We start from the raw sequence: 52006 nt of genomic DNA, 5'->3' as shown, positions 1-52006 counted from the left end.
TCGCCGGCCAGCTTCACCCCCACGCCCTGCTCGGTGCCGACCAGGCGGATCGCCCCGGCGTACATCCCGCCCAGCGCCGAGCTGTCGATCGCCAGCTGTGGCTTCTCGCTGCCATCGGCGGCGCGCGGCGTGGCCTGCAGGCTGTCGGCCTGGACGTCGTTGCGGCCGGTGACGATGTTGAGGTTCTTCGCGTAGAGCTTGGCGTTGAGCTTGGCGCTGCGGGTGATCAGGTCGAACTGTTCGAGGTTGCCGACGTTCAGTTCGGCGCCTTCGACGACGATGTCGCCGCCATCCACCTGGAAGCGCTCCAGGCGCTGGCCGTCCATGATCGGCTTGCCGGTGGTGAGGGTCGCGCGCGGCGTGTTGATGAAGCCGCAGCCCTGGCAGGTGATGCCGTGCGGGTTGGCGACGATCACCCGCGCCGACTGCCCGGCCACCTCGGTGTAGCCGGCCAGGGTGCTGCGGTTGCCGCCAGTGACCTGGTTGAGGATCACCTGCGCCGCCTGGCCCTTGAGGTTGGGGTTGCCGAGGATGATCCCGCCGAGCTGGGTACCCTGGGTCTTGCCGGTAGCGTTGTTGAGGATCAGCCCGTTGGCGCCGACGTTGTAGTCGCGGAAATGGTTGTTCGACAGCCCGGCGCCGTTGGGCGTGGCGATATTGACGATGGGCACGCCGTTGCCCGCCTGGCCCAGGCCGGTGTTGCCGCCGGCGGCCTTGTCCAGCGCCAGCCCCGCCGCCGCGGCGACGATCGGGTTGAGGAACAGGATGCCGGCCAGGGACAGGGCGATGCACTGGTTCAGCGGGCTGCGGATGTCCATATCGTTACTCCTTGGCGGGTAGGGGCCCGGCGAGGTTAAGCAAGGTTTTCCAAGGAAAGGGCCTCGATGCAGGTAGGCGCTTTCCTAAAGCGTTCAGGAGGTCGCCGCGTCTTCAGAAGAACGCGTCGACCCGGAAATAGATCGGGTGCTCGCGCCGCTCGATGGCGCTGGGCCGCTCCAGCGAGCGGGCGAAGCCGACGCTGGCGGCGAAATAGCGGCCGCGGGCATCCAGTTCGATGGCGTTGCCGCTCATGCGCCCGCTGGCACCGTCGTTGTAGCGGTCGTGGCGGATCACGCCGACGTCGTAGGCGAAGGCCACGCCGTATTCCTGCAGCCAGGGCCGCAGCGGCGCCCATTCCACCGCGCGCCGCCAGCGCAACTGGTTGCGCCAGTAGCCGCCGCTGTCGCCGGTCAGGGTCTGGTCCTTGAAGCCGCGCACCGAGCTGTTGCCGCCGAGGCTGATGCGCTGCGGGCTGAACAGCACGTCCTCGCTCCTCTGCCCGGTAGCCAGGCTGTCGAAGCTGAAGCGCTCGCCCCATAGCTGGAACGGCTGCAGGTAGCTGAGGGTCAGGCTGTACTTGTCGTAGCGCGCATTCGGATCGCCCGCGTGCGGGTGGCCGCGACCCTGCGCGCCAAGGGCGCCGATGCCCTGCTGCCAGCCGAGGTCGAGGTTGACGAAACCGCTGCCGATCCGCCGACCGTGGTTGAAGCCGAGCTGGGTCTCGGTGATCCGCGTGCTCTGGTCTTCCAGGCGGGTGTCTTCGACATAGTTGTTGGTGCGCTGGTGGCTGAGCCCCAGGCTCATGGCGGTCTTGCTCACGCCGTCTCGGTGCAGCACGCGTTCGGCGCGGAACTGGTGGCTGCGGCTGTCGCCATCGAGCTTGAAGGGGAAGCCGCTGGCCTCGTTGCGCGTGCGGTAGTCGCTCTGGCTGTAGCCGTAGGTGAAAGTCCACCAGCCCCAGGGCAGGCTGTAGAACAGGCTCTGGCTGTCGGAATGGCGCCAGCGGTCGGTCACCGCGTCGCGGTTGGCGCGCAGGTTGAGCTGGTCGGCCAGGCCCAGCGGGCTGTCCCAGTCCAGGCCCAGGCCCATCTGCTGCTCGCCGGTGCTGACGTCGCCGTCGTTGTTGCGCGTGGCGGAGACCTGCCAGGGCTTGTCGCGCTCACCCTTGAGACGCACCCGGCTGCCGCCGACCTCGCTGCCGGGCACCAGCTCCAGTTGCGCCTGGCGCGACGGCAGGCGACTCAACTGGTCGACCAGTTGCTCCAGTTCGCGCAGGTCGAGCAACTCGCCGGTCCTGCCCGGAAAGCTCATCGCCAGTTCGCGCGGGCTGGCCAGCGCGGAGCTGTCCAGGCCCTCCAGGCGGCCTTCGACGACGATGATGCGCAGGGTCCCGGAGGCCAGGTCCTGCTGTGGCAGGTAGGCGCGGGTGGTGACGTAGCCGCGATCCAGGTAATGGTCGGTGACGGCCTTGAGCAGCGCATTGAGCTGGCCGACGCCCAGGCAGCGCCCCTGGTAGGGCGCCAGCAACTGGCGACGCGCGCTTTCGTCGAGGTGCCCGGCGCCTTCCAGCTCGATGCGGCGGATCTCGAAGCAGCGCTCGTCGTCGCCGGAGGCATCCGCAGCGGCGGGCGCTCCCTTGCCGGGCAGTTGCTGGAGTTCCTCCAGGCGCTTGCGCTGTTCGTCCAGCAGGCGCTGCTGGCGGTCGCGGATCAGGTCGCGGTCACCGGGGGAGGTGAAGGGGGCGGCGCTGGCCATGAGGGGCAGGCACAGGAAGATAAAGGCCAGGCGATGGAGAGCCACGATTTCATTCCTTGAAATACAGAAAGGCGCGATGTTGGCCCAGCGGCTACAGCGGGTAAGCAGGAATATTCCGAAATCCGTCTTCCATGAGTCGGACAATCCGGAATTAAGGCACAAGGCCATCTGGGCGTGCCGAAAAACCTAACACAGACTTTTGGATTAATCCGTTAGATGGCACGCTTTCTCGACGAACTGCAACAAGACCCATCGTTGGTAAGGTACTCATCGCGGCAAAAAGAAAGGGCCGGCTCCCATGGGAAAGCCGGCCCCGGATACTGCTCGTCGCAGGCGCTGCATCAGCCGCGCTGGTAGACGATTTCCTTGGTGCCGCCGTCGCAGGTGCCGACTACCTTCTTGTCGGTGACGCTGCCCTTGTCGACGATTTCCAGGGTGTAGGCAGGAACGCCGTTGGCCTTGATCTTCGCATCGATCTCGGCTTTCAGTTCCTCACAGGGCTTGGCGGCGAATGCGCTGCCCGCCACGGCAAACAGGCCGACTGCCAACATCAACTTCTTCATGAACACATTCCCTCGTTGCATGGATGAAGACCCGAACGGGTCAGGCTTGCCAAATGCGGCAAGGTTGAGACGAGCGCGCCGCCCATGGAGGCACGCCGCCCTCATAGCCTGTGCATGATCCGGCGAAGCGGAAAGACACGGCGGCCTTTCCAGGGCGCAGGCGATCGTGGACAGGTTTCCAGGGTGCCATCAGCTATTGGCGATACGGAACCCTACTTTCAGGGTCACCTGATAATGGCCGACGGCGCCGTTCTCGATGTGCCCGCGGGTATCCACCACCTCGAACCATTCCAGATGCTGGATGCTCTTCGCCGCTTCGGCGAGGGCGTTGTTGATGGCGTCCTCGATGCTGGTCTTGGACGAGCCGACCAGTTCGATCTTCTTGTAGGTGTGGTGATTGGACATGAACTCTCTCCCCGGACGATGCCTGGTTCTTCGCGCCCGACGGGCGCCTCTGTTCAATGGACACTAGCCGAGCCGGAAAAGTGCAGCAAATCGCCAGCGCTCAGCCTGCCAACTGCTCCCGCAACCATTGCGCCAGGCGCCCGGCACGCGGATCGTGCAGGCGCGCCGGTACCCACAGGGCCAGGCGCGCATCGGTCTCGATGAAGCCCCAGGGCGCCGCCAGGCGGCCCGCGGCGAGATCGTCGCGGACCAGCGCCTCCGGGGCGATGGCCACGCCGAGGCCCGCCACCGCCGCTTCCAGCAGGTAGTAGAGATGCTCGAACCCCTGGCCATAGTGCAGCGCCTCCGCCGCCAGCCCCTGGCTCGCGGCCCAGGCCGGCCAGGCCTGGGGTCGCGAGGCGGTATGCAGCAGCGGCTCCTGCAACAGCCGCGCGGCGGGCGCCTGGGCCAGGCCGGTTTCCTGCGCCAGGCGCGGGCTGACCACCGGGCCCATGCGCTCGGGCGCCAGTTCGAAGACCTGCATGTCCGCCGGCCAGGGCGGCTCGGCGAACCAGAGCATGGCGTCCAGGCCGGGACGACGCGGATCGAACTCGCCCTCGCTGGTGGACAGTTGCAGGCGCAGGTCGGGGAGGGCACGGTTGAGCTGGTCCAGTCGCGGGATGAACCAGCGCGCCAGCAGGCTGCCGGGTACGCCGAGGACGAACGGGGCCTCGGCGGTCTGCCGGCGCAGCTCGGCACAGACGCCACGCAGTCGCTCGAACGCATCGCCGCAGGCGTCACGCAGGCGAACGCCGGAATCGGTGAGTTTTACGCCGCGCCCATCCTTGCCGAACAGGGCCACCCCGAGATCGTCCTCGAGCAACCGCACCTGCCGGCTCACGGCGCCATGGGTAACGTGCAGTTCCTCGGCCGCCAGGCTGATGCTGTGCAACCGGGCAGCGGCTTCGAAAGCGCGCAGGGCATTCAGGGAAGGGAGGTCGCGGCTCATGGCTATTCGTGAGTTTTCCTGACAGGTTTGAGCAATCTTATCGGTTTCTTTTACCCGGCGGGGGGATTAGATTCTGCCCATACGTCATTTCCTGGAGCCCTCCATGACTTCCTATCGCAACGGCCCCGACGCCAAGGGCCTGTTCGGCCGCTTCGGCGGCCAGTACGTCGCCGAGACCCTGATGCCGCTGATCCTCGACCTCGCCCGCGAGTACGAGAAGGCCAAGGACGACCCGGCGTTCCAGGAGGAACTGGCCTACTTCCAGCGCGACTACGTCGGTCGACCGAGCCCGCTGTACTTCGCCGAGCGCCTGACCGAGCACTGCGGCGGGGCGAAGATCTACCTCAAGCGCGAGGAGCTGAACCATACCGGCGCGCACAAGATCAACAACTGCATCGGCCAGATCCTCCTGGCCCGGCGCATGGGCAAGAAACGCATCATCGCCGAGACCGGCGCCGGCATGCACGGCGTGGCCACCGCCACCGTCGCCGCGCGCTTCGGCCTGCAGTGCGTGATCTACATGGGCACTACCGACATCGACCGGCAGCAGGCCAACGTCTTCCGCATGAAGCTGCTGGGCGCCGAGGTGATCCCGGTGACCGCCGGCACCGGTACCCTGAAGGACGCCATGAACGAGGCGCTGCGCGACTGGGTGACCAACGTCGACAGCACCTTCTACCTGATCGGCACGGTCGCCGGCCCGCATCCGTACCCGGCGATGGTCCGCGATTTCCAGGCGGTGATCGGCAAGGAAACCCGCGAGCAACTGGCCGAGAAGGAAGGGCGCCTGCCCGATTCGCTGGTCGCCTGCATCGGCGGCGGCTCCAACGCCATGGGCCTGTTCCACCCGTTCCTCGACGACGCCGGGGTGCAGATCGTCGGCGTGGAAGCCGCCGGCCACGGCATCGACACCGGCAAGCACGCGGCCAGCCTGAACGGCGGGGTTCCCGGCGTGCTGCACGGCAACCGCACCTTCCTGCTGCAGGACGCGGATGGCCAGATCATCGACGCACACTCCATCTCCGCCGGCCTCGACTATCCCGGCATCGGCCCGGAACACGCCTGGCTGCACGACACCGGCCGCGTCGAGTACACCTCGATCACCGACGACGAAGCCCTGGAGGCCTTCCACACCTGCTGCCGCCTCGAAGGCATCATCCCGGCGCTGGAAAGCTCCCATGCCCTGGCCGAGGTCTTCAAGCGTGCGCCCAGCCTGCCCAAGGAGCACATCATGGTGGTGAACCTGTCCGGTCGCGGCGACAAGGACATGCAGACCGTCATGCACCACATGCAACAGGAGTCGAAAGCATGAGCCGCCTGCAGACCCGCTTCGCCCAGCTCAAGCAGGAAAACCGCGCCGCCCTGGTGACCTTCGTCACCGCCGGCGACCCGGACTACGCGTCTTCCCTGGAAATCCTCAAAGGCCTGCCGGCGGCCGGAGCCGACGTGATCGAACTGGGCATGCCGTTCACCGATCCGATGGCGGACGGCCCGGCCATCCAGTTGGCCAACATCCGCGCCCTCGAAGGCGGCCAGACCCTGGCCAGGACGTTGCAGATGGTCCGCGAATTCCGCAGCGGCGACAGTGAGACGCCCCTGGTGCTGATGGGCTACTTCAACCCGATCCACCACTACGGCGTCGAACGCTTCATCGCCGAGGCGAAGGAGGTGGGAGTGGACGGCCTGATCGTGGTCGACCTGCCGCCGGAGCACAACGAAGACCTCTGCCACCCGGCCCAGGCCGCCGGCCTCGACTTCATCCGCCTGACCACCCCGACCACTGGCGACCAGCGCCTGCCGACGGTGCTCGAAGGCAGTTCCGGGTTCGTCTACTACGTGTCGGTGGCCGGCGTCACCGGCGCCAACGCGGCGACCCTGGAGCACGTCGAGGAAGCAGTGGCGCGCCTGCGCCGGCATACCGACCTGCCGATCGGTATCGGCTTCGGCATCCGCAGCGCCGAACACGCCGCCGCGGTCGCGCGGTTGGCCGACGGCGTGGTGGTCGGCTCGGCGCTGATCGACCGGATCGCCAAGGCCCGCGACAATGCCCAGGCGGTCAAGGATGTCCTCGCCCTGTGCGGCGAGCTGGCCGAAGGCGTGCGCAACGCACGCTGACAGACCCTGACAGCGGCATTCGCCAGGCGCAGGCAACCCGCTGCGCCTGGCCTTGCGTTGCACGCTGCCAGAACCGTGAGGAAAAATTCACGGTCACTTTCAGAAACGTCTTATTGTCCGCCGACTCTGCCGAAGCCTTGAATAGCGCCTCACCCAAATAGCCAACGCATTCAAAGAAGGTTCGCATGAGTAAGGTGCTGATCGTCGATGATCATCCCGCTATCCGCCTGGCCGTGCGCTTGCTGTTCGAGCGCGACGGTTTCACCATCGTCGGCGAGGCCGACAACGGTGCCGAAGCCCTGCAGGTAGCCCGCAAGAAGTCTCCCGACCTGGCCATCCTGGACATCGGCATCCCCAAGATCGACGGTCTCGAAGTGATAGCCCGCCTGAAGTCCCTGAAGCTGGACACCAAGGTCCTGGTCCTGACCCGGCAGAATCCGGCGCAGTTCGCCCCGCGCTGCCTGCAGGCCGGCGCCATGGGCTTCGTCAGCAAAAGGGAAAACCTCTCCGAGCTGCTGCTCGCCGCCAAGGCCGTGCTGGCCGGCTACATCCACTTCCCCACCGGGGCGTTGCGCAGCATCAACCAGCAGAGCCGCGACAACGAGGCCCGCATGCTGGAAAGCCTTTCCGACCGCGAGATGACCGTGCTGCAGTACCTGGCCAACGGCAATACCAACAAGGCCATCGCCCAGCAGCTGTTCCTCAGCGAGAAAACCGTGAGCACCTACAAGTCACGCATCATGCTGAAACTCAACGCCCATTCCCTGGCCGGCCTGATCGATTTCGCCCGCCGCCACGAGCTGATCTGAGGATCCCATGCGAACGTTCGACCTGACCGCCGCCCTGGGCGACCGCGCCAACCAACCGGAGATCAGCCGCCTGCTCGTCGCGCAGCTGATGACCAGCAACAACGAAGACACCCGCAAGCTGCGACGCGCCCAGGAGCGCGAGCAGACCCAGGAACTCAACGAGCTGGCGCACCGCCTGGCGGGCATGGCCTCGCTGATCCACGCCCACGCCGTGGAACGCGCCTGCCACCAACTGGAGATCGCCTGCGGCGAAAGCTCCGTGCGCAAGCTCGCCGATGCCGTCGACGACCTGGTGACGGCACTGGGCGAGCTGCAATGCGAACTGCACGACTGGATGACGATGACCGCGCCTCAAGGCACGGCGAAGTCATAGCGTTGCGGGCCTTCGTCCAGGATCGACAGGTCCAGCGGGCGAATGGCTCCCATCCAGATGGCTCGGTCGCGATGGTCGAGCAGATCGTTGCCGGTGACCGGGTGGATGAACACCACCAGGTCCTGCCGATGGATGGCCAGCCAGGGCACCAGCTCGCCGAACACCTCGGGAGCGAATGCCAGCTGGCAGCTCCAGTCCGGATGCGGCCCTACCGGCCGCTCATGGATCCGCCCCATCTTCAGCGGAAAGCGCCGCGCCGCCTCTTCGCAAAGGGCGCGGGCTCGCTCGATGCTCTGCGCATCGAAATAGACGTGAGCATGGAAGCCCTGGATGCGGGGGGTGGAATACTCGTTCATCGTCACCTCTTCAAGCGCCGCCGGCCTGCAACTCGGCCTGCAGCCAGTCGACGAAACCGTCGACCAGCCGCTGGCGCCGCTTGCGCTCCGGCAATACCGCATAGTACCCGTATCGCGACAGGCAGCTCTCGCCAATGGGCCGGCAAAGCAGCCCCTGTTCGAGCAGGCCGTCGACCAGGTGGCGCCAGCCGATGGCCACGCCCTGGCCGGCGATGGCCGCCTGGATCAGCAAGGTGTAGTTGTCGAAGCTGAGCACCGCCGGAATCGGCTGCCGATCGATGGCCAACGCTTCGAACAATGCCGGCCAGTCGAACCAGCGGGCGTGCTGCGCCGGCTTCAGATGCAGCATCGGCAGGCGCGCCAGGTGCGCCTTGGCCAGCGGCAACTGCAATCCCTCGACCAGGCGCGGGCTACAGACCGGGAACACCTCCTCGCGAAACAGCCGGTGCGCTTCGCCGTGCTTGGAACGACCGTCGCCGAACAGGATCGCCACGTCGATATCGCCGCGCTGGCCGGCCAGGCCGCGCTCGCTGGTCACCAGGCTCACGTCCAGGTGCGGATGGGCCTGGTGGAAGCGCGGAAGGCGCGGCATCAGCCAGTAGGCAGCGAAGGCGTAGTCGGTGGCCACCTGGAGCACCTCGTGGCGCTGGCGCGCGCCCAGCGCGGCGATGCCGGCATCGATCGTCTCGAGGCCGGCGGCCACGTGGCGGAGCAGGAGCTGGCCGGCGTCGGTGAGCACGATGCCTCGATGAACGCGCTGGAACAGAGGGGTCGCCAGCTCCTTCTCCAGGCGTTTGATCTGCTGGCTGACCGCAGGCTGGGTGGTCCCCAGCTCCTCGGCGGCAGCGGTGAAGCTGAGCTGGCGGGCGGCGGACTCGAATACCCGGAGCAGGTCGAGGGACAGCGGCATGAGGCGTTCTCCCATAAGCCAGGCTTATCCAACGCATCCAGCCCCATGCGGTTTACCAGGGATTTCGATGCACTGATGATCGACGCAGCACTATCGCATAACCCAATCGCATGGGATAAGCCGCCCGATGAAGACCTCGCCGAACATCCTGTTCATCATGGCCGACCAGATGGCCGCGCCGCTGCTGCCGCTTCACGATCCGCGCTCGGTGCTGCGCATGCCTCACCTCTCGCGCCTCGCCGAACGGGCCGTGGTGTTCGACTCGGCGTACTGCAACAGCCCGCTCTGCGCGCCGTCGCGCTTCACCCTGGTCAGCGGTCGCTTGCCTACTCGCATCGGCGCCTGGGACAACGCCGCCGACTTCGCCGCCGATACCCCCACCTACGCCCACTACTTGCGCAACCTCGGCTATCGCACGGCGCTGTCGGGCAAGATGCACTTCTGCGGTCCCGACCAGTTGCACGGCTACGAGGAACGCCTGACCAGCGACATCTATCCGGCGGACTATGGCTGGGCGGTGAACTGGGACGAGCCGGAGGTGCGCCCGAGCTGGTACCACAACATGTCCTCGGTTTTGCAGGCCGGTCCCTGCGTGCGCACCAACCAGCTGGACTTCGACGAGGAGGTGGTGTTCAAGGCCCGCCAGTACCTCTACGACCATGTTCGCCAGCACGCCGGCCAGCCATTCTGCCTGACCGTGTCGATGACCCATCCGCACGACCCCTACAGCATCCCGGCGAGCTACTGGAATCTCTACCGCGACGAAGACATCCCGCTGCCGCGCCAGCGCTTCGCCCAGGAGGAGCAGGACCCTCATTCGCAACGCCTGCTGAAGGTCATCGACCTGTGGGACAAGCCGTTGCCCGAGGAGCGCATCCGCGCCGCCCGGCGTGCCTACTTCGGCGCCTGCAGCTACGTCGACGCGCAGATCGGTGCGCTGCTGGCGACCCTGGAGGAATGCGGGCTGGCCGACGACACCATCGTGGTGTTCTCCGGCGACCATGGCGACATGCTCGGCGAGCGCGGCCTCTGGTACAAGATGCACTGGTTCGAGATGGCCGCGCGCGTGCCGCTGCTGGTCCATGCGCCGGCGCGCTTCGCGCCGCGCCGCATCGGCGCTTCGGTATCCACCGTGGACCTGCTGCCGACCCTGGTGGAGCTGGCCGGCGGCCAGGTCGATCCACGCCTGCCGCTGGAAGGCCGCTCGCTGCTGCCGCACCTGCGCGATGGCAGCGGGCATGACGAGGTGATCGGCGAATACACCGCCGAGGGCACCCTCAGCCCGCTGATGATGATCCGCCGCGGCGACTACAAGTTCATCTACTCCGAGCAGGACCCCTGCCTGCTCTACGACCTGCGCAACGACCCGCAGGAGCGCGAGAACCTCGCCGCCAGTCCGGCCCACCGCGGAACGTTCGAGGCGTTCCTCGACGAGGCCCGGCGACGCTGGGACATCCCCGCGATCACCCGCGCCGTACTCGACAGCCAGCGCCGCCGACGCCTTGTGGCCGCCGCGCTAGCGCGAGGGCGGCTGGCCAGCTGGGACCACCAGCCGTGGGTCGACGCCAGCCAGCAGTACATGCGCAACCATATCGACCTGGACGATCTCGAGCGCCGCGCGCGCTTCCCGCAACCCTGAGCACGAGGGCACTTCCATGAACCGGCTTCCCACCTGCCTGCTGGCCGCCACCCTGTTCCTGGGCAGCGCCTCGCTATACGCCGAAGATCCCGCCTGTGCCCGCGTCAGGCTGGCCGATCCAGGCTGGAGCGATATCGCGGTGACCAACGCCACCGCCGCGTTTCTCCTGGAAAGCCTCGGCTACCAGGTGAAGATCGATACCCTGTCGGTGCCGATCATCTATGGCGGCCTGCGCGACGGCCAGGTGGACGCCTTCCTCGGCGGCTGGATGCCCGCGCACCAGGACTATCACGACAAGTTCGTCGCCAGCGGCCAGGTCGAACGCCTCGCTCGCAACCTCGATGGCACCCGCTTCACCCTGGCGGTGCCGCGCTACGTCTGGGACGCCGGCGTACACCGCTTCGAAGACCTCGCCGCGCAAGGGCAACGCTTCAACCACAAGCTGTACGGGATCGGCTCCGGCGCGCCGGCCAATCAGTCGATCCAGAAGATGATCGACGCCAACCAGTTCGGCCTCGGCGACTGGAAGCTGGTGGAGTCCAGCGAGCAGGCGATGCTCGCCGAACTCGGCCGGGCCGAGAAGCGCCAGCGCTGGCTGGTGTTCCTCGGCTGGACGCCGCACCCGATGAACATCCGCCATGACCTGCGCTACCTGGAAGGCGGCGAGCAGTACTTCGGCGACCGCGGCCAGGTCTACACCCTGGCACGCAAGGGCTACGCCGCGCAGTGCCCGAACCCGGCGCGGCTGCTGGCCAACCTGCGCTTCGACCTGGACATGGAGAACCGCCTGATGAGCGACGCGCTGGAAGGCACGGCGACTCCGGCCTCGGCGACCCGCGCCTGGCTCAAGGCCAGCCCGCGGGTGCTCGAGGCCTGGCTGCAAGGGGTGACCAGCCGCGACGGCGGCGACGCCCTGGCCGCGGTTCGCGGCGAGCCATAGCGCCATGTGGACGCGCCTGCTGCCGTTCCTCGCCTGGCTACCGGGGCTACGCCGGGACACACTCAGGCGCGAGGCCTGGGTCGGCCTGAATGGCGCGATCCTGGCACTGCCGCAATCGATGGCCTATGCGCTGATCGCCGGCCTGCCAGCGGAGTACGGCCTGTACGCGGCGATGCTGCCAGTGGCGATCGCCTGCCTGTGGGGCTCGTCGCGCTACCTGGTGAGCGGTCCCACCGCGGCGATCTCGGTGCTGCTGTTCAGTTCGGTGGCCCCCCTGGCGCCGCTGGGCAGCCCGCAATACGTCCAGGCCGTGCTGCTGCTGACCTTTCTCGCCGGCGCCTTCCAGTGGCTGCTCGGCGTCCTGCGCGTCGGGTCGCTGGTCAATTTCGTCTCGCATTCGGTGATGCTCGGCTTCACCCTTGGCGCGGCGCTGCTGATCGTCCTCGGCCAACTGCCCTATCTTCTCGGCCTGGCCGCGAGCGGGGAGGGCGCAGCGCCGGGAAACGGCTGGCGGCTGCTGGCGCGGTTCGCCGAGTTCGATGGCCCATCGCTGCTGGTGGGCGGCTTCAGCTTCGCGCTCAGCCTGCTGGTCAGGCGCCTGCGACCGCGCTGGCCGGCCCTGCTGCTTGGCTTGCTGGGCGGCGCCACGCTGGTCTGGGCGCTACCCGGGACCTTCGCCTCGGTAGCCCATGTGCAGGCCTTATCGAGTGCACTGCCGGGTTGGAATCCGCTGGTCTTCGATCCCCGATCGATCCTCGACCTGCTACCTGCGGCGGTGGCCTGCGGCATGCTCGGGCTGGTCACCAGCCTGTCGATCGCCCGCGCCCTGGCCGCGCGCCAGGGAGACGCGTTCGATGCCAACCAGGAGGTCCGCGCCCAGGGTCTGTCGAACCTGCTCGGGCCTTGGCTGTCGGCGAGCCTGTCGGCGGGTTCCTTCACCCGCTCCGGGCTCAATCTGGAAGCCGGTGCGCGCTCCCCGCTGGCGGGTGCGTTTTCGGCGCTCTGGGTGGCCCTGCTGGCCGTGCTCGGTGCGCGCCTGATCGAGCATGTACCGTTGCCGGCGATGGCCGCAGGCATCCTGCTGATCGCCTGGGGCCTGATCGACCGCCCGGCGCTCCGCGCGCTCTACCGCAGCGGCCGCGCCGAATGCCTGGTGGCCGGCCTAACCGCCCTGGCCACGCTGCTGTTGCCGCTGCAGAACGCCATCTACGCGGGAGTGCTGGCGTCGCTGTTCTTCTACCTGCGGCGCACCTCGACACCACGCGTACTGCGCCAGCGCAACGACGAGGAAGAGGTGCTGCGCATCGAAGGCTCGATCTTCTTCGGCGCCTGCGACTACCTGCAACGCCTCATGCGCCAATGCGACAGGCCACGGCTGGTGCTGGACGCCCGCCAGGTGAACTTCATCGACTTCGCCGGCGCAGTGCTGTTGCAGCAGGAAGCCCGCCGCCTGCACACCGAGGGACGCCGCCTGGTATTGCGCCACGCTCGCCCGCAGGTCCGCGAAGCGCTGGGCCGGCAGGCCGACGAAGGCTGCCGCCTGCACTACGAAGGCTGACGCTCAGGGCGCCGCCGGCGATGTCGGTGCGCTGTCGCCGGGCAGCAGTTGCGGCGATTCCCGCTGCAGCTTGTCGCGCATCATCTCCAACTGTCCAAGGGCGGCGCGAGCCTCGTCGATTTCCTCGGCGCTGCGCTCGCCACCCTGTTCGGCCGCCTCGATCCGCGCGCGGATTTCCGGTATCTGCTGTACGCCGCTGGTGTAGGCCTGTACCAGTTCGCGGGTCTGTCGTTCCTCGAAGGCCTGGTACTGCTTCGGATCGGCCAGCTCCTGAGCCGTCGCGCCCTGGCGTGGTTGCAGGCCGCCGAGCGGCGGGCTGCGCGGGTCGCCCTCGTCGCGCAGCATCTGCATGAACTGGATCGCCTGCTCGCGATCCAGTTCCGCCGCCGGCGGCTCCGCCTCGTACGCCGGTGCCACCGCTTGCGATCGTACCGGCGCCAGCGGCGGCGGACGGTCGTCGACCGCGGGCAGCGCCGCAACCGTCCTGGCTGGCGGCGGAGAAGACGAGGAAGCGGCCATATCGGCGGGCGCCAGCAACACGCCGGCGCAGGCCAGGGCGATCGCCAGCCCGCTGCAGCCGAGGGCAACGCCGAGCCAGCGCTTCACAGGCCTTCCACCCTGGCGCCGGCCAGCAGGTTGCGCAGGCGCGTCTCGAACTGTGCTGCCAGTTGCTCGCGCGCCACCGCCTGGTTCACCTCGAAGCGCACGCTGCGGTCGCCGAGGGGCAACTGGCGATCCTCGCGGCTACGCACCCGGACGATCTCGAACGCGCCGTCGATGCGCATCGGCTGGGAAACCGTATCGGCCTTCTGGATCAGCGCAGTCTTGCGCAGCAGGTCGAGCCGGCCGTCCTGGGGCCGTATCAGGCCTAGGTCGCCGGGCGGGTCGCGGTCCCTGTCGTCGGCCAGGGAATAGCGGCGTACCGCCTCGTCGAAGGCCAGGCCGTTGCGCAACTCGGCGTAGACCTTGTCCGCGCTCGCCTGGTCGGCCAGGCGGATATGCGCCGCCTGCACCTGCGCGACGTTGCGGTAACGCTCCAGGTTGCGCCGATAGTAGGCCTCGGCGTCCTTGTCGCTGACCTTGCCGGCGAGTTCCCGCAGCGCCTCGGACTCATGGTGGAAATCACTGTAGAGGCCGATCTGGTGCAGATAGCGATGGCGCACCAGCTTGTCCCGCACCAGGGTCCTCACACCCTGCCGCTCTGCCGGGCCGAAGCCGTCCCGGGCCAGGCGGTACCAGAGGTAGTCGCGGCGGATGCGGGTCTGGACCTGGCGCGCCAGGTAGGCGAGGTTGCCCTGTTGCAATTCCACCTGGCCCTGGACGTTGTCGCCTTCGTACAGTGATAGCAGGTCGAGGACCTGTGCCGGCTGGCCGGGAAACTGCCAGCCGATCAGCTCGACCCCGGCCGCCTCGCGGCGCTGCGTCTCATCCAGCAGCAGGCTGTTTTCCACCAGGCCGCGGCTCCTCAGCGCCAGCACCTCGCGCAAACGCTCCGCGCTCAGGGCCCGGGGCTGGCGCAGGTATGGCCCGAGGTCTTCGCGGTAGCGCCTGCCGTATACCTGTTCGAGCAGGTTGCCGGCCTCGATCTCCACGCTGGCGTCGAGATCGGCGCGGCTCTGCGCGGTGAGCTGGTCTTCCACCGCGCGCGCCAGCAGGCGGTTTTCCACCAGGCCACGGCGCAACTGCTGCGGGTCGGTGTTGAACTTGACCCGCGACAGGGCCTGCTCGAGCAGGTCGACGCTTTTCCCCGGCAGCACCTCGCCGTCGATCCGCAGATCCTGCGGCGCCTTGGCGGGGACGCCATGGGCGCTCCACGCCAGCAGCCCGAGGGCGACCCCGCACAGTGCGCGACGCCAGCCCCGAGCGCGGTCAGAGAGCAGTCTGTGCATCGAAGCTGTTGGCGCCCTTGGTCAGTACGGTGACGGTCAGGGCGATGGACTCGGGAATCAGCTCCTTCGCCACCCGCAGGCGCGTCTCGTAGCTGGTGTCGTAGAGCGGCTCGGGACGCGCGTAGGCGACCTGGCCGGTCTGGGTGAGCAGGTCGCGGATGCTCTTGCTCGGATCGTAGCGCCCCACCAGGTTGGCCACCGCCGCCGGGTCGTTGAGCTTCTCGCTGGCGTAGTGGTCGTCGACCCAGCCTTCCCAGCTGGAATGGCCGTTGGCCGAGGTGATCCACACATGGTGCGGCTGGGCCACGTCGCCGGTGGCGTGCAGGGCATAGCCGATGGTTTGCAGCGAAGGCGCGGCGCGGAACTGCTCGAACCAGTAGGTGGCGAGGTTGTCGATCGGCTGGAAGGCGGCGGTCTGGAAGTCGCCGTAGTGCTCCTGCCAGTCCGAGCGGGTGCCCTGGCGGTAGTGCGCCTCGGTGGCGTCGAAGTCCTCGCGCTTCAGCTCGCGGTTGTAGAGATAGACCATGGCGTACCAGTCGACGTCGGCGATGCCGCCGTCGACCTTGTGGTAGCGGTAGTCGTAGCCGCCGTGGGGGTTGCCATGGGAGTCGCCGTCGCGGGCCAGGTTGAGGAAGTGCCAGTACGAGGTGTAGTTGACGATGCCCGAAGCCGCGCCCCACAGCGGCGCGTGTTCGTAGCCGACCCACCAGCCACCGAGACGGGTGTCCTTGAAGTCGTCCACGTCGAAGGCCGCCTGGCCGAGGATCTCCCCGGCCTGCGCCTCGCTGCCGGCGGCGCTCACGTAGAACCGGTAGGCCTGACGCATCTCCTCGGTGGCGTAGGAGGAGTTCATGAAGGCCAGGGCGTCCTTGACGATGTTCTTATGGGTCGGTTGCGACCAGGCGTTGGCCTGGCTGGCGATGGCGCAGATGCAGAGACCGGCGGCCAGGCGGGCGAAGGTTTTCATCGGCAGCGCTCGAGAGTGAGTGAAGCCTGAAGTCTTAACCCGGTTTTGTGATTCCTACATGTCAGATGGAAACCGATTTGAGACGTACGTCTCAAATGCTGCCTGACAACTCAGACAGTTGCCAATTGCCGGCGCAGCGTCTCCAACACCGGCGCCGAGGCAGGACGCACGCCACGCCAGAGGAAGAATGCCTCGGCGGCCTGCTCCACCAGCATGCCCAGGCCATCCAGGGTACGCGCCGCACCGCGTTCGGCGGCCCAGCGGTTGAAGGCGGTCGGTTCCTTGGCATACATCATGTCGTAGCAGACGGTACGGCCGGGCTCGATCACGCTCTGCGCCAGCGGCGGCACGTCGCCGGCAAGACTGGCCGAGGTGCCGTTGACGACCAGGTCGAAAGGCCCTTCGACCTCGGCGAAACCGCAGCCGCGCACCGCGCCGAGATCGGCGAACCGCTCGGCCAGATCCACGGCCTTCCGCGCCGTGCGGTTGGCGATCAGCAGCTCCGCCGGGCACTCGCCGAGGAAGGGTTCGAGCACCCCGCGCACCGCACCGCCGGCGCCGAGCAGGAGAACCCGCTTGCCGCGCAGCTCGACCCCGGCGTTCGCCGTCAGGTCCCGCAGCAAGCCCGCGCCGTCGGTGTTGTCGCCGCGCAGGCGACCGTCGGCCAGGCGGATCAGGGTGTTCACCGCCCCGGCCCGGGTGGCCCGCTCGCTCAATTCGTCCACCAGACGATAGGCCTCTTCCTTGAACGGCACGGTGACATTGGCGCCCTTGCCCTGCTCGAAGAAGCGCCGGGCGAACCCGGGGAAATCGTCCAGCGGCGCCAGCTGCGCGTCATAGACCAGCGCCTCGCCGGTCTGCTCGGCGAACAGGCGGTGGATCAGCGGCGACTTGCTGTGGCCGATGGGGTTGCCGAATACGCAATAGCGGTCCATGGGTCGTTCCTTTGCCGGGGTGGGACGGGACGAGCGGACTCGTCCCCTGCGGGCGGGTCAGGGCTGGCCGGCGAGCCAATCGCGGTCGGCGAGGAAATACTCGGTCAGGCGCGCTTCCTCGCTGCCCGGCTCGGGTTTCCAGTCATAGCCCCAGCGCACCTGCGGCGGCAACGACATCAGGATCGATTCGGTACGGCCGCCGGACTGCAGGCCGAACAGGGTGCCACGATCGAAGACCAGGTTGAACTCCACGTAGCGACCGCGACGATAGGCCTGGAACTCTCGCTGCCGTTCATCGAACGGCGTGTGCTTGCGGCGCTGGACGATCGGCAGGTAGGCGTCGATATAGGCGTCGCCGATAGCGCGGATGAAGGCGAAGCAGGTGTCGAAGTCCCACTGGTTGAGGTCGTCGAAGAACAGGCCGCCGATGCCGCGCGGCTCGTTGCGGTGCTTGAGATGGAAGTAGCGGTCGCACCATTCCTTGTAGCGCGGGTAGACGTCCGCGCCGAACGGCGCGCAGGCGTCGCGAGCGACCCGGTGCCAATGCACGCAGTCTTCCTCGTGGGCGTAGTAGGGGGTCAGGTCGAAGCCGCCGCCGAACCACCAGACCGGCTCCTCGCCTTCCTTCTCGGCGCAGAAGAAACGCACGTTGGCATGGGAAGTCGGCACGTGGGGGTTTTCCGGATGGATCACCAGCGACACGCCGAGCGCCTGGAAACCGCGCCCGGCCAGTTCCGGCCGATGGGCGCTGGCCGAGGGCGGCAGGCTATCGCCGAAGACGTGGGAAAAATTCACCCCGCCCTTCTCGATCAATGCGCCATCGCCGATTACCCGCGTCCGTCCGCCGCCACCGGCCGGACGCTCCCAGGCGTCCTCGGCGAAGCGGGCCTTGCCGTCCTCTGCCTCGAGGGCGGCGCAGATGCGGTCTTGCAGGTCGAGCAGGTAGGTTTTGACAGCGGCGATACGGTCGGTCACGGAGTTCACCTTGGAGCGGGGAGGCCGCGCGGGGCGCGGGCTGGCGACGAAACGAGGGCGCAAGCATACCACCCTGGATGGGTAGCCGGCGCTTGACGGCCGTCAAGGGGAAGGCTTGGATGAAGGCCTTTACCCAGGGTCGCCCACCCGGCGCGACCGTCCGAAACCCTGACGAAGCAGGAGTTCCAGCATGGCCAAGCGCATCCAGTTCGCTGCCTACGGCGGCCCCGAAGTCCTCGAATACCGCGACTACCAACCCGCCGAGCCGGGCCCCCGGGAAGTCCGCGTGCGCAATCGCGCCATCGGCCTGAACTTCATCGACACCTACTACCGTAGCGGCCTCTATCCAGCCCCCGGCTTCCCTTCGGGGCTGGGTAGCGAAGGGGCCGGCGAGGTCGAGGCGGTGGGCAGCGAAGTGACCCGTTTCAAGGTCGGCGACCGCGTCGCCTACGCCACCGGCCCGCTGGGCGCCTACAGCGAACTGCATGTGCTGGCGGAGGAGAAGCTGGTCCACCTGCCCGACGGCATCGACTTCGAACAGGCCGCCGCGGTGATGCTCAAGGGGCTCACCACCCAATACCTGCTGCGCCAGACCTACGAACTGCGGGGCGGCGAAACCATTCTCTTCCATGCCGCCGCGGGCGGCGTGGGCCTGTTCGCCTGCCAATGGGCCAAGGCCCTTGGAGTGCAACTGATCGGCACCGTCAGCTCGCCGGAAAAGGCGCGCCTGGCCAGGCAGCACGGTGCCTGGGAGACCATCGACTACAGCCACGAGAACGTGGCGTGGCGGGTGCTCGAACTGACCGACGGGAAGAAGTGCCCGGTGGTCTACGACTCGGTGGGCAAGGATACCTGGGAAACCTCGCTGGACTGCGTGGCGCCGCGCGGCTTGCTGGTCAGCTTCGGCAACGCCTCGGGGCCGGTGACCGGGGTCAACCTCGGCATCCTCTCGCAGAAGGGTTCGCTGTACGTGACCCGGCCGACCCTGGGCAGCTACGCCGATACCCCGGAAAAACTCCAGGCGATGGCCGACGAGCTGTTCGGCCTGATCGAGCGCGGCGACATCCGCATCGAGATCAACCAGCGCTTCGCCCTGGCCGAAGCAGCCAGGGCGCATACCGAACTGGCCGCACGGCGAACCACGGGCTCGACCGTACTGTTGCCCTGAAGCGCGTACTCAGGCCGGGCGGATGACCTGTCCGGTCACCAGGTCGCGGATCAGGCTGGGGTTGCGGCGCCCGCCAAGGGCGCCGCCGAGGATAGCGTCCAGCTCGTCGTGGAAGTATTGCTCCACCCGCAGCCGCGTGCGCGCCGCCGGGCGCCCGGCCGGATTGGCCGAGGTGGAGATCAGCGGACCGGTGAGATGGCACAGTTCCTGTACCAGGGGATGGTCGGTGACCCGCACGGCGACGCTGTCGTGGACGCCGGTGACCCACTCCGGCAGGCGCTCCTGGTGCGGCACCAGCCAGGTGTTCGGCCCCGGCCAGGTACCGGCCAGGCGGTCCAGCCAGACGTCCGGCAGGTCTTCGAGAAGGAAGTCGAGCTGGTGGATGTTCGCCGCCACCACGATCAGGCCCTTTTCCACCGGCCGCGCCTTCAGCGCCAGCAGGCGATACACCGCATCCTCGTTCCACGGGTCGCAGCCGAGCCCCCATACCGCCTCGGTGGGATAGGCGATCACGCCGCCCTCGCGGACGACCCGGGCGGCGCATTGCGCACGAAAGCTGCTGATCATCGACTCACTCCAGCGGACAGGGTGCGCGAAGTGTACGGTTTCAGCCGGAGCGATGCACCCAGGTGCCGGCCTCGCAGGCGACCCGGCCGTCGAGTTCCAGTTCGCTGAGCGTCGCCAGCACGTCGGGCAGCGTCATGCCGCTGGCGGCGGCCAGGCCTTCGCTGGTGTAGGGCGCGGCGCGCAGCAGCGCCAGCAAAGGGTGGGGCAGGGGTTGCGCCGGCGCTTCCGCTGGCTCCGCCTGCGCCCAGCCGCGCAGTGCTTCGAGCACGTGCCCGACGCTTTCCACCAGCAGCGCGCCATCGCGAATCAGCTGGTGGCAGCCACGTGCGCCGGGGTGGTGGATGGAGCCCGGGATGGCGTATACCTCGCGACCCTGTTCCGCCGCCAGCCGCGCGGTGATCAGCGAGCCGCTGGCGGGACTTGCCTCGACCACCAGCACACCCAGCGAGAGTCCGCTGATGATGCGGTTGCGCCGGGGAAAGTTTGCCGGCAGCGGCGGGCTGTCCAGCGGCAGTTCCGAAACCAGCGCGCCGCCACCCTCGACGATGCGCCGCGCCAGCGCCTCGTGGCGGCGCGGATAGAGCCTGCGCAGGCCGGTGCCGAGGACTGCCACGGTCACGCCGCCAACCTCCAGCGCGCCCTCGTGGGCGGCGCCATCGATGCCCAGGGCCAGCCCGCTGGTGATGGCGAAGCCGCCCTGCGCCAGGCTGCGCGCAAAGCTCCGGGCGGTGCCCAGCCCGGCGGGGCTGGCGCGGCGGCTGCCGACCATCGCCAGTTGCGGCCGTTCCAGAGTCTCCGGAGCGCCTTCGACGTACAGCAGCGGCGGGGCATCGGCGACTTCGGCGAGCAGTGCCGGGTATCCCGGGTCGTCCCACATCAGCAGGTGCCTGCGCGGACCTTCCAGCCAGCGCAGGGCTTCACCCGCCGCTTCCCGCACCGCCGGGCTGCGCCGCGCGGCAGCGGCCTCGGCAGGCACTCCCAGGGTGCGCCAGGCGCCGGCTGGCGCGGCAAGCGCGGAAGAGGCCGAACCGAAGGCCTCGATCAAGCGCTGGAAGCGCATGGGCCCCAGTTCGGGCAGGCCATGCAGGCGCAGCCGTGCTTCCAGTTCGGCTGGAGAATGGTTCTTCATCGCGACTCATCCATAGCAGGCAGGTCCATCGCTGACAGGAAGAGGGGAAGGGTCCGGCTTCCATCCTGGAAACCGTCGTATGAAATTTCCTTCCCCCAGAAACGCGAAACCCCCGCCGAGGCGGGGGTTTCGAGTCAGGGATTCTGCACCCTGTCGGTTACCGAGAGCGGCCTGCTGGCCATCAGAACCAGGGCGTAGCTCAGCTTCTTGTAGGTACGGAACACCATCAGCAGGCCGGCGCGTTCGTCGGGAATCTTCACCGACTCACCGGTAACGCGGTCGCGCACCGTCTCGCCGACCTTGTAGATCGCCAGCACGTTGCCCTCGGCCAGCCCGTCGCGCTGGCCACGGTTCAGGGTGACCACGTCGAACTGGCCGATCTGGGTCACGCCGCGCGGTACGTCGATGATTTCGCCCTTCACCTCGCGGCTCGGCTCGCCGGGCATGAAGGTGGAATTCACCGCACGCTCCTCGGTGGGGAACAGGCGGTCGCCCAGGCGCACTTCCTGGGTGGTGCGGGTCAGCGCCAGGGTCGCGACGTCGCCTTCGGTGGCCACCACCTCGCCGCCGCCGATGTCGTCGGCGTTGATGCCGAGGACTTCCTTGGTCTTCGGATCGATGTAGACCTTGCCCTGGCGGAAGATGCCATAGGCCGGCTGGCCGTCGGCGAACTTGCCGCGGGCGTAGATGCGGTCGCCGGTGCCGCTGACGATCCGCTCGGCGTTGCCGGCGACGATGTACGGCGCACTGGTGAAGGTCTTCTCGTCATCGACGATGCGGTTGGCCAGCAGGAAGCTGTTGATCTTGTCCAGCGGGATGGTCGGGATAGCCTCGGCGATCGGCGTGCTGCGGATCTTCGGCGACAGCTTGATGGTCCCGCGCGATTCGCCACGGTTCAGCACCAGGCGCGGCTGGCCATCGACGTAAACCAGGCTGAGGGTGTCGCCGGGGTAGATCAGGTGGGGATTCTGGATCTGCGGGTTGGCGTGCCAGAGTTCCGGCCACTTCCATGGCTGGCGGAGGAATTTCCCCGAGATGTCCCACAGGGTATCGCCCCTGACCACCGTGTAGCGGTCCGGATGCCCTTCCCTGAGGTCGACCTGGGCCTGCGCCAGACCGCTCGCGGCAAGGAGCAGAAGGGCGACTAGTGATTTCCTCATGCAGTGAATCCCTTTATCATGTCGACATACGCGAAACGCCCGAAGCCCGCGAGAAACGCGGTCTGAAGCCGTTTTCAAGCTGCGCGCCATCTTAGCAGCGGATTTTCAATCGATTCCACAAGTGCATCACAAACGCATATGGCCATCCTGAACATTCTCGAATTCCCCGATCCGCGCCTGCGGACCATCGCCAAACCGGTGGAGGTGGTCGACGACGCGGTGCGCCAGCTGATCGACGACATGTTCGAAACCATGTACGAAGCCCCGGGCATCGGCCTCGCCGCGACCCAGGTGAACGTGCACAAGCGCATCGTGGTCATGGACCTCAGCGAAGACAAGTCCGAGCCGAGGGTATTCATCAACCCCGAGTTCGAACCGCTGACCGAGGAAATGGACCAGTACCAGGAAGGCTGCCTGTCGGTACCCGGCTTCTACGAGAACGTGGACCGACCGCAGAAGGTCCGGATCAAGGCCCTCGACCGCGACGGCAACCCCTTCGAGGAAGTCGCCGAAGGCCTGCTGGCGGTATGCATCCAGCACGAATGCGACCACCTCAACGGCAAGCTGTTCGTCGACTACCTGTCCACCCTCAAGCGCGACCGCATCCGCAAGAAGCTGGAAAAGCAGCATCGACAGCAGGCGTGACCCCATCCCCCAAAGGCTTGCCCCGGCAAGCCTTTTTCTTTTAGCGAGCCCCGCATGAGCCAAGCATTGCGCATCGTCTTCGCCGGAACCCCGGAATTCGCCGCCGAGCATCTCAAGGCCCTGCTCGACACCCCACATCGGATCGTCGCCGTCTACACCCAGCCCGACCGGCCGGCCGGCCGCGGGCAGAAACTGATGCCCAGCGCGGTGAAGAGCCTGGTCCTGGAGCATGGCCTACCGGTCATGCAGCCGCAGAGCCTGCGCAATGCTGAGGCCCAGGCGGAGCTGGCGGCGCTGCGCGCGGACCTGATGGTGGTGGTCGCCTATGGCCTGATCCTGCCCCAGGCGGTACTCGATATCCCGCGCCTGGGCTGCATCAACAGCCACGCCTCGCTGCTGCCGCGCTGGCGCGGCGCGGCGCCGATCCAGCGCGCGGTGGAAGCCGGCGACGCGGAGAGCGGCGTCACCGTGATGCAGATGGAAGCAGGGCTCGACACCGGCCCGATGCTGCTCAAGGTGAGCACGCCGATTTCCGCCGCGGACACCGGCGGCAGCCTGCACGACCGGCTCGCCGCGCTCGGCCCGAAAGCGGTGGTCGAAGCCATCGCCGGCCTGGCCGCCGGCACCCTGCATGGCGAGGTCCAGGACGACGCCCTGGCCACCTACGCGCACAAGCTGAACAAGGACGAGGCACGCCTCGACTGGAGCCGTCCGGCCGTCGAACTGGAGCGCCAGGTCCGCGCCTTCACCCCCTGGCCGGTCTGCCACACCAGCCTCGCCGATGCGCCGCTGAAAGTCCTCGGTGCCAGCCTGGGGCAGGGCAGCGGGGCGCCCGGAACCATCCTTGAGGCCAGCCGCGACGGCCTGCTGGTCGCCTGCGGCGAAGGCGCCCTGCGCCTGACCCGCCTGCAAGTGCCGGGCGGCAAGCCACTGGCCTTCGCCGACCTCTACAACAGCCGTCGCGAGCAATTCGCCACCGGCCAGGTGCTCGGCCAATGAACCCGCGTCTCGCCGCCTGCCAGGCACTGGCCGCGGTGCTCGCCGGACGCGCCTCGCTGTCTGGCGCGTTGCCGCCGCAACTGGACAAGGTCGCCCCGCGCGATCGCGGCCTGACCCAGGAGCTGGCCTTCGGCGCGGCGCGCTGGCAACCGCGCCTGCAGGCCCTGGCCGCGCGCCTGTTGCAGAAGCCGTTCAAGGCCGCCGACACCGATATCCACGCCCTGCTGCTGATCGGCCTCTACCAGTTGCTCTACACGCGGATTCCGCCGCACGCCGCGATCGGCGAAACCGTCGGCTGCGCCGACAAGCTGAAGAAGGGCTGGGCCAAGGGCGTGCTCAACGCCGTGCTGCGCCGCGCGCAGCGCGAAGGCGAGACGCTGCTGGCCGAGGTCGACCGCGATCCCTCGGCGCGCCTGGGCCATCCGCGCTGGCTGCTGAAAGCGCTCAAGCAGGCCTGGCCGGAGCAACTCGACACGCTCTGCGCGGCGAACAACGCACACCCGCCGATGACCTTGCGGGTCAATCGGCACCACGGCGAGCGCGATGCCTACCTGGCCGAACTCGCCGAAGCCGGGATCGAGGCCCGCGCCTGCGACTACAGCCGCGACGGCATCCAGCTCGCCGCGCCGCGCGACGTACGCGAACTACCGGGCTTCGCGGAGGGCCGCGTCAGCGTCCAGGACGAAGCCGCGCAACTGGCCGCCGAGCTGCTCGAAAGCGCGCCCGGCCAGCGTGTCCTCGACGCCTGCTGTGCGCCTGGCGGCAAGACCTGCCACCTGCTGGAAACCCAGCCGGGACTGGCCGAAGTGGTCGCCGTCGACCTCGAGGAGAGCCGCCTGGTAAGGGTTCGGGAAAACCTCCAGCGGCTCGGCCTGCAAGCCAGCCTGGTCGCCGCCGACGCCAGGGCCACCGGGGAGTGGTGGGACGGCAAGCCGTTCCAGCGCATCCTCCTCGACGCGCCGTGCTCGGCCACCGGGGTGATCCGCCGCCACCCGGACATCAAGCTGGCGCGCAAGCCGGAAGACATCGCCGCCCTGGCGCACCTGCAAGGTGAATTGCTCGACGCGCTGTGGCCTACCCTGGAAGTCGGCGGCGTGCTGCTCTATGCCACCTGTTCGGTGATGCCGGCAGAAAACAGCGACAGCATCGCCGCCTTCCTCGCCCGTACACCCGGCGCCCGCGAACTGGACCTTCCCGGCCCCTGGGGCATGAAACAGCCCCACGGCCGCCAGTTGTTGCCGCAGGTGGAAGGCCACGATGGCTTCTACTATGCCAAGCTGATCAAGATATCCGCCCGTTGATCGAAACCTGACGAGCCGTTCCTGCCATGAAAATCATCATCCTAGGTGCCGGCCAGGTCGGCGGCACACTGGCCGAGCACCTGGCCAGCGAAGCCAACGACATCACCGTGGTCGACACCGACGGCGACCGCCTACGCGACCTCGGCGACCGCCTCGACATCCGCACCGTGCAAGGCAAGGCCTCGTTCCCCACGGTGCTGCGCCAGGCCGGCGCCGACGACGCCGACATGCTGGTGGCGGTGACCAATAGCGACGAGACCAACATGGTCGCCTGCCAGGTCGCCTACACCCTGTTCAACACCCCGACCAAGATCGCCCGCGTCCGCGAGCCGGCCTACCTGACCCGTACCGGCCTGTTCGACAACGAGGCGATCCCGGTGGACGTGCTGATCAGTCCGGAGCAGGTGGTCACCAACTACATCAAGCGCCTGATCGAACATCCCGGCGCGTTGCAGGTGATCGACTTCGCCGAAGGCAAGGCGCAACTGGTCGGGATCAAGGCCTACTACGGCGGCCCTCTGGTAGGGCAGGAGCTGCGCCAGTTGCGCGAGCACATGCCGAACGTGGATACCCGCGTCGCCGCGATCTACCGCCGCAACCGGCCGATCATTCCCCAGGGCGACACGGTGATCGAGGCCGACGACGAAGTCTTCTTCATCGCCGCCAAGGCCCATATCCGCGCGGTAATGGGCGAGATGCGCAGGCTCGACGACAGCTACAAGCGGATCATCATCGCCGGCGGCGGCAATGTCGGCGAGCGCCTGGCCGAGGCCATCGAGAGCCGCTACCAGGTGAAGATCATCGAGCGCAGCCCGCTGCGCTGCCGGCACCTCTCGGATACCCTGGACAGCACCATCGTGCTCAACGGCAGCGCTTCCGACCGCGACCTGCTGCTGGAGGAGAACATCGGCGAGACCGACGTGTTCCTCGCCCTGACCAACGACGACGAGGCCAACATCATGTCCTCGCTGCTGGCCAAGCGGCTCGGCGCGAGCAAGGTGATGACCCTGATCAACAACCCGGCCTATGTCGACCTGGTGCAAGGCGGCGAGATCGACATCGCCATCAGCCCGCAACTGGCGACCATCGGCACCCTGTTGGCCCACGTTCGCCGCGGCGACATCGAGAGCGTACACTCGCTGCGCCGCGGCGCAGCCGAAGCGATCGAGGTGGTGGCCCATGGCGACGCCAAGTCGAGCAAGGTGATCGGTCGCTCGATCAACGAGATCAAGCTGCCGCCGGGCACCACCATCGGCGCGCTGGTGCGCGACGAGGAAGTGCTGATCGCCCACGGCGACACCCACATCGAGAGCGGCGACCACGTGCTGCTGTTCCTGGTCGACAAGAAATACATCCGCGACGTCGAACGACTGTTCCAGGCCGGCCTGACGTTCTTCTGAGGCACGCCCTATCGCGAACGGCGATAGGGCTTCGGCCTACGAACACGAAGGGGCCGCGTGCCTTCTTCGCAACGGCCGAAGCCCCTGTTCCGTGCAAAGCCTGGCCGGAGCCGGGCACAATGGCCGACATCGTTGGAAGAGGGCAGGGTGATGATCGAAGGTCTGGAAAAGATGCTGGCCAAAGGCGTAGACAATGCGCTGCTGCGCTTCGGCCTAGGCAAGGGCTACCTGGACGCGGGCGACGCCGAACGCGCGACGGAACACCTCCAGCGTTGCGTAGAGCAGGACCCGAAGTATTCCGCTGGCTGGAAACTGCTGGGTAAGGCGCGCCAGGCTGCCGGCGATCTCGCGGGCGCCCGGCAGGCCTGGGAGCAAGGCCTGGCAGCTGCCGCGACGCATGGCGACAAGCAGGCCGAAAAGGAAATGACGGTGTTCCTGCGCAAGCTCGACAGGGCGAGAACCTGAGCGTCCGGCCGAGGCTCGCGCTTCCCCGGCCAGGACGGAGTACAGCGCGTTCTCTCCACCCGTAGGCCGGAGTCCCGGCAGACGGGTCGGGCGTCCTCATCGAGCGCTGGCAGAACGGTTCGAGCACGCCCCGACGACACTTTTACAAAGACCTGTTCCACACATTCGTAGGCAACTTCTGTCAACGATGTAGCCTGCATCCCGAACGCCCAACCCCCCTTGAGCGACCGCTGCCGGCCCTCTAGCTTCGACTCATCGCTTCGGTCCAAGCCCGAACGCGACACCTGACTTCAACTACTTTTCCGGAGCCAACATGTCGAAGCACGAGCGTTCAGTCCCGTCCTATGTCGAATACCCATACGAGCAAGCGATTCTCTACGTTCACCGGAACGCCTCCGCCAATGAGATGCTCGAATCCGTACAGGAGCGCCTCAGGGCTCTCCTCGGCCTCCTCCATGCCTTGGAAAGGATCGAAGTGCGGACAGGGCAGGGCGTTCCCATTCAGCGCGTGGCGCACATCCTGGTCACGCTCGGCGGCGATGCCCTGACGCTGCTCACGGCCGCGCACCGGGCTACCACCTCCTAACGAAGAAGGGCGCAACGTTCACGGCCGTTGCGCCCTTCCTCCAGACTGCCTCGATGAGCCTCAAGCGTTGCTCTGCGGCCGCCCCGGCAGCATCTTCAGGATGCCGTTGAGTAGCATGCCGTAGAGCGGCACGAACAGCAGAAGGCTGATGCTCAGCTTCACTCCGTAGTCCACCGTGGCGATTTCCACCCAGTGCTGCGCCATGAACGGATTGTCGCTGCGCCAGAACGCCACGAAGAAGAAGGTGAAGGTGTCCAGCAGGTTGCCGAGGATGGTCGAGGCGACTGGCGCGGTCCACCAGTGCCGGGAACGACGGAGGCGGTCGAATACCTGGATGTCGAGGATCTGCCCGAGCACATAGGCGAGGAAGCTTGCCAGGGATATCCGTGCGACGAAGGTGTTGAACTCCAGCAGCGCGGAGAAACCACGGAACGCCGCTTCCTGGAACAACACCGAGACCCCGTAGGAGGCGATCAACGCCGGGATCATGACCCGGGCGATGACCAGCCGGGCAGGGCCCTTGCCCAGCAAGCGCACGGTGAGGTCGGTAGCCAGGAAGATGAACGGAAAGCTGAAGGCGCCCCAGGTGGTGTGCCAGCCAAACAGGGTGATCGGCAACTGCACCAGGTAGTTGCTGGCGATGATGATGAAGATGTGGAAGGCGATCAGGCCGGCCAGGGTGCCGCGCCAGGCCGCCGGAGAAGAAGCTGACATGTACTGTCCTTTTTGCGCGATGGGGTGAGGGAACCCATGCCCGGCACCATGCCGAGCGGCGCGCATTCTAGCCGATAACCGGCAGCGGTTTCGCCCACTCTGTGATCAGTGGCTCATGCCTGGGGTTCCACGTGGAACATCACCGTTCAGGCTTCGCTGAGAAAGCGCAGGCCGACGCCTTCCGCATCGACTCGCACGACTTCCATCTGCAGGATCGGCGCGTCGATCGGCAGATCCTGTACCTGGCCAGTAACGACACTGCCTGTTGGGAGCTGGGTCAGATCCGGGTGTTTGACATAGACCCCGGTGTCGGAGAGGTCGCGGGTCTGCGCCATCAGCTCGCCAAATAACGGGTGACTGATACGGATTCGGCACTTGAGCGGGGTTCGTGGGTATTGTCGTTGATTATCCATCGAGTCCCTCGGGACCTGCGGAGGAGGCGGCAGAGCTGAGCATAGTACCCGGATATGAAAAAGGCGTCTTCCGACGCCCTTTCCTCAGTACCATTTTTTCTCGCCATCCGGGCGGTTCTTGAAGCGCTTCATGCTCCACATGTACTGGCTGGGATAGGCTCGTACATACTTCGCCAACTCGCGGCTCATGGCTGCTACAGACACTTCCAGGTCCTTGTCGTACATGTCCGCCGGAGCCGCTTCGAGGATCACCTTGTAACCGCTACCATCGGGCAGGCGCACCGCATGGAAGAACACTCCACGCGCCTTGCCGCGTGAAAGCAACTGCGGGACGAACTTGCTGATCAATGCAGTGGTGCCCAGGTAGGGCACGAAGAGCCCAGCGGTACGCGCGGGCTCGGGGTCGGCGGGAATCCCTACGCAACCGCCTTTCTTCACTTCCTTGATGACGCTGAGGATACCCTCCGGAGTGGAAGGTGCGACGCGGTTGCCCAATTGCACGCGTTGCTTCTTCAGCAATTCGTCGACTGCCTTCAGCTTGGGCGGACGATAGAAGATGATCGGCTTGGCGTAGGAGCAATAGAAGTGGTTGAGTACTTCCCAGTTTCCCAGGTGACTGGTAATGCCGACCAGGCCATCGCCGGAAGCCAGCGCTTCCTCCAGCACTTCCATGCCTTCGACCTCGCGGATGTACCTCAGCGACTTTTCAGGCGCCCAGATCCAGGCACAGGCACTTTCGGTGAGGGTACGGCCAATATCCATCAGGCTTTGTCCGACCAGCTTTTCCAGTTCGGTTTCGGACAACTCGGGGAAGCACTTGGACAGGTTGATCCGCACTACCTCGCGGGATCGATTCGGCAATTTCCACATCAGCCAGCCTATGCCGGCCCCGACGCCTTGCACGGCACGCCAGGGCAATAGCGCGAACAGGCGTAGGGCCCCCACCACCAGGGCACCTTTGAATTTCTCCACGAAACACTCCTCGCTCGACTCGAACGCGCATTGTACGCCAGGAAGAAGGGCGAGGGCGGCAGCCAAGGAAGCGGGGCGACCAGCTATGCTGCGCGCCGATGTTCCACGTGGAACATCCGAACGCATCCATCAGGGAGCGCCCGGCTAGCCGACGAGTTGGGCGTAACGGTCGCAGTCCTGGGTATGGTCCATGACCATGCCGCTGGCCTGCATGAAGGCGTAGCAGATGGTCGGCCCGACGAAGTTGAAGCCGGCCTTGCGCAGCGCCTTGCTCATGGCCTCGGCTTCCGGGGTAATCGCCGGCACCTCGGCACGACCAGCGAAATGGTTGATCTTCGGCTGGCCGCCGACGAAGGACCAGAGGAACCCAGCCGGGTCATCCAGCTCCAGCCAGGCCTGGGCGTTCTGCCGCGCAGCGTTGAGCTTGGCCCGATTGCGAATGATGCCGGGGTCGAGCATCAGTTCGTCGATCTCCGCGTCGCTCATCTGTGCCACCCGCTGCACGTCGAAGCCGAACAGCACCTCGCGGTAGCGCTCGCGCTTCTTCAGCACGGTGATCCAGGACAACCCGGCCTGGAAGCCCTCCAGCAGCAGAAGTTCGAACAGCGCGTCGGGATCGCGCTGCGGCACACCCCACTCCTCATCGTGGTAGGCCATGTAGAGGGGATCGTCGTTGCACCAGAAGCAGCGTGGCATAAGGCTTTCCGTGGTTTTCCAGGGATCGGGGGGACGGGCGAGGCGGCGCGGGAATCGGGTATACTTCCGCGTTTTGTATCGAAGCCTCAGCACAGGTGAATTTCGTGAGCCAGACTACGCCCGCCGTGCGCACCTTCCAAGACCTGATTCTCGCCCTGCAGAACTACTGGGCCGAGCAGGGCTGCGTGGTGCTGCAGCCCTACGACATGGAAGTGGGCGCCGGCACCTTCCACACCGCCACCTTCCTCCGCGCCATCGGCCCGGAGACCTGGAACGCCGCCTACGTCCAGCCGAGCCGCCGCCCCACCGACGGCCGCTACGGCGAGAACCCCAACCGCCTGCAGCACTACTACCAGTTTCAGGTGGTCCTGAAGCCGAACCCGGAGAACTTCCAGGAGCTGTACCTCGGCTCGCTGAAAGCCATCGGCATCGACCCGCTGGTCCACGACATCCGCTTCGTCGAGGACAACTGGGAGTCGCCGACCCTCGGCGCCTGGGGCCTGGGTTGGGAAATCTGGCTGAACGGCATGGAAGTCACCCAGTTCACCTACTTCCAGCAGGTCGGCGGCATCGAGTGCTATCCGGTCACCGGCGAGATCACCTACGGCCTGGAGCGCCTGGCCATGTACCTGCAGGGCGTGGACTCGGTCTACGACCTGGTCTGGACCGACGGCCCGTTCGGCAAGGTCACCTATGGCGACGTGTTCCACCAGAACGAGGTGGAGCAATCCACTTTCAACTTCGAGCACGCCAACGTGCCGAAGCTGTTCGAACTGTTCGACTTCTACGAAAGCGAAGCCAACCGCCTGATCGCGCTGGAGCTGCCGTTGCCGACCTACGAGATGGTCCTCAAGGCTTCGCATACCTTCAACCTGCTGGATGCGCGGCGCGCCATCTCGGTCACCGAGCGCCAGCGCTACATCCTTCGCGTGCGTACCCTGGCCCGCGCCGTGGCGCAGAGCTACCTGCAGGCCCGCGCGCGCCTCGGCTTCCCCATGGCCACCCCCGAATTGCGTGACGAAGTACTGGCCAAGCTGAAGGAGGCCGAATGATGAGCGCCAAGGATTTCCTGGTCGAACTGGGCACCGAAGAGCTGCCGCCAAAAGCCCTCAACAGCCTCGGCGAAGCCTTCCTCAGCGGTATCGAGAAGGGCCTCAAGGCTGCCGGTCTGAGCTATGCCGCTGCGCGTTTCTATGCGGCGCCGCGCCGTCTCGCCGTGCTGGTCGAGCAACTCGCCGTGCAGCAGCCCGACCGTACCGTCAACCTAGACGGTCCGCCGCTACAGGCCGCCTTCGGCGCCAGCGGTAACCCGACCCAGGCCGCCCTGGGCTTCGCCAAGAAGTGCGGCGTGGATCTACAGCAGATCGACAAGAGCGGTCCGAAGCTGCGCTTCAGCCAGACCATCGCCGGCCAACCGGCCGCCGGCCTACTGCCGGGCATCGTCGAGGCCTCGTTGAACGAACTGCCGATTCCCAAGCGGATGCGCTGGGCAGCTCGCCGCGAGGAGTTCGTGCGTCCGACCCAATGGCTGGTGATGCTGTTCGGCGACGACGTGGTCGAGTGCGAGATCCTCGCCCAGAAAGCCGGGCGCGAATCCCGGGGCCACCGCTTCCACAATCCGGACAATGTGCGTATTTCCAGCCCGGCAGCGTATCTGGAAGACCTGCGCGGCGCTCATGTGCTGGCCGATTTCGCCGAGCGCCGCGAGCTGATCGCCAAGCGCGTAGCCGAACTGGCCGCAGAGCAACAGGGCAGCGCCATCGTGCCGCCGAGCCTGCTCGACGAAGTGACTGCACTGGTCGAGTGGCCGGTGCCGCTGGTCTGCTCCTTCGAGGAGCGCTTCCTCGAGGTCCCGCAGGAAGCCCTGATCACCACCATGCAGGACAACCAGAAATACTTCTGCCTGCTGGACGCCAACGGCAAGCTGCTGCCGCGCTTCATCACCGTCGCCAACGTCGAGAGCAAGGCGCCGGAGAACATCGTCAGCGGTAACGAGAAGGTGGTTCGCCCGCGCCTCACCGACGCCGAGTTCTTCTTCAAGCAGGACAAGAAGCAGCCGCTCGAAAGCTTCAATGAGCGCCTGCGCAACGTAGTGTTCCAGGCCCAGCTCGGCACCGTGTTCGAGAAGGCCCAGCGCGTCTCCGGCCTGGCCGCCTACATCGCCGAACGTATAGGCGGCAATGCGCAGAACGCCGCGCGCGCCGGCATCCTGTCCAAGTGTGACCTGGCGACCGAGATGGTCGGCGAGTTCCCCGAAATGCAGGGCATCGCCGGCTACTACTACGCCACCCACGGCGGCGAAGCGGAAGACGTCGCCCTGGCCCTCAACGAGCAGTACATGCCGCGCGGCGCCGGCGCCGAGCTACCCTCGACCCTGACCGGCGCCGCCGTGGCGGTGGCCGACAAGCTCGATACCTTGGTCGGTATCTTCGGCATCGGCATGCTTCCCACCGGCAGCAAGGACCCCTACGCGCTGCGCCGCGCTGCGCTGGGCGTGCTGCGCATCCTCATCGAGAAGCAGCTCGACCTGGACCTGGTAGCCGCGGTCAACGCCGCCGTCGAGCAATACGGCGACAAGGTCAAGGCCGCCGGCCTGGCCGAGCAGGTGCTGGACTTCGTGTTCGACCGCCTGCGCGCGCGCTACGAGGACGAAGGCGTGGACGTGGCCGTGTACCAGTCGGTGCGCGCGCTCAAGCCAAGCTCGCCGCTGGACTTCGACCAGCGCGTACAGGCCGTCCAGGCCTTCCGCCAGTTGCCTGAAGCCGAGGCCCTGGCCGCGGCGAACAAACGGGTGTCGAATATTCTCGCCAAGTCCGAGGACGAGGTTCCGCCGAACGTGGATGCCAGCCTGCTGGTGGAAGCCGCCGAGAAGGCCCTGGGCAGCGCCGTGGCGTACGCCGAGAGCGAAGTCGCGCCGCTGGCAGCGGCACGCGACTATCGCGCCGCGCTGGCCCGCCTGGCGGCCTTGCGCGAGCCGGTGGATACGTTCTTCGCCGATGTGATGGTCAATGTCGACGACGCGGCGGTGCGCGCCAACCGCTATGCGCTGCTGGCCAAGCTGCGCGGGTCGTTCCTCGGGGTGGCGGACATCTCGCTGCTCGGCTGAGCCAGTCCCGCCTCGAAGAAAAGGCCCGGCGTCCTCGCGACACCGGGCCTTTTTCACTACAGGACCTTCAGATACTCCAGCAGCGCGCGCTTCTCCTCGGCCGACAGGCTGGTGCCGTACTCATGGCCGCAGCGGCTGTTGCCGGAATCACGCTGCTCGCAGCCGGTGGTCTTCAGCACATAGCTGCCGAATTGGGTCTGCTGGGCGGCGAGGCCGACCTTGTCCACGTCGTAGGCCGAGCCCACCGGGAAGGATTCCACCCGCTCCGCGGCCGGCTTCAGCAACTCTTCCAGGGTCGGCACCGAGCCGTTGTGCAGGTACGGCGCCGCCGCCCAGATCCCCTGCAGGACCCGCGACTCGTAGGGGTAGGGGTCGGCCTGGGTACGCACCGGCTTCTGGAAGGCGGTCAGCAGTTGCCGGGTTTCGTCGGTCATCACGCTTTCCGGCTTGACCGCCGCCGCCTTGGCATCGTGCTTCTCACCGAGGATCGGCACGAAGTGCTGCAGGATCGAACCGGCCACCGCTACGGCGAGTACATCGAAGGCTCCGTCGGTCGCCTTCAGCGGCTGGCCGAACGGCATCCGCGCGCCCTCCATCACGCCGGTCTGCACCTGGCCATCGAGGATGGCGTGCTGGCGGCTGTCGCTGCCGACGTCCCTCAGCGGAGTGTCCCAAAGCACCAGGTCCTTGATCCGGATGCCGTGGCACTCCACGCAGCCACCCTCGTCGGTCTTGCGGGCGAAGATCAGCGCGCCTTTCCTGGCCAGGTGCTTGTCCACCGCCCAGGGCCACTTCGGCGGGCCGATCTTCTTGATCAGCTCCTCCAGCTTGCCCAACCCGTGGAAGTTGGCCGAGTTGACCTTCAGGTAGTCCATGCCCAGCAGGTGGAACTTGCTCTTCTGCGGGTGGAAGGTGGCGAACACCCCGTAGACCTCGCCGACATTGCGCGCCAGGCCGAGCAGGTCGTTGCCGTTGGCGGCGAAGCCGGGCCACTGGGTCTTGTTCTGCCGCGCCGCGTTCCACAGGAACGGGTAGCGCACCGGCGCATCCGCCGCCTTGATGTTGTCGGGAATCAGATAGGGCGGCGCGGTGCCGATATCCAGCCCGGTAAGGCGGTTGAAGATCATCGATACCGCGTCCAGCCGCGCCGGTCCCCAGGTGTCCTTGGGCAGCGCGCGCTCGATCAGCGTGTGATAGGGCTCGTACCATTCCTTCACCGCCGCGAGCAGGGCGTCGCGCGCACCGGGAGGCGGATTGGCCCCGAGGATCTGCTTGGCGAAGGCGTCGAAGGCGGCGTCATCGCTGGTCAGCGGTCCCACGGCCCGATCGAGGTCGGCGAGGAATGCCTGGAAGTCGACGATCGCCGGACCGCCGTCGATCCGATAGGCCGTGCCCTTCACCTCGATCTGCCGGGTATGGCAGGCCGAACAGGTCATGCCGACCATCTGCCGGGCGCCCGTGCCGGCTACGGTGAAGCCCACCGGCAAGCCTTCCGCGGGCGCCTTGGGATTGGGCAAATAGCCGTAGCGGGCCAGGCTGTCGGCGAGGAAAGGCGTTCCATCCGGCTGTCGCAACGCCTTGAGCCAGGGCAGGGGCATCACCTGCGAGCCCTGGTCGCGGCTGTAGAAGTCCTGGCGGTGGCTTTCGGTCCATTCCTTGCCCTGGTCGAGCATGACCGGAGCGGCCGCCAGGGCGGCGGAAGAAAGAGCCAGGGAAACGAGGGACAAGCTTGAAAGGTGCAGTGTCTTTTTCAGGCGTTTCACGGTTACCGTCCTTGGGAACGGGCAGACGCCCCGGAACTCCCCGTCGTCATGCCCGCTCCACCTGTGGTGGAAACACGGCCGGTCGGCCGTGCTGGCATGCGATAGGCGCTTACTGCGTTACTCCGGTGATCCACCCGCCAAGGGTTCGCACGTACTCCGAGACACCCACTGCTGCGTGCCAAATGACTCCCTGGCCTGGGATTGCCATTCCATTGCCATTATTGAATCTAGTACAGATTGTCCAGCGTAGGGGGCTCGTCGATCCATCCGCGATGCTCCGGCTGGCTGAGGTAGAATCGATCCTTTCCGTTCATGGCCAACTGCGCATCGATGTCCCGTTCCCTGCTGATTCTCGACCGCGATGGAGTCATCAACCTCGACTCCGACGATTACATCAAGACCCTCGACGAGTGGATCCCCATCCCCAGCTCGATCGAGGCCATCGCCCGCCTGAGCCAGGCCGGCTGGACCGTCGCGGTGGCTACCAACCAGTCCGGCATCGCCCGTGGCTATTACGATCTGGCAGTGCTCGAGGCCATGCATGCGCGCTTGCGCGAACTGGTCGCGGAGCAGGGCGGCGAGGTCGGCCTCATCGTCTATTGTCCGCATGGACCGGATGACGGTTGCGACTGCCGCAAGCCGAAGCCGGGTATGCTGCGGCAGATCGGCGAGCACTACGGGGTCGATCTGTCGGGTATCTGGTTCGTCGGCGACAGCATCGGTGACCTGGAGGCGGCGCGGGCCGTCGATTGTCAGCCGGTGTTGGTAAAGACCGGAAAAGGTGTACGTACGCTGGGCAAGCCCTTGCCAGAGGGCACCCTGATATTCGACGATCTGGCGGCAGTCGCCAGCGCATTACTTCAGTAAGGTCAGAATACATGTCGACAGTGCAGGCCATCAGAACCGTCCTCTTTTACCTGCTGCTGTCCGCCAGCGCGTTCGTCTGGGGCACCCTCAGCTTCTTCATCGCGCCGATCCTGCCGTTCCGCGCCCGCTACCGCTTCGTGGTACAGAACTGGTGCCGCTTCGCGATCTGGCTGACCCGCGTGGTCGCCGGCATCCGCTACGAGGTGCGCGGACTGGAGAACATCCCGGAAAAGCCCTGCGTGATCCTCTCCAAGCACCAGAGCACCTGGGAAACCTTCTTCCTCTCCGGCTTCTTCGAGCCACTCAGCCAGGTACTAAAGCGCGAGCTGCTCTACGTGCCGTTCTTCGGCTGGGCCCTGGCCCTGCTCAAGCCCATCGCCATCGACCGCAGCCAGCCGAAGCTGGCCCTCAAGCAACTGGCCAAGCAGGGCGACGAGTGCCTGAAGAAAGGCGCCTGGGTGCTGATCTTCCCGGAAGGCACGCGTATTCCGGTGGGGCAGATGGGCAAGTTCTCCCGCGGCGGCACCGCCCTGGCGGTCAACGCCGGGCTACCGGTACTGCCGATCGCCCACAACGCCGGGCAGTATTGGCCCAAGGCCGGCTGGGCCAAGTACCCGGGCACCATCCAGGTGGTGATCGGCCCGGCGATGCACGCCGAAGGCGAAGGCCCGCGCGCCATCGCCGAGCTAAACCAGCGCGCCGAAGCCTGGGTCAGCGAGACCATGGCCGAGATCAGCCCCATCCAGCAGCGGGTCAGCCATCCGGAGCCGTCGGTGGTCTCGTGAAGGGCCGCAAAGCCCCCTGCAAGGCGCACTGTGCGCCGATTCGATAAAAGAAGCCCCGCCATAGCGGGGCTTCTTGTTTTCACGCGAGGCGCAAAGCAAGGCCGGTTGGCAACGATCGACCGAATTGACCGGCGTCCGCTGCCCACAGGAGCGGTGCAACGCCGCCAGGAGGCCCGGGCCCAGGGTGCCAATGCCGGCGAGCAACCGGGGCTCGACCACACCTTGGCAAGGCACCCCTGGCGCCCGTATCCAGGCTACCTGGCGCAAAAAGAAAACCCCGGCGCCAGGCCGGGGTTTCCATGAGGGTCGGTCTGCCGACCTGTCACACGTCCAGGTTCGACACCGCCAGCGCGTTGCTTTCGATGAAGTCGCGGCGCGGCTCCACGGCATCGCCCATCAGGGTGTTGAAGATCTGGTCGGCGGCGATGGCGTCCTCGATGGTCACCTTGAGCATGCGCCGGACGTTCGGATCCATGGTGGTTTCCCACAGCTGCTCAGGGTTCATCTCGCCCAACCCCTTGTATCGCTGGATGCTGTGGCGCTTGGTACCTTCGGCCATCAGCCAGTCCAGGCCGTCCTTGAAGGCGCTGATCGGGCGCTTGCGCTCACCCTTCTGCACGTAGGCGCCGTCTTCCAGCAGGCTGTTCAGCTGGTCGCCGAGCAGCGACACCGAGCGGTAGTCATTGCTGGCGAAGAAGTCACGGTTGAAGGTGACGTAGCTGGACAGGCCGTGGGCCACCAGTTCCACCTCGGGCAGCCACAGGTGGCGCTCGCGGTCTTCGCGCAGGCTGGCCTTGTAGGTCAGACCAGACTTCTCGGCGGCGGTCAGGCGCGCCTGGAACTTCTCCAACCAGCCCTGCATGGCCGACTCGTTAGCCAGGTCGTCCACCGACACGGTAGGCAGGTAGATGAAGTGCTCGGTCAGCTCCTGGGGGTACAGGCGCGACAGGCGCTTGAGGGTGGCGATCACCCCGCGATACTCGTTGACCAGTTTCTCCAGCGCTGCCCCGGACAGGCCCGGAGCGTGCTCGTTGACGTGCAGGCTGGCGTCTTCCAGGGCCGACTGGGTCATGTACTCTTCCATGGCCTGGTCGTCCTTGATGTACTGCTCCTGCTTGCCGCGCTTGACCTTGTACAACGGGGGCTGGGCGATGTAGATGTAGCCACGCTCGATCAACTCGGGCATCTGGCGGAAGAAGAAGGTCAACAGCAGGGTGCGGATGTGCGAACCGTCGACGTCAGCATCGGTCATGATGATGATGTTGTGGTAGCGCAGCTTGTCGATGTTGTACTCCTCGCGGCCGATGCCACAGCCCAGGGCGGTGATCAGCGTACCGACCTCCTGGGAGGAGAGCATCTTGTCGAAGCGCGCCTTTTCGACGTTGAGGATCTTGCCCTTGAGCGGCAGGATCGCCTGGGTCCGGCGATTGCGGCCCTGCTTGGCGGAACCGCCCGCGGAGTCACCCTCCACGATGTACAGTTCGGAGAGCGCCGGGTCCTTTTCCTGGCAATCGGCCAGTTTGCCGGGCAGGCCGGCGATGTCCAGCGCGCCCTTGCGGCGGGTCATCTCGCGCGCCTTGCGCGCGGCCTCGCGGGCACGGGCGGCGTCGATCATCTTGCCGACCACGGCCTTGGCTTCGTTGGGATTCTCCAGCAGGAAGTCGGCGAAGTACTTGCCCATCTCCTGTTCCACCGCGGTCTTCACCTCGGAGGAGACCAGCTTGTCCTTGGTCTGCGAGCTGAACTTCGGGTCCGGTACCTTCACCGAGATGATCGCGGTGAGGCCTTCGCGGGCATCGTCGCCGGTGGTGGCGATCTTGAATTTCTTCGCTAGGCCTTCGGCCTCGATGTAGTTGTTCAGGTTACGCGTCAGCGCCGAACGGAAACCGGCGAGGTGGGTGCCGCCATCACGCTGCGGGATGTTGTTGGTGAAGCAGAGCAGGTTCTCGTTGAAGCTGTCGTTCCACTGCAAAGCGACTTCCACACCCACGCCGTCCTCTTCACGCTGGACGTTGAAGTGGAATACCTCGTTCACCGCGGTCTTGTTGGTGTTCAGGTACTCGACGAAGGCCTTCAGACCGCCTTCGTACTTGAACAGCTCCTCCTTGCCGGTACGCTCGTCGCGCAGCAGGATGCCGACTCCGGAGTTGAGGAAGGACAGCTCGCGGATGCGCTTGGCCAGGATGTCCCAACTGAAGTGGATGTTGCTGAAGGTCTCCGGGGACGGCTTGAAGTGAACTTCGGTGCCGGAGCCATCGGTCTCGCCCACTTCGCGCAGTGGGAACTGCGGAACGCCGTGGTGGTAGACCTGTTCCCAGACCTTGTTGTGGCGACGGATGGTCAGGCGCAGTTCATGGGACAGCGCGTTCACCACCGAGACGCCCACACCGTGCAAGCCGCCGGACACCTTGTAGGTGTTGTCGTCGAACTTGCCGCCGGCGTGGAGGACGGTCATGATCACTTCCGCCGCAGAAACCCCTTCTTCCTTGTGGATATCCACCGGAATACCGCGTCCATTGTCGCGGACAGTGATCGACTCATCCGTATGGATGGTGATGCTGATTTCGCTGCAATAACCGGCCAGCGCTTCGTCGATGGAGTTATCCACCACCTCGAACACCATGTGGTGCAGACCGGTGCCATCGTCGGTGTCGCCGATGTACATGCCGGGGCGCTTGCGTACGGCATCCAGCCCCTTCAGCACCTTGATGCTGGAAGAGTCGTACGTGTTGTTCTCGCTCATGCTTCACTCCCGATGGTCGTGGTCTGAGAGACTTTTCCATGTTCCACGTGGAACATGGATACCGGCGTATCCGTGCGCCAGCCGTCTTTCAATAGTTGCGGGTCCACACAGGTGATGAATACCTGGCAACCCAAATCTTCAAGCAAGCGGCAAAGAGCCATTCGATGCTGCTCATCCAATTCCGAGGGCAGGTCGTCCACCAGGTAGACGCACTGTCCGCGCTTGGCGCGATTGATCAGATGGCCTTGGGCGATGCGCAGGGCGCATACCACCAGCTTCTGCTGACCGCGCGAGAGAATCTCCGCGGCGTTATGACCTGCCAACCGTATGCGAAGATCCGCACGCTGCGGTCCCGCCTGGGTGTGGCCCATCTGCTGGTCGCGCAACAGGCTGGAAGCCAGAACCTCCAGGAGGTCCCGGTCCTTGTCCCAGCCTCGGTAGTAGCTAAGGGTCAGGTCATCCAGTGAAACCAATTCGGCGAGTGTTTCCTCGAATACCGGTTTCAACGCCTGGATATAGCTTCTGCGGTAGGCATCGATCTCATCGCTGGCCAGGCTCAATTCCCGGTCCCAGGCCGCTTGCGACGCGGGGTCCAGTTTACCATGCCGGAGCCAGGAGTTCCGCTGGCGCAGCGCCTTCTGCAGGCGCTGCCAGACGGGCAGAAACCGAGGTTCCACGTGGAACACTCCCCAATCGAGGAACTGTCGCCGGATCTTCGGCGCTCCCTCGAGCAACCGAAAGCTGTCCGGGTTGATCAGTTGCAGTGGGAGAGTTTCCGCCAATTGAGCCGCACTCCGGGCGTTCTGCCCATCGATGCGGATGGTGAACTCGCCCTGGCGCTCACGGGAAATCCCCAGGTTGCTGGCGATGCCGTTGGCCAACATCACCTGGCCGAATACGGTGCAGGCCGCTTCCTCATACTGGATCACCGGCTGCAAGCGCGCACTGCGGAATGAACGCGCCAGGCCCAGCAGGTGGATGGCTTCGAGCACACTGGTCTTGCCGCTGCCATTATCGCCGTAGAGGATGTTGATGCGAGGGGAGGGGGAGAGGGTCACCGGGTGCAGGTTGCGCACCGCGGTGACCGAAACGCGGGTCAGGGACATTCAGTGTGATTAGAGGCGCATCGGCATGACGACATAGGCAGAATCGTCATTGTCGGCCTCGTGGACCAGGGCGCTGCTGTTGGAATCGGAAAGGATGAAGCGGACCTGCTCGGTACCGATCACACCCAGCACGTCGAGCAGGTAACTGACGTTGAAGCCGATCTCCAGGTTGCCGCCGTTGTACTCGACCTGCACTTCTTCCTCGGCCTCTTCCTGCTCCGGGTTGTTCGCCTGGATTTTCAGCAAACCGTTGGAAAGCTGCAGGCGAATGCCGCGGTACTTCTCGTTGGAGAGGATCGCGGTACGGCTGAAGGCTTCGCGCAGTTGCTGGCGGTCACCGACCACCAGCTTGTCGCCACCGCGCGGCAGTACACGCTCGTAGTCCGGGAACTTGCCGTCCACCAGCTTCGAAGTGAAGGTGAATTCGCCAGTGGTGGCACGGATATGGTGCTGGCCCAGGACGATGCCGACTTCGCCGTCCTGCTCGGTGAGCAGACGAGCCAATTCGAGGATGCCTTTGCGCGGCACGATCACCTGGTGGCGGTCCTGCGACGGGATCTGCGCATCCAGCGAGCACATGGCCAGTCGGTGGCCGTCGGTGGCGACGGAGCGCAGGGTGCCGCCGTTCACTTCCAGCAGCATGCCGTTGAGGTAGTAACGCACGTCCTGCTGGGCCATGGCGAAGCTGGTGCGGTCGATCAGGCGACGCAGCTTGCTCTGGGCAATGCTGAAGTTCAGCGAGCCGGGACCTTCCTCTACGGTGGGGAAATCGTTGGCCGGCAGGGTGGACAGGGTGAAGCGGCTACGCCCGGCCTTCACCAGGAGTTTCTGCTCTTCGACACGGATGTCGATCAGCACGTCGTTCGGCAGGCTCTTGCAGATGTCCATCAGCTTGCGCGCCGGTACGGTGATCTCGCCGGGTTCGGCGGCATCTTCCAGTACCACGCGACCAACCAGCTCGACTTCGAGGTCGGTGCCGGTCAGCGACAGTTGCTGGCCTTCGACCACCAGCAGGACGTTGGAGAGAACCGGCAATGTCTGGCGGCGTTCCACGACGCCGGCGACCAGTTGCAGCGGTTTCAACAGGGCTTCGCGTTGAATGGTGAAATGCATGGTCTAGTCCCTTGCCTCGTGGGCTGCGTCAGGTTGTCAGGGTACGCAGCAGGTTCTTGTAGTCCTCGCGGATATCCGCGTCGGATTCCCTAAGTTGAGCGATCTTACGACAGGCGTGCAACACCGTGGTGTGATCCCGACCGCCGAAGGCCACGCCGATCTCCGGCAGGCTGTGGTTGGTCAGCTCCTTGGAGAGCGCCATGGCCACCTGGCGCGGGCGCGCCACCGAGCGCGAACGCCGCTTGGATAACAGATCGGATATCTTGATCTTGTAGTACTCGGCGACGGTGCGCTGGATGTTGTCGATGCTGACCAGCTTGTCCTGAAGGGCCAACAGGTCCTTCAGCGACTCGCGAATCAGCTCGATGGTGATCGGCCGGCCCATGAAGTGCGAGTGGGCGATCACCCGCTTCAGCGCACCTTCCAATTCGCGCACGTTGGAACGGATGCGCTGGGCGATGAAGAAGGCCGCGTCGTGCGGCAGCTCGATCTTCGCCTGCTCGGCCTTCTTCATCAGGATCGCCACCCGGGTTTCCAGTTCCGGCGGCTCGACGGCCACCGTCAGGCCCCAGCCGAAGCGGGACTTCAGCCGCTCTTCCAGGCCTTCGATTTCCTTCGGATAGCGGTCGCTGGTGAGGATCACCTGCTGGCCGCCTTCGAGAAGGGCGTTGAAGGTGTGGAAGAACTCCTCCTGGGAGCGCTCCTTACGGGCGAAGAACTGGATGTCGTCGATCAACAGTGCGTCCACCGAGCGGTAGAAGCGCTTGAATTCGTTGATGGCGTTGAGCTGCAAGGCCTTCACCATGTCCGCGACGAAACGTTCCGAATGCAGGTAGACCACCTTGGCGTTCGGGTTCTTCTTCAGCAGGTGGTTGCCCACCGCATGCATCAGGTGGGTCTTGCCCAGACCGACGCCACCGTAGAGGAACAGCGGGTTGTAGCCGTGCTTGAGGTTGTCCGCCACCTGCCAGGCGGCGGCGCGGGCCAACTGGTTGGACTTGCCCTCGACGAAGTTCTCGAAGGTGAAGGTACGGTTGAGATAGCTGGTGTGCTTCAGCGCACCTTCGACCTGGACGTTGCGCTCGGTGCGCACCGCAGGCGCTGCTCCGGCCGGCATGGCGGCGGCCAGCGGATCGATGCTGGGTTCTTCCGGCTCGTAGGGATCGCTCGACACGCTGGGAGCCGTCGTCACTGGCGGCAGCTCTTCACGTGGCACCACCACGGGCGCGGCCGATACCGGCTGCACTGGCGCCGGCGGCGGAGCAACCGGAGGCGGGGGAGCCACGTGGGTCTGCGATGGGACGATGGCGGCGCGCGGCGTACGGCTACGCTTGCTGCCTATTAATAAGGAAAGCGCGGGCAACTGACCCTCGCCGCGTTCACCGAGCAGTTCCAGAAGCCGACCGAGGTATTTCTCGTTCACCCAATCGAGGACGAAACGGTTGGGTGCATACACACGCAATTCGTCGCCTTCGGCTTCGACCTGCAAGGGACGGATCCAGGTGTTGAATTGTTGGGACGGCAGCTCATCGCGGAGAAGATCCACGCACTGCTGCCAAAGTTCCACGGACACGGATATCCCCCAAAGATTGGAAAGGCGGCACAACGAAATAAGCGCCTATTGTAGCCGGATGGACCGGACTTATCCACATGCCGATGCGCTGAGGCCCCAAGCAAATCAAGACCTTAATAAAAGCAGGCAGGCCGACGGACGGTCGTCCTGGACTTTGTGGATAACCCTTGCTTTGAAGGGGGTACATCCCTGCGCACAGCCGTGTGGAAAAAACCGCTGTGGATAACCATCTCGTTCATCCCCAGGCTTCGCTCAGGAAGGAAACAGCCTCGACACCGGTTCTCGACAACCTTTTGCCTGCCGGAGAAACACGCAGTTGCTGGGCTTCGTCGAGTTATGCACAGAAAAGCGCCGTCCCAAGAGCATTAACCGTTTCTATCCTTTAAAAGAAAAATGACTTCCTTGTATCTATCTATTACATCATCGCTGGTTGGAAATTGACCTGCCCGTTCGATTTCACTAGAATCGCCGGTCTCTTTAAACGGGGTCACTGCGACCTCAAGTCGTCAACCCAGGTACCGAATCATGAAACGTACTTTCCAACCCAGCACCCTCAAGCGCGCTCGCGTTCACGGTTTCCGCGCCCGTATGGCCACCAAGAACGGCCGTCAGGTTCTGTCGCGTCGTCGCGCCAAAGGCCGTAAGCGTCTGACCGTCTGATTTATCCGGTACGGGTGGTGAGTCGGGACTTCGACCGGGACAAGCGTCTACTGACAGCCCGGCAATTCAGCGCAGTCTTCGACTCTCCGACCGGCAAGGTCCCCGGCAAGCACGTCCTGCTGCTGGCGCGCGAGAACGGTCTCGATCACCCCCGCCTGGGCCTGGTGATCGGCAAGAAGAACGTCAAGCTCGCCGTCCAGCGCAATCGCCTCAAACGCCTGATCCGCGAATCGTTCCGCCATAACCAGGAAACCCTGGCTGGCTGGGATATCGTGGTGATCGCGCGCAAAGGCCTGGGCGAACTGGAAAATCCGGAGCTGCACCAGCAGTTCGGCAAGCTCTGGAAACGCCTGTTGCGCAATCGACCTCGCACGGAAAGCCCTGCTGACGCCCCTGGCGTGGCCGACGGTACTCATGCATAGGTCGATGCCCGCGCATCCCGATCCCTGTAGTGTCATCCCCCCTTCGATGACCCGGCACCGTCGTTCCCAGCCAAGTTGTACTTCCCTAGCGTACGAGGCTATCGCGCAGCATGGCCCGCGACGCAATGGTCGCCCGAGTGCGGTTTCCTCCACTCGGCTCCATCACTGGCAATCCCGTAGCCGCGATCTGCTACTGTCAGTTTCCTTCAAGCACCGCCCTTTCTCGATGGCCGAGTAACCATGGACATTCAACGCTCGATTCTCATCGTCGCCCTTGCAGTCGTGTCCTACCTGCTGGTTCTCCAGTGGAACAAGGATTACGGTCAGCCTGAGCTGCCCGCCGCCAGCGCTTCGATGAACACCACGCAAGGCCTGCCGGACACTCCGTCCGCCTCGGGCACCAGCAGTGACGTTCCCACTGCCCAGAGCAGCGCGGCCGGCAGCGAAGCCGCCGACAAGCCGGTTGCGGTCAGCGACAAGCTGATCCAGGTGAAGACCGACGTCCTCGACCTGGCCATCGATCCCCGTGGCGGCGATATCGTCCAGCTCGGCCTGTTGCAGTATCCGCGCCGCCTGGACCGTCCGGACGTGCCGTTCCCGCTGTTCGACAACGGTCGCGAACGTACCTACCTGGCGCAGAGCGGCCTCACCGGTTCCGACGGCCCGGACGCCAGCAGCGCCGGCCGCCCGCTGTTCCACAGTGCGCAGAGCAGCTACCAGTTGGCCGACGGCCAGAACGAACTGGTCGTGGACCTGAGCTTCAGCCACGACGGTGTCAACTACATCAAGCGCTTCACCTTCCACCGTGGCCTGAAAGCCGATTGCTCGGACAAGGAAAAGGCCCAGAAGAAGATCGAGTGCATCAATGAAAACGCCTATCAGGTCGGCGTCAGCTACCTGATCGACAACCAGAGCGGCAAGACCTGGAGCGGCAACCTGTTCGCCCAGCTCAAGCGCGACGGCAGCGCCGACCCGTCCTCGACCACCGCCACCGGGGTGTCCACCTACCTCGGCGCCGCGGTCTGGACCCCGGATTCGCCGTACAAGAAGATCTCCACCAAGGACATGGACAAGGAACAGTTCAAGGAGTCCGTGCAGGGTGGCTGGGTCGCCTGGCTGCAACACTACTTCGTGACCGCCTGGGTTCCGACCAAGGGCGAGCAGCACCAGGTCATGACCCGCAAGGACGGCCAGGGCAACTACATCGTCGGTTTCACCGGCCCGACCCTGAGCGTTCCGGCGGGTAGCAAGGTGGAAACCGACCTGACCCTGTATGCCGGCCCGAAACTCCAGAAGCACCTGAAGGAACTCTCCCCGGGCCTGGAACTGACCGTCGACTACGGTTTCCTCTGGTTCATCGCCCAGCCGATCTTCTGGCTGCTGCAACATATCCACAGTCTGATCGGCAACTGGGGCTGGTCGATCATCGCCCTGACCGTCCTGATCAAGCTGGCCTTCTTCCCGTTGTCCGCCGCCAGCTACCGTTCGATGGCGCGCATGCGTGCGGTGTCGCCGAAGATGCAGGCGATCAAGGAACAGCACGGCGACGATCGGCAGAAGATGTCCCAGGCGATGATGGAGCTGTACAAGAAGGAGAAGATCAATCCGCTGGGCGGCTGCCTGCCGATCCTGGTCCAGATGCCGGTCTTCCTCTCCCTCTACTGGGTACTCCTGGAAAGCGTGGAAATGCGCCAGGCGCCGTGGCTCGGCTGGATCACCGACCTGTCGGTGAAGGATCCGTTCTTCATCCTGCCGATCGTCATGGGCGGCACCATGCTGATCCAGCAGATGCTCAACCCGACCCCGCCGGACCCGATGCAGGCCAAGGTGATGAAGCTGATGCCGATCATCTTCACCTTCTTCTTCCTCTGGTTCCCAGCCGGTCTGGTGCTGTACTGGGTAGTCAACAACTGCCTGTCGATCGCACAGCAGTGGTACATTACCCGTAAGATCGAGGCAGCCGCGAAGACCGCCTGACGTCTATCGCGAAAACTGTCCACAACAAGACGCCCCCTCGAGGGGCGTCTTGCTATCCGGAGATATCCACATGCAAGCCGCCACCGAAACCATCGTCGCGATCGCTACCGCCCAGGGCCGCGGCGGCGTGGGAATCGTCCGCGTCTCCGGACCTCTCGCCGGACAGATGGCCGTGGCCGTGAGCGGACGCCAGCTGAAAGCCCGGCATGCGCATTACGGACCGTTCCTCGATGCCGGTGGGCAGGTGATCGACGAAGGCCTGTCACTGTATTTCCCCGGCCCGAACTCGTTCACCGGCGAAGACGTACTCGAACTGCAGGGGCACGGCGGCCCCGTGGTACTCGACCTGCTGGTGCAGCGTTGTCTGGAACTGGGCGCCCGCCAGGCGCGCCCGGGCGAGTTCAGCGAGCGCGCGTTCCTCAACGACAAGCTCGACCTGGCCCAGGCCGAAGCCATCGCCGATCTGATCGAGGCCAGCTCGGAGCAGGCCGCGCGCAATGCATTGCGTTCCCTGCAGGGCGAATTCTCGCGCCGGGTACATGCATTGACCGAGCAACTGATTTCCCTGCGCATCTATGTCGAAGCCGCCATCGACTTCCCCGAGGAAGAAATCGACTTCCTCGCCGATGGCCATGTACTGGGGCTTCTGGAAAAAGTACGCACAGAATTATCCACAGTGCAGCGCGAAGCTTCCCAAGGCGCCCTGCTGCGCGACGGCATGACCGTGGTCATCGCCGGACGACCGAATGCCGGCAAGTCCAGCCTGCTGAATGCCCTGGCCGGTCGCGAGGCGGCCATCGTCACGGACATAGCCGGCACCACCCGCGATGTACTGCGCGAACATATCCACATCGATGGCATGCCCCTGCATGTGGTGGACACCGCAGGCCTGCGGGATACCGAGGACCATGTAGAAAAGATCGGCGTGGAACGTGCGCTGAAAGCCATCGGCGAAGCCGATCGCGTGCTGCTGGTGGTGGACGCCACCGCCCCGGAAGCAGCGGACCCGTTTTCCCTATGGCCGGAGTTTCTCGACCAGCGACCGGAACCGGGCAAGGTCACCCTGATCCGCAACAAGGCGGATTTGTCCACAGAGTCCATTGGCCTCGAGGAAAGCGCGGACGGCCACGTCACCATCACCCTCTCGGCGCGCACCGGCGCCGGCCTGGAGCTGCTGCGCGAACACCTGAAGGCCTGCATGGGCTTCGAACAGACCGCGGAAAGCGGTTTCAGCGCCCGCCGGCGCCACTTGGAAGCGCTACGCCTGGCAGGGCAGGCGCTGGAGCATGGCCACAGCCAACTTATCCACAATGGCGCCGGCGAACTGCTGGCCGAGGATCTGCGCCAGGCCCAGCAGCACCTGGGCGAAATCACCGGCGCATTCACCCCCGACGACCTGCTGGGTCGCATCTTCTCGAGTTTCTGCATCGGCAAGTAATGGGGCTCGGCCCACGCCGAGTTGTGGATAACCAGGGCAAGGTTCGCTCCGGTTCTGCGTACTTTCCTTTCACTGTGCCCCTTGCCGCCGGCACTCAACCACGCAGGCATGGATTGCCGGCGCGCCGCTTCGTCCCCGAGAAAACCATCTGCGCCGATGTCGGTCTGCATGGGATGATATCCACCTGGGAGAGGTTTATGCACAGGCACCGCGCTCCGATCCGGCGTCCGCGAAGGCGCTGCGCTGTGGTCAATCTCTACCTGCTCGCCCCTCTCGAATGGCGTATCTATCCCGTTGTCTCGCCTGGCGCTATCGCCACGCGCCGGGACGTTCCGTGCACGCAAGTCAACCCGGTAAGCGGTTTATCCACAAGCCTGGAAGAGATTCTGCGAAAAGAGCTGTTGCAGACCCTGGACTCCGTCGATACCGGCCAGGCGGGGCCCTCGCCTTCGGCTCCCAAGGCGTCCCAGGGCGAGCACTCGGACACTACAACATGGAGATCGTAGCCAACCTGGCGGTATGGCTCGGCGGCGAATGCCATGTCGGACAGATGATCGACTGGTTCGGCAGTTACGACCGCACTAGCGGGCTCAGTGCTCGGCTACTGCTGCGCAAACCCGCTAACGAGGGCTCCGAGCGGGATTTCCAGGTCTCCGCCAAGCGCCGCTTCGAGCGCCTGTCGTCATCCATCGATACGCTGGAAAGCGGCAACGACTGAGCCTTTCCCACGCCTTTCCATCTCCTTCTTCCTACCTGGCTGCGGTCCTGCCGCGGCCCGGATACGCTCGCCTGAAACCTGTGGAAAACCCCAGGGACAGGAGGGTAGATAAACCCGCCGAAGCTCTGTGCATAACTCCACATGTTGATAACGAGCCATTCCATCCACAGCTAAAAAACGCTTATCAACAGGGCCCAGATAGGGTTTGGGACAGCCTTATCATTCGCTACAGGCTATGTCTTTACTGGGCTCGACGTACTTATCAACAGAAAAGCCGCTGCTAAGTAATAAACACAAGTTCTAAAAAGATATAAACATTCCTTTCCTTTTATTTTTTGTAAGCCCGCCGAGCCGTTTTGCTCCCTCGATCTGGATTGGCTATTTTTTGTCCAGGAGTCTTCATTCAGGTTCGCTAAATCCTTATACTGTCCGGCTTTCCTGAATTCCTGCTTCTGAACAGGCCGAGGTGCGTGGTGGATTTCCCTACCCGTTTTGACGTAATCGTGATCGGCGGTGGCCATGCAGGCACCGAAGCCGCACTCGCGGCTGCGCGCATGGGTGTGAAAACCCTGCTGTTGACCCACAATGTGGAAACCCTGGGGCAGATGAGCTGCAACCCCGCCATCGGCGGCATTGGCAAGAGCCATCTGGTCAAGGAAATCGACGCCCTTGGCGGCGCCATGGCCGAAGCCACCGACAAGGGCGGTATCCAGTTCCGCATCCTTAACAGCCGCAAGGGGCCGGCAGTGCGCGCCACTCGTGCACAAGCCGATCGCGTGCTCTATAAGGCCGCTATCCGCCATACACTGGAAAACCAGCCGAACCTGTGGATATTCCAGCAGGCCTGCGACGACCTGATCGTCGAGCAGGATCAGGTCCGCGGCGTAGTGACCCAGATGGGACTGCGCTTCCATGCCGACAACGTGGTCCTGACTACCGGCACCTTCCTCGGCGGACTTATCCACATCGGCCTGGAGAACTACTCAGGCGGACGCGCCGGCGACCCGCCGTCCATCGCACTGGCGCGTCGTCTGCGTGAATTGCCGCTGCGGGTCGGCCGGCTGAAGACCGGTACGCCGCCGCGGATCGACGGGCGCAGCGTGGACTTCTCGGTGATGACCGAGCAACCGGGCGACACGCCGATCCCGGTGATGTCCTTCCTCGGTTCGAAGGAACAGCATCCCGAGCAGGTCAGTTGCTGGATCACCCATACCAACGCCCGGACCCACGAGATCATCGCCGCCAACCTCGATCGTTCGCCGATGTATTCCGGTGTGATCGAAGGCATCGGCCCGCGCTACTGCCCTTCGATCGAAGACAAGATCCATCGCTTCGCCGACAAGGAAAGCCACCAGGTCTTCCTCGAGCCGGAAGGCCTGACGACCCACGAGCTGTATCCCAACGGCATTTCCACGTCCCTGCCGTTCGACGTGCAACTGCAGATCGTGCGTTCCATCCGTGGCATGGAAAATGCCCACATCGTGCGGCCGGGCTATGCGATTGAGTACGACTTCTTCGATCCCCGCGATCTCAGGTACAGCCTGGAGACCAAGGTCATCGGCGGCCTGTTCTTCGCCGGCCAGATCAACGGCACCACCGGCTACGAGGAAGCTGGCGCCCAGGGCCTGCTGGCCGGCGCCAATGCTGCGTTGCGTTCGCAAGGCAAGGACAGCTGGTGCCCGCGCCGCGACGAGGCCTACATCGGCGTGCTGGTGGACGACCTGATCACGCTCGGCACCCAGGAGCCGTACCGCATGTTCACCTCGCGGGCGGAATACCGCCTGATCCTCCGCGAGGACAACGCCGACCTGCGTCTCACCGAGAAGGGACGCGAGCTGGGCCTTGTCGACGATCGGCGCTGGGCTGCCTTCGAAGCCAAGCGCGAAGGTATCGAACGCGAGGAACAGCGGCTGAAGAGCACCTGGGTGCGGCCGAATACCCCGCAGGGCGACGCCATCGCCGAGCGCTTCGGTACGCCGCTGACCCATGAATACAACCTGCTCAACCTGCTGAGCCGCCCCGAGATCGATTACGCCGGCCTGGTGGAGATCACCGGCGACGCTGTGGATAACCCCCAGGTGGCCGAGCAGGTGGAGATTCGCACCAAGTACGCCGGCTACATCGACCGCCAGCAGGAGGAAATCGCCCGGCTGCGCGCCAGCGAAGATACCCGCCTGCCTGTGGATATCGATTACCTGGGGATTTCCGGCCTGTCGAAGGAAATCCAGAACAAGCTGAACCAGGCCCGTCCGGAAACCCTCGGACAGGCTTCGCGAATCCCCGGCGTCACGCCGGCTGCGATTTCGCTGTTGTTGATCCACCTGAAGAAGCGTGCCTCTGGCCGCCAACTGGAGCAGAGCGCTTGATGTCTGCGGTAACCCAACACCACGCCGACGAACTCGCGCGCGGTGCTGACGAGCTAGGCGTCGCCCTCGACGCCGACAAGCAACGCCAGCTGCTGGCCTACTTGGCCCTGCTGATCAAATGGAACAAGGCCTACAACCTGACCGCCGTACGCGACCCGGACGAGATGGTTTCGCGCCACCTGCTCGACAGCCTGAGCATCGTGCCTTATGCCGAGGCTGGGGATAACTGGCTGGATGTCGGCAGCGGCGGCGGCATGCCCGGCGTGCCGCTGGCCATCCTGTTCCCGGAAAAGCGCCTGACCCTGCTCGACAGCAACGGCAAGAAGACCCGCTTCCTGACCCAGGTGAAGCTCGAGCTGAAGCTGGCCAACCTCGAAGTCGTGCACAGCCGGGTGGAAGCCTTCCGTCCCGAGAGCCCCTTCGATGGCATCGTTTCCCGCGCTTTCAGCAGCCTGGAGGACTTCGCCAACTGGACCCGCCACCTCGGTGGCCAGGAAACCCGCTGGCTGGCGATGAAGGGCGTGCATCCGAACGAAGAGCTGGCGGCACTCCCGGAGGATTTCCGGGTCGAAGCCGAGCACGCGCTGGCGGTACCCGGTTGCCAAGGTCAGCGGCATCTGCTGATACTGCGGCGCACAGCATGAGGGGGAACAGGGATAACCATGGCTAAGGTATTCGCGATCGCCAACCAGAAAGGCGGTGTCGGCAAGACCACGACCTGTATCAACCTCGCGGCCTCCCTCGTGGCGACCAAGCGCCGCGTCCTCCTGCTGGACCTGGATCCCCAGGGCAACGCCACCACCGGCAGCGGCATCGACAAGCACAACCTGGAGCACTCCATCTACGACGTGCTCACCGGCGAGTGCAACCTCGCCGAGGCCATGCAGTTCTCCGAACACGGCGGCTACCAGTTGTTGCCGGCCAACCGCGACCTGACCGCCGCGGAAGTGGTGCTGCTGGAAATGGACATGAAGGAAAATCGCCTGCGCAACGCGCTGGCGCCGATCCGCGAGAACTACGACTACATCCTCATCGACTGCCCGCCGGGTCGCATCTTCTCGAGTTTCTGCATCGGCAAGTAATGGGGCTCGGCCCACGCCGAGTTGTGGATAACCAGGGCAAGGTTCGCTCCGGTTCTGCGTACTTTCCTTTCACTGT

The 52006-nt window shown here is 65.4% G+C and carries 48 protein-coding genes and 2 pseudogenes; 26 read left to right on the top strand and 24 right to left on the bottom strand.

The features are described from left to right. From FFS27_RS00530 to trpI, 5 genes are all read right to left on the bottom strand, one after another. Positions 1-818: filamentous hemagglutinin N-terminal domain-containing protein (locus FFS27_RS00530; protein ID WP_137951907.1), on the bottom strand; the 818-nt coding region annotated here is incomplete at its 3' end. 112 nt (positions 819-930) lie between these two features. Next, complete coding sequence (gene tpsB2 / locus FFS27_RS00525; protein ID WP_073937341.1) at positions 931-2619, bottom strand: two-partner secretion system transporter TpsB2; 1689 nt, start codon at positions 2617-2619, stop codon at positions 931-933. A gap of 296 nt (positions 2620-2915) precedes the next feature. Beyond that, positions 2916-3143 (bottom strand): DUF1161 domain-containing protein, encoded by a 228-nt coding sequence (locus tag FFS27_RS00520; RefSeq protein ID WP_003097347.1) that lies wholly within the window; start codon positions 3141-3143, stop codon positions 2916-2918. A gap of 183 nt (positions 3144-3326) precedes the next feature. Next, positions 3327-3542 (bottom strand): dodecin, encoded by a 216-nt coding sequence (locus FFS27_RS00515; protein WP_003097345.1) that lies wholly within the window; start codon positions 3540-3542, stop codon positions 3327-3329. A 100-nt stretch (positions 3543-3642) separates the two neighbouring features. Further along, on the bottom strand, positions 3643-4530 hold the full coding sequence (gene trpI / locus FFS27_RS00510) for a trpBA operon transcriptional activator TrpI (RefSeq protein ID WP_015502114.1): 888 nt from the start codon (positions 4528-4530) through the stop codon (positions 3643-3645). A 103-nt stretch (positions 4531-4633) separates the two neighbouring features. On the opposite strand from trpI, the gene trpB reads away from it, so the two are divergent. The 4 genes from trpB (at position 4634) to FFS27_RS00490 (ending at position 7827) form a co-directional block, all read left to right on the top strand. Further along, complete coding sequence (trpB, locus tag FFS27_RS00505) at positions 4634-5842, top strand: tryptophan synthase subunit beta (RefSeq protein WP_003097340.1); 1209 nt, start codon at positions 4634-4636, stop codon at positions 5840-5842. Then, positions 5839-6645 carry a tryptophan synthase subunit alpha gene (gene trpA / locus FFS27_RS00500; RefSeq protein ID WP_003120671.1) on the top strand — a complete coding sequence of 269 codons (807 nt, stop codon included), beginning with the start codon at positions 5839-5841 and terminating at the stop codon, positions 6643-6645. The genes trpB and trpA overlap by 4 nt, the downstream gene beginning before the upstream one ends. A gap of 185 nt (positions 6646-6830) precedes the next feature. Next, positions 6831-7454, top strand: a complete 624-nt coding sequence (locus tag FFS27_RS00495; protein ID WP_003111192.1) for a response regulator transcription factor — start codon at positions 6831-6833, stop codon at positions 7452-7454. A 7-nt stretch (positions 7455-7461) separates the two neighbouring features. Then, complete coding sequence (locus FFS27_RS00490) at positions 7462-7827, top strand: Hpt domain-containing protein (RefSeq protein ID WP_003097330.1); 366 nt, start codon at positions 7462-7464, stop codon at positions 7825-7827. Here the strand turns inward: FFS27_RS00490 and FFS27_RS00485 are convergent. Beyond that, on the bottom strand, positions 7806-8183 hold the full coding sequence (locus tag FFS27_RS00485) for a DOPA 4,5-dioxygenase family protein (RefSeq protein WP_003097328.1): 378 nt from the start codon (positions 8181-8183) through the stop codon (positions 7806-7808). The two genes, FFS27_RS00490 and FFS27_RS00485, sit on opposite strands and share 22 nt — an antisense overlap. A gap of 10 nt (positions 8184-8193) precedes the next feature. Continuing rightward, positions 8194-9108, bottom strand: coding sequence for a choline sulfate utilization transcriptional regulator (locus tag FFS27_RS00480; RefSeq protein ID WP_003122286.1), 915 nt, complete (start codon positions 9106-9108; stop codon positions 8194-8196). Between the two features lie 112 nt (positions 9109-9220). Between FFS27_RS00480 and betC the strand changes: the two genes are divergently transcribed. From betC to FFS27_RS00465, 3 genes are read left to right on the top strand one after another with little or no spacing between them, the layout of a single operon-like run. Then, the gene (gene betC / locus FFS27_RS00475; protein WP_003097323.1) at positions 9221-10732 is read left to right on the top strand and encodes a choline-sulfatase; all 1512 of its coding nucleotides are present in this window, start codon (positions 9221-9223) and stop codon (positions 10730-10732) included. Between the two features lie 16 nt (positions 10733-10748). Next, positions 10749-11672: a choline ABC transporter substrate-binding protein gene (locus FFS27_RS00470; protein WP_137951906.1), complete on the top strand. Its 924-nt coding sequence runs from the start codon at positions 10749-10751 to the stop codon at positions 11670-11672. Between the two features lie 4 nt (positions 11673-11676). After that, positions 11677-13230: a SulP family inorganic anion transporter gene (locus tag FFS27_RS00465; protein WP_023100695.1), complete on the top strand. Its 1554-nt coding sequence runs from the start codon at positions 11677-11679 to the stop codon at positions 13228-13230. A gap of 3 nt (positions 13231-13233) precedes the next feature. Here the strand turns inward: FFS27_RS00465 and FFS27_RS00460 are convergent, their stop codons facing one another. The 5 genes from FFS27_RS00460 to hemF all read right to left on the bottom strand — a co-directional run bounded on the left by FFS27_RS00460 (position 13234) and on the right by hemF (position 17996). Then, positions 13234-13836, bottom strand: coding sequence for a hypothetical protein (locus tag FFS27_RS00460; protein WP_003131389.1), 603 nt, complete (start codon positions 13834-13836; stop codon positions 13234-13236). Then, positions 13833-15119 (bottom strand): peptidylprolyl isomerase, encoded by a 1287-nt coding sequence (locus FFS27_RS00455; protein WP_021262998.1) that lies wholly within the window; start codon positions 15117-15119, stop codon positions 13833-13835. Before FFS27_RS00455 ends, FFS27_RS00460 begins: the two co-directional genes overlap by 4 nt. Further along, positions 15100-16086: a phospholipase gene (locus FFS27_RS00450; RefSeq protein WP_021262997.1), complete on the bottom strand. Its 987-nt coding sequence runs from the start codon at positions 16084-16086 to the stop codon at positions 15100-15102. The genes FFS27_RS00455 and FFS27_RS00450 overlap by 20 nt, the downstream gene beginning before the upstream one ends. Before the next feature lie 110 nt (positions 16087-16196). Then, positions 16197-17021 carry a shikimate dehydrogenase gene (aroE, locus tag FFS27_RS00445; protein WP_003097314.1) on the bottom strand — a complete coding sequence of 275 codons (825 nt, stop codon included), beginning with the start codon at positions 17019-17021 and terminating at the stop codon, positions 16197-16199. 57 nt (positions 17022-17078) lie between these two features. Beyond that, positions 17079-17996, bottom strand: a complete 918-nt coding sequence (hemF, locus tag FFS27_RS00440) for an oxygen-dependent coproporphyrinogen oxidase (protein ID WP_003097311.1) — start codon at positions 17994-17996, stop codon at positions 17079-17081. 190 nt (positions 17997-18186) lie between these two features. Between hemF and FFS27_RS00435 the strand changes: the two genes are divergently transcribed. Beyond that, complete coding sequence (locus tag FFS27_RS00435) at positions 18187-19164, top strand: NADPH:quinone reductase (RefSeq protein WP_023100694.1); 978 nt, start codon at positions 18187-18189, stop codon at positions 19162-19164. 9 nt (positions 19165-19173) lie between these two features. Here the strand turns inward: FFS27_RS00435 and FFS27_RS00430 are convergent, their stop codons facing one another. The 3 genes from FFS27_RS00430 to FFS27_RS00420 form a co-directional block, all read right to left on the bottom strand. Beyond that, the gene (locus FFS27_RS00430; RefSeq protein ID WP_003097300.1) at positions 19174-19731 is read right to left on the bottom strand and encodes an L-threonylcarbamoyladenylate synthase; all 558 of its coding nucleotides are present in this window, start codon (positions 19729-19731) and stop codon (positions 19174-19176) included. Positions 19732-19771: 40 nt separating this feature from the next. Then, positions 19772-20860 (bottom strand): DNA-processing protein DprA, encoded by a 1089-nt coding sequence (dprA, locus tag FFS27_RS00425; protein ID WP_023100693.1) that lies wholly within the window; start codon positions 20858-20860, stop codon positions 19772-19774. A gap of 134 nt (positions 20861-20994) precedes the next feature. Beyond that, positions 20995-22020, bottom strand: a complete 1026-nt coding sequence (locus FFS27_RS00420) for a LysM peptidoglycan-binding domain-containing protein (protein ID WP_003097294.1) — start codon at positions 22018-22020, stop codon at positions 20995-20997. Positions 22021-22158: 138 nt separating this feature from the next. Here FFS27_RS00420 and def point away from each other — a divergent pair, with 138 nt between their 5' ends. The 6 genes from def to FFS27_RS00390 all read left to right on the top strand — a co-directional run bounded on the left by def (position 22159) and on the right by FFS27_RS00390 (position 27416). After that, positions 22159-22665: a peptide deformylase gene (gene def / locus FFS27_RS00415; protein WP_003097293.1), complete on the top strand. Its 507-nt coding sequence runs from the start codon at positions 22159-22161 to the stop codon at positions 22663-22665. A 54-nt stretch (positions 22666-22719) separates the two neighbouring features. Continuing rightward, complete coding sequence (gene fmt / locus FFS27_RS00410) at positions 22720-23664, top strand: methionyl-tRNA formyltransferase (RefSeq protein WP_023100692.1); 945 nt, start codon at positions 22720-22722, stop codon at positions 23662-23664. Continuing rightward, positions 23661-24965 (top strand): 16S rRNA (cytosine(967)-C(5))-methyltransferase RsmB, encoded by a 1305-nt coding sequence (rsmB, locus tag FFS27_RS00405; RefSeq protein WP_023100691.1) that lies wholly within the window; start codon positions 23661-23663, stop codon positions 24963-24965. The genes fmt and rsmB overlap by 4 nt, the downstream gene beginning before the upstream one ends. Positions 24966-24991: 26 nt before the next feature. Beyond that, complete coding sequence (gene trkA / locus FFS27_RS00400) at positions 24992-26365, top strand: Trk system potassium transporter TrkA (RefSeq protein ID WP_003111375.1); 1374 nt, start codon at positions 24992-24994, stop codon at positions 26363-26365. 147 nt (positions 26366-26512) lie between these two features. Further along, a complete protein-coding gene (locus FFS27_RS00395) occupies positions 26513-26830 on the top strand; it encodes a tetratricopeptide repeat protein (RefSeq protein WP_003097288.1) in 318 nt (105 codons plus the stop codon). Between the two features lie 313 nt (positions 26831-27143). Next, positions 27144-27416 carry a hypothetical protein gene (locus tag FFS27_RS00390; RefSeq protein WP_003142201.1) on the top strand — a complete coding sequence of 91 codons (273 nt, stop codon included), beginning with the start codon at positions 27144-27146 and terminating at the stop codon, positions 27414-27416. A 60-nt stretch (positions 27417-27476) separates the two neighbouring features. On the opposite strand, the gene FFS27_RS00385 is transcribed toward FFS27_RS00390, so the two are convergent. From FFS27_RS00385 to FFS27_RS00370, 4 genes are all read right to left on the bottom strand, one after another. After that, a complete protein-coding gene (locus tag FFS27_RS00385; RefSeq protein ID WP_021262991.1) occupies positions 27477-28130 on the bottom strand; it encodes a 7-cyano-7-deazaguanine/7-aminomethyl-7-deazaguanine transporter in 654 nt (217 codons plus the stop codon). Positions 28131-28276: 146 nt separating this feature from the next. Continuing rightward, complete coding sequence (locus FFS27_RS00380; RefSeq protein ID WP_003114645.1) at positions 28277-28543, bottom strand: PilZ domain-containing protein; 267 nt, start codon at positions 28541-28543, stop codon at positions 28277-28279. A gap of 84 nt (positions 28544-28627) precedes the next feature. Continuing rightward, positions 28628-29515: a lysophospholipid acyltransferase gene (locus FFS27_RS00375; protein ID WP_003123762.1), complete on the bottom strand. Its 888-nt coding sequence runs from the start codon at positions 29513-29515 to the stop codon at positions 28628-28630. 144 nt (positions 29516-29659) lie between these two features. Continuing rightward, a complete protein-coding gene (locus tag FFS27_RS00370) occupies positions 29660-30211 on the bottom strand; it encodes a DNA-3-methyladenine glycosylase I (protein WP_003097280.1) in 552 nt (183 codons plus the stop codon). 104 nt (positions 30212-30315) lie between these two features. Between FFS27_RS00370 and glyQ the strand changes: the two genes are divergently transcribed. Then, on the top strand, positions 30316-31263 hold the full coding sequence (gene glyQ, locus FFS27_RS00365; RefSeq protein ID WP_003097276.1) for a glycine--tRNA ligase subunit alpha: 948 nt from the start codon (positions 30316-30318) through the stop codon (positions 31261-31263). Next, a complete protein-coding gene (glyS, locus tag FFS27_RS00360) occupies positions 31263-33317 on the top strand; it encodes a glycine--tRNA ligase subunit beta (RefSeq protein ID WP_137951905.1) in 2055 nt (684 codons plus the stop codon). The genes glyQ and glyS overlap by 1 nt, the downstream gene beginning before the upstream one ends. Before the next feature lie 56 nt (positions 33318-33373). Here the strand turns inward: glyS and FFS27_RS00355 are convergent, their stop codons facing one another. Beyond that, positions 33374-35080: a di-heme-cytochrome C peroxidase gene (locus FFS27_RS00355; protein WP_003161952.1), complete on the bottom strand. Its 1707-nt coding sequence runs from the start codon at positions 35078-35080 to the stop codon at positions 33374-33376. A gap of 330 nt (positions 35081-35410) precedes the next feature. On the opposite strand from FFS27_RS00355, the gene gmhB reads away from it, so the two are divergent. Both gmhB and FFS27_RS00345 read left to right on the top strand, forming a co-directional pair. Beyond that, entirely contained in the window at positions 35411-35947 is a 537-nt protein-coding gene (gene gmhB, locus FFS27_RS00350; protein ID WP_003120688.1) for a D-glycero-beta-D-manno-heptose 1,7-bisphosphate 7-phosphatase, read from the top strand. 11 nt (positions 35948-35958) lie between these two features. Then, complete coding sequence (locus FFS27_RS00345; protein WP_003100265.1) at positions 35959-36732, top strand: lysophospholipid acyltransferase family protein; 774 nt, start codon at positions 35959-35961, stop codon at positions 36730-36732. Between the two features lie 322 nt (positions 36733-37054). Here the strand turns inward: FFS27_RS00345 and gyrB are convergent, their stop codons facing one another. The 4 genes and pseudogenes from gyrB to dnaA all read right to left on the bottom strand — a co-directional run bounded on the left by gyrB (position 37055) and on the right by dnaA (position 43267). Then, positions 37055-39475, bottom strand: a complete 2421-nt coding sequence (gene gyrB / locus FFS27_RS00340) for a DNA topoisomerase (ATP-hydrolyzing) subunit B (protein WP_003097268.1) — start codon at positions 39473-39475, stop codon at positions 37055-37057. Between the two features lie 3 nt (positions 39476-39478). Next, positions 39479-40581: pseudogene (recF, locus tag FFS27_RS00335) on the bottom strand (DNA replication/repair protein RecF). A gap of 9 nt (positions 40582-40590) precedes the next feature. Further along, positions 40591-41694: a DNA polymerase III subunit beta gene (gene dnaN, locus FFS27_RS00330; RefSeq protein WP_003097262.1), complete on the bottom strand. Its 1104-nt coding sequence runs from the start codon at positions 41692-41694 to the stop codon at positions 40591-40593. Between the two features lie 28 nt (positions 41695-41722). After that, positions 41723-43267, bottom strand: a complete 1545-nt coding sequence (dnaA, locus tag FFS27_RS00325) for a chromosomal replication initiator protein DnaA (protein WP_003109151.1) — start codon at positions 43265-43267, stop codon at positions 41723-41725. Positions 43268-43792: 525 nt separating this feature from the next. On the opposite strand from dnaA, the gene rpmH reads away from it, so the two are divergent. The 8 genes and pseudogenes from rpmH to soj all read left to right on the top strand — a co-directional run. Beyond that, complete coding sequence (rpmH, locus tag FFS27_RS00320) at positions 43793-43927, top strand: 50S ribosomal protein L34 (RefSeq protein ID WP_003100258.1); 135 nt, start codon at positions 43793-43795, stop codon at positions 43925-43927. 14 nt (positions 43928-43941) lie between these two features. Continuing rightward, positions 43942-44349: a ribonuclease P protein component gene (rnpA, locus tag FFS27_RS00315; protein WP_003100251.1), complete on the top strand. Its 408-nt coding sequence runs from the start codon at positions 43942-43944 to the stop codon at positions 44347-44349. 240 nt (positions 44350-44589) lie between these two features. After that, complete coding sequence (gene yidC / locus FFS27_RS00310) at positions 44590-46326, top strand: membrane protein insertase YidC (RefSeq protein ID WP_021263217.1); 1737 nt, start codon at positions 44590-44592, stop codon at positions 46324-46326. Between the two features lie 70 nt (positions 46327-46396). Beyond that, positions 46397-47764, top strand: a complete 1368-nt coding sequence (mnmE, locus tag FFS27_RS00305) for a tRNA uridine-5-carboxymethylaminomethyl(34) synthesis GTPase MnmE (RefSeq protein WP_003100248.1) — start codon at positions 46397-46399, stop codon at positions 47762-47764. Positions 47765-48257: 493 nt separating this feature from the next. After that, complete coding sequence (locus FFS27_RS33145; RefSeq protein ID WP_003097251.1) at positions 48258-48482, top strand: hypothetical protein; 225 nt, start codon at positions 48258-48260, stop codon at positions 48480-48482. Between the two features lie 473 nt (positions 48483-48955). Next, on the top strand, positions 48956-50848 hold the full coding sequence (mnmG, locus tag FFS27_RS00285) for a tRNA uridine-5-carboxymethylaminomethyl(34) synthesis enzyme MnmG (protein ID WP_003100244.1): 1893 nt from the start codon (positions 48956-48958) through the stop codon (positions 50846-50848). Then, positions 50848-51492, top strand: a complete 645-nt coding sequence (rsmG, locus tag FFS27_RS00280; protein ID WP_003100242.1) for a 16S rRNA (guanine(527)-N(7))-methyltransferase RsmG — start codon at positions 50848-50850, stop codon at positions 51490-51492. The genes mnmG and rsmG overlap by 1 nt, the downstream gene beginning before the upstream one ends. An 18-nt stretch (positions 51493-51510) precedes the next feature. After that, positions 51511-51894, top strand: a pseudogene (gene soj, locus FFS27_RS00275) (chromosome partitioning protein Soj); the annotation flags it as partial. Positions 51895-52006 lie beyond the last annotated feature (112 nt).

Source organism: Pseudomonas sp. 2VD (assembly GCF_005503585.1).
GTDB lineage: Bacteria > Pseudomonadota > Gammaproteobacteria > Pseudomonadales > Pseudomonadaceae > Pseudomonas > Pseudomonas aeruginosa.
Note: the sequence above shows the minus strand (reverse complement) of the source record. Positions and strands in the feature narration are given on the sequence as shown.

What these genes read in the sequence shown, in the direction of transcription:
- FFS27_RS00515 (WP_003097345.1), bottom strand. Translation starts at nt 3,542, where the DNA reads ATGTCCAATCACCACACCTACAAGAAGATCGAACTGGTCGGCTCGTCC.
- trpI (WP_015502114.1), bottom strand. Translation starts at nt 4,530, where the DNA reads ATGAGCCGCGACCTCCCTTCCCTGAATGCCCTGCGCGCTTTCGAAGCC.
- trpB (WP_003097340.1), top strand. Translation starts at nt 4,634, where the DNA reads ATGACTTCCTATCGCAACGGCCCCGACGCCAAGGGCCTGTTCGGCCGC.
- trpA (WP_003120671.1), top strand. Translation starts at nt 5,839, where the DNA reads ATGAGCCGCCTGCAGACCCGCTTCGCCCAGCTCAAGCAGGAAAACCGC.
- FFS27_RS00495 (WP_003111192.1), top strand. Translation starts at nt 6,831, where the DNA reads ATGAGTAAGGTGCTGATCGTCGATGATCATCCCGCTATCCGCCTGGCC.
- FFS27_RS00490 (WP_003097330.1), top strand. Translation starts at nt 7,462, where the DNA reads ATGCGAACGTTCGACCTGACCGCCGCCCTGGGCGACCGCGCCAACCAA.
- FFS27_RS00485 (WP_003097328.1), bottom strand. Translation starts at nt 8,183, where the DNA reads ATGAACGAGTATTCCACCCCCCGCATCCAGGGCTTCCATGCTCACGTC.
- FFS27_RS00480 (WP_003122286.1), bottom strand. Translation starts at nt 9,108, where the DNA reads ATGGGAGAACGCCTCATGCCGCTGTCCCTCGACCTGCTCCGGGTATTC.
- betC (WP_003097323.1), top strand. Translation starts at nt 9,221, where the DNA reads ATGAAGACCTCGCCGAACATCCTGTTCATCATGGCCGACCAGATGGCC.
- FFS27_RS00470 (WP_137951906.1), top strand. Translation starts at nt 10,749, where the DNA reads ATGAACCGGCTTCCCACCTGCCTGCTGGCCGCCACCCTGTTCCTGGGC.
- FFS27_RS00465 (WP_023100695.1), top strand. Translation starts at nt 11,677, where the DNA reads ATGTGGACGCGCCTGCTGCCGTTCCTCGCCTGGCTACCGGGGCTACGC.
- FFS27_RS00455 (WP_021262998.1), bottom strand. Translation starts at nt 15,119, where the DNA reads ATGCACAGACTGCTCTCTGACCGCGCTCGGGGCTGGCGTCGCGCACTG.
- FFS27_RS00450 (WP_021262997.1), bottom strand. Translation starts at nt 16,086, where the DNA reads ATGAAAACCTTCGCCCGCCTGGCCGCCGGTCTCTGCATCTGCGCCATC.
- aroE (WP_003097314.1), bottom strand. Translation starts at nt 17,021, where the DNA reads ATGGACCGCTATTGCGTATTCGGCAACCCCATCGGCCACAGCAAGTCG.
- FFS27_RS00435 (WP_023100694.1), top strand. Translation starts at nt 18,187, where the DNA reads ATGGCCAAGCGCATCCAGTTCGCTGCCTACGGCGGCCCCGAAGTCCTC.
- FFS27_RS00430 (WP_003097300.1), bottom strand. Translation starts at nt 19,731, where the DNA reads ATGATCAGCAGCTTTCGTGCGCAATGCGCCGCCCGGGTCGTCCGCGAG.
- dprA (WP_023100693.1), bottom strand. Translation starts at nt 20,860, where the DNA reads ATGAAGAACCATTCTCCAGCCGAACTGGAAGCACGGCTGCGCCTGCAT.
- FFS27_RS00420 (WP_003097294.1), bottom strand. Translation starts at nt 22,020, where the DNA reads ATGAGGAAATCACTAGTCGCCCTTCTGCTCCTTGCCGCGAGCGGTCTG.
- def (WP_003097293.1), top strand. Translation starts at nt 22,159, where the DNA reads ATGGCCATCCTGAACATTCTCGAATTCCCCGATCCGCGCCTGCGGACC.
- fmt (WP_023100692.1), top strand. Translation starts at nt 22,720, where the DNA reads ATGAGCCAAGCATTGCGCATCGTCTTCGCCGGAACCCCGGAATTCGCC.
- rsmB (WP_023100691.1), top strand. Translation starts at nt 23,661, where the DNA reads ATGAACCCGCGTCTCGCCGCCTGCCAGGCACTGGCCGCGGTGCTCGCC.
- trkA (WP_003111375.1), top strand. Translation starts at nt 24,992, where the DNA reads ATGAAAATCATCATCCTAGGTGCCGGCCAGGTCGGCGGCACACTGGCC.
- FFS27_RS00390 (WP_003142201.1), top strand. Translation starts at nt 27,144, where the DNA reads ATGTCGAAGCACGAGCGTTCAGTCCCGTCCTATGTCGAATACCCATAC.
- FFS27_RS00385 (WP_021262991.1), bottom strand. Translation starts at nt 28,130, where the DNA reads ATGTCAGCTTCTTCTCCGGCGGCCTGGCGCGGCACCCTGGCCGGCCTG.
- FFS27_RS00380 (WP_003114645.1), bottom strand. Translation starts at nt 28,543, where the DNA reads ATGGATAATCAACGACAATACCCACGAACCCCGCTCAAGTGCCGAATC.
- FFS27_RS00370 (WP_003097280.1), bottom strand. Translation starts at nt 30,211, where the DNA reads ATGCCACGCTGCTTCTGGTGCAACGACGATCCCCTCTACATGGCCTAC.
- glyS (WP_137951905.1), top strand. Translation starts at nt 31,263, where the DNA reads ATGAGCGCCAAGGATTTCCTGGTCGAACTGGGCACCGAAGAGCTGCCG.
- gmhB (WP_003120688.1), top strand. Translation starts at nt 35,411, where the DNA reads ATGTCCCGTTCCCTGCTGATTCTCGACCGCGATGGAGTCATCAACCTC.
- FFS27_RS00345 (WP_003100265.1), top strand. Translation starts at nt 35,959, where the DNA reads ATGTCGACAGTGCAGGCCATCAGAACCGTCCTCTTTTACCTGCTGCTG.
- gyrB (WP_003097268.1), bottom strand. Translation starts at nt 39,475, where the DNA reads ATGAGCGAGAACAACACGTACGACTCTTCCAGCATCAAGGTGCTGAAG.
- dnaN (WP_003097262.1), bottom strand. Translation starts at nt 41,694, where the DNA reads ATGCATTTCACCATTCAACGCGAAGCCCTGTTGAAACCGCTGCAACTG.
- rpmH (WP_003100258.1), top strand. Translation starts at nt 43,793, where the DNA reads ATGAAACGTACTTTCCAACCCAGCACCCTCAAGCGCGCTCGCGTTCAC.
- yidC (WP_021263217.1), top strand. Translation starts at nt 44,590, where the DNA reads ATGGACATTCAACGCTCGATTCTCATCGTCGCCCTTGCAGTCGTGTCC.
- mnmE (WP_003100248.1), top strand. Translation starts at nt 46,397, where the DNA reads ATGCAAGCCGCCACCGAAACCATCGTCGCGATCGCTACCGCCCAGGGC.
- FFS27_RS33145 (WP_003097251.1), top strand. Translation starts at nt 48,258, where the DNA reads ATGGAGATCGTAGCCAACCTGGCGGTATGGCTCGGCGGCGAATGCCAT.
- rsmG (WP_003100242.1), top strand. Translation starts at nt 50,848, where the DNA reads ATGTCTGCGGTAACCCAACACCACGCCGACGAACTCGCGCGCGGTGCT.